The 57,028-nt window shown below is 60.2% G+C and carries 55 protein-coding genes (1 of these 55 cut by a window edge); 29 read left to right on the top strand and 26 right to left on the bottom strand.

The genetic code is table 11. The features are described 5' to 3' along the window. Window positions 1-560, bottom strand: partial view of a DUF2138 domain-containing protein gene (locus ACIQU2_RS19905; RefSeq protein ID WP_403143501.1) — the beginning only. The gene continues 1,153 nt to the left of window position 1, outside the view; 560 of the gene's 1,713 nt are visible here — the first part of the coding sequence; the start codon lies at window positions 558-560; the stop codon falls past the left edge of the window. Window positions 561-596: 36 nt separating this feature from the next. Beyond that, entirely contained in the window at window positions 597-1,388 is a 792-nt protein-coding gene (locus ACIQU2_RS19900; RefSeq protein ID WP_403143499.1) for a YfaP family protein, read from the bottom strand. A gap of 504 nt (window positions 1,389-1,892) precedes the next feature. On the opposite strand from ACIQU2_RS19900, the gene ACIQU2_RS19895 reads away from it, so the two are divergent. The 4 genes from ACIQU2_RS19895 (at window position 1,893) to ACIQU2_RS19880 (ending at window position 7,047) form a co-directional block, all read left to right on the top strand. After that, on the top strand, window positions 1,893-2,135 hold the full coding sequence (locus tag ACIQU2_RS19895) for an exodeoxyribonuclease VII small subunit (RefSeq protein WP_056743654.1): 243 nt from the start codon (window positions 1,893-1,895) through the stop codon (window positions 2,133-2,135). Next, window positions 2,132-3,019, top strand: a complete 888-nt coding sequence (gene ispA / locus ACIQU2_RS19890) for a (2E,6E)-farnesyl diphosphate synthase (RefSeq protein WP_347805383.1) — start codon at window positions 2,132-2,134, stop codon at window positions 3,017-3,019. Before ACIQU2_RS19895 ends, ispA begins: the two co-directional genes overlap by 4 nt. A gap of 91 nt (window positions 3,020-3,110) precedes the next feature. Continuing rightward, window positions 3,111-5,009, top strand: coding sequence for a 1-deoxy-D-xylulose-5-phosphate synthase (gene dxs / locus ACIQU2_RS19885; protein ID WP_403143496.1), 1,899 nt, complete (start codon window positions 3,111-3,113; stop codon window positions 5,007-5,009). A 154-nt stretch (window positions 5,010-5,163) separates the two neighbouring features. Further along, window positions 5,164-7,047 (top strand): TonB-dependent receptor domain-containing protein, encoded by a 1,884-nt coding sequence (locus tag ACIQU2_RS19880; protein WP_403143494.1) that lies wholly within the window; start codon window positions 5,164-5,166, stop codon window positions 7,045-7,047. A 120-nt stretch (window positions 7,048-7,167) separates the two neighbouring features. Here the strand turns inward: ACIQU2_RS19880 and ACIQU2_RS19875 are convergent, their stop codons facing one another. From ACIQU2_RS19875 to nrdR, 12 genes are all read right to left on the bottom strand, one after another. Beyond that, on the bottom strand, window positions 7,168-7,968 hold the full coding sequence (locus ACIQU2_RS19875) for a cobalamin-binding protein (protein ID WP_403143492.1): 801 nt from the start codon (window positions 7,966-7,968) through the stop codon (window positions 7,168-7,170). Beyond that, window positions 7,968-8,387 (bottom strand): MFS transporter, encoded by a 420-nt coding sequence (locus ACIQU2_RS19870; protein ID WP_095131408.1) that lies wholly within the window; start codon window positions 8,385-8,387, stop codon window positions 7,968-7,970. Before ACIQU2_RS19870 ends, ACIQU2_RS19875 begins: the two co-directional genes overlap by 1 nt. Further along, window positions 8,384-9,001, bottom strand: coding sequence for a GTP cyclohydrolase II (gene ribA / locus ACIQU2_RS19865; RefSeq protein WP_033059420.1), 618 nt, complete (start codon window positions 8,999-9,001; stop codon window positions 8,384-8,386). The genes ACIQU2_RS19870 and ribA overlap by 4 nt, the downstream gene beginning before the upstream one ends. A 239-nt stretch (window positions 9,002-9,240) precedes the next feature. Continuing rightward, the gene (locus tag ACIQU2_RS19860) at window positions 9,241-9,978 is read right to left on the bottom strand and encodes a substrate-binding periplasmic protein (RefSeq protein ID WP_403143489.1); all 738 of its coding nucleotides are present in this window, start codon (window positions 9,976-9,978) and stop codon (window positions 9,241-9,243) included. Window positions 9,979-10,000: 22 nt separating this feature from the next. Then, entirely contained in the window at window positions 10,001-10,504 is a 504-nt protein-coding gene (locus ACIQU2_RS19855) for a phosphatidylglycerophosphatase A (protein ID WP_008153532.1), read from the bottom strand. Continuing rightward, entirely contained in the window at window positions 10,501-11,466 is a 966-nt protein-coding gene (thiL, locus tag ACIQU2_RS19850) for a thiamine-phosphate kinase (RefSeq protein WP_403143487.1), read from the bottom strand. The genes ACIQU2_RS19855 and thiL overlap by 4 nt, the downstream gene beginning before the upstream one ends. Before the next feature lie 18 nt (window positions 11,467-11,484). Beyond that, complete coding sequence (nusB, locus tag ACIQU2_RS19845) at window positions 11,485-11,985, bottom strand: transcription antitermination factor NusB (protein WP_008153530.1); 501 nt, start codon at window positions 11,983-11,985, stop codon at window positions 11,485-11,487. Next, on the bottom strand, window positions 11,982-12,458 hold the full coding sequence (ribE, locus tag ACIQU2_RS19840) for a 6,7-dimethyl-8-ribityllumazine synthase (RefSeq protein ID WP_003185938.1): 477 nt from the start codon (window positions 12,456-12,458) through the stop codon (window positions 11,982-11,984). Before ribE ends, nusB begins: the two co-directional genes overlap by 4 nt. Before the next feature lie 91 nt (window positions 12,459-12,549). Next, the gene (ribBA, locus tag ACIQU2_RS19835) at window positions 12,550-13,641 is read right to left on the bottom strand and encodes a bifunctional 3,4-dihydroxy-2-butanone-4-phosphate synthase/GTP cyclohydrolase II (RefSeq protein WP_033059428.1); all 1,092 of its coding nucleotides are present in this window, start codon (window positions 13,639-13,641) and stop codon (window positions 12,550-12,552) included. A 30-nt stretch (window positions 13,642-13,671) separates the two neighbouring features. Beyond that, the gene (locus ACIQU2_RS19830) at window positions 13,672-14,334 is read right to left on the bottom strand and encodes a riboflavin synthase (protein ID WP_347805389.1); all 663 of its coding nucleotides are present in this window, start codon (window positions 14,332-14,334) and stop codon (window positions 13,672-13,674) included. Window positions 14,335-14,380: 46 nt separating this feature from the next. Then, window positions 14,381-15,514: a bifunctional diaminohydroxyphosphoribosylaminopyrimidine deaminase/5-amino-6-(5-phosphoribosylamino)uracil reductase RibD gene (gene ribD, locus ACIQU2_RS19825; protein ID WP_347805390.1), complete on the bottom strand. Its 1,134-nt coding sequence runs from the start codon at window positions 15,512-15,514 to the stop codon at window positions 14,381-14,383. Next, entirely contained in the window at window positions 15,511-15,975 is a 465-nt protein-coding gene (gene nrdR / locus ACIQU2_RS19820) for a transcriptional regulator NrdR (protein ID WP_003228656.1), read from the bottom strand. Before nrdR ends, ribD begins: the two co-directional genes overlap by 4 nt. Before the next feature lie 128 nt (window positions 15,976-16,103). On the opposite strand from nrdR, the gene ACIQU2_RS19815 reads away from it, so the two are divergent. The 3 genes from ACIQU2_RS19815 (at window position 16,104) to trxA (ending at window position 18,231) form a co-directional block, all read left to right on the top strand. Beyond that, window positions 16,104-16,568 carry a YbaY family lipoprotein gene (locus ACIQU2_RS19815; protein WP_309676402.1) on the top strand — a complete coding sequence of 155 codons (465 nt, stop codon included), beginning with the start codon at window positions 16,104-16,106 and terminating at the stop codon, window positions 16,566-16,568. After that, on the top strand, window positions 16,565-17,221 hold the full coding sequence (locus ACIQU2_RS19810) for a class I SAM-dependent methyltransferase (protein WP_403143483.1): 657 nt from the start codon (window positions 16,565-16,567) through the stop codon (window positions 17,219-17,221). The genes ACIQU2_RS19815 and ACIQU2_RS19810 overlap by 4 nt, the downstream gene beginning before the upstream one ends. Before the next feature lie 137 nt (window positions 17,222-17,358). Continuing rightward, window positions 17,359-18,231, top strand: a complete 873-nt coding sequence (trxA, locus tag ACIQU2_RS19805) for a thioredoxin (protein ID WP_403143481.1) — start codon at window positions 17,359-17,361, stop codon at window positions 18,229-18,231. A gap of 102 nt (window positions 18,232-18,333) precedes the next feature. Here the strand turns inward: trxA and ACIQU2_RS19800 are convergent, their stop codons facing one another. Next, window positions 18,334-18,675, bottom strand: a complete 342-nt coding sequence (locus ACIQU2_RS19800; RefSeq protein WP_347806353.1) for a hypothetical protein — start codon at window positions 18,673-18,675, stop codon at window positions 18,334-18,336. A 135-nt stretch (window positions 18,676-18,810) separates the two neighbouring features. On the opposite strand from ACIQU2_RS19800, the gene ACIQU2_RS19795 reads away from it, so the two are divergent. The 5 genes from ACIQU2_RS19795 to ACIQU2_RS19775 all read left to right on the top strand — a co-directional run bounded on the left by ACIQU2_RS19795 (window position 18,811) and on the right by ACIQU2_RS19775 (window position 22,980). Further along, window positions 18,811-19,389, top strand: coding sequence for a DUF2796 domain-containing protein (locus ACIQU2_RS19795; protein WP_403143479.1), 579 nt, complete (start codon window positions 18,811-18,813; stop codon window positions 19,387-19,389). A 137-nt stretch (window positions 19,390-19,526) separates the two neighbouring features. Beyond that, a complete protein-coding gene (locus ACIQU2_RS19790) occupies window positions 19,527-20,237 on the top strand; it encodes an ABC transporter ATP-binding protein (RefSeq protein ID WP_403143477.1) in 711 nt (236 codons plus the stop codon). A 1-nt stretch (window position 20,238) separates the two neighbouring features. Further along, a complete protein-coding gene (locus ACIQU2_RS19785) occupies window positions 20,239-21,504 on the top strand; it encodes an ABC transporter permease (RefSeq protein WP_347806350.1) in 1,266 nt (421 codons plus the stop codon). 11 nt (window positions 21,505-21,515) lie between these two features. Then, complete coding sequence (locus ACIQU2_RS19780; RefSeq protein WP_347806349.1) at window positions 21,516-22,034, top strand: DUF3299 domain-containing protein; 519 nt, start codon at window positions 21,516-21,518, stop codon at window positions 22,032-22,034. Window positions 22,035-22,281: 247 nt separating this feature from the next. After that, window positions 22,282-22,980, top strand: a complete 699-nt coding sequence (locus ACIQU2_RS19775; protein ID WP_403143475.1) for an OmpW family protein — start codon at window positions 22,282-22,284, stop codon at window positions 22,978-22,980. Between the two features lie 264 nt (window positions 22,981-23,244). On the opposite strand, the gene ACIQU2_RS19770 is transcribed toward ACIQU2_RS19775, so the two are convergent. Next, on the bottom strand, window positions 23,245-24,174 hold the full coding sequence (locus ACIQU2_RS19770; RefSeq protein WP_347802933.1) for an NAD-dependent epimerase/dehydratase family protein: 930 nt from the start codon (window positions 24,172-24,174) through the stop codon (window positions 23,245-23,247). Next, complete coding sequence (locus tag ACIQU2_RS19765) at window positions 24,167-25,051, bottom strand: sugar nucleotide-binding protein (RefSeq protein WP_046053235.1); 885 nt, start codon at window positions 25,049-25,051, stop codon at window positions 24,167-24,169. The genes ACIQU2_RS19770 and ACIQU2_RS19765 overlap by 8 nt, the downstream gene beginning before the upstream one ends. A 326-nt stretch (window positions 25,052-25,377) precedes the next feature. Here ACIQU2_RS19765 and ACIQU2_RS19760 point away from each other — a divergent pair, with 326 nt between their 5' ends. After that, window positions 25,378-29,688, top strand: a complete 4,311-nt coding sequence (locus ACIQU2_RS19760) for a DEAD/DEAH box helicase (protein ID WP_403143472.1) — start codon at window positions 25,378-25,380, stop codon at window positions 29,686-29,688. A 49-nt stretch (window positions 29,689-29,737) separates the two neighbouring features. Here the strand turns inward: ACIQU2_RS19760 and ACIQU2_RS19755 are convergent, their stop codons facing one another. After that, window positions 29,738-31,861, bottom strand: coding sequence for a mechanosensitive ion channel family protein (locus ACIQU2_RS19755; RefSeq protein WP_403143470.1), 2,124 nt, complete (start codon window positions 31,859-31,861; stop codon window positions 29,738-29,740). A 374-nt stretch (window positions 31,862-32,235) separates the two neighbouring features. Here ACIQU2_RS19755 and ACIQU2_RS19750 point away from each other — a divergent pair, with 374 nt between their 5' ends. From ACIQU2_RS19750 to ACIQU2_RS19730, 5 genes are all read left to right on the top strand, one after another. Continuing rightward, window positions 32,236-32,730, top strand: a complete 495-nt coding sequence (locus tag ACIQU2_RS19750) for an MFS transporter (RefSeq protein ID WP_403143468.1) — start codon at window positions 32,236-32,238, stop codon at window positions 32,728-32,730. 175 nt (window positions 32,731-32,905) lie between these two features. After that, window positions 32,906-33,832 carry a DUF72 domain-containing protein gene (locus ACIQU2_RS19745; RefSeq protein WP_403143466.1) on the top strand — a complete coding sequence of 309 codons (927 nt, stop codon included), beginning with the start codon at window positions 32,906-32,908 and terminating at the stop codon, window positions 33,830-33,832. After that, entirely contained in the window at window positions 33,829-34,626 is a 798-nt protein-coding gene (locus ACIQU2_RS19740) for an endonuclease/exonuclease/phosphatase family protein (protein ID WP_403143464.1), read from the top strand. Before ACIQU2_RS19745 ends, ACIQU2_RS19740 begins: the two co-directional genes overlap by 4 nt. Beyond that, on the top strand, window positions 34,623-35,906 hold the full coding sequence (gene clsB, locus ACIQU2_RS19735) for a cardiolipin synthase ClsB (protein WP_403143463.1): 1,284 nt from the start codon (window positions 34,623-34,625) through the stop codon (window positions 35,904-35,906). The genes ACIQU2_RS19740 and clsB overlap by 4 nt, the downstream gene beginning before the upstream one ends. Next, window positions 35,906-36,892 carry a lysylphosphatidylglycerol synthase domain-containing protein gene (locus ACIQU2_RS19730; protein ID WP_403143461.1) on the top strand — a complete coding sequence of 329 codons (987 nt, stop codon included), beginning with the start codon at window positions 35,906-35,908 and terminating at the stop codon, window positions 36,890-36,892. The genes clsB and ACIQU2_RS19730 overlap by 1 nt, the downstream gene beginning before the upstream one ends. 116 nt (window positions 36,893-37,008) lie before the next feature. Here ACIQU2_RS19730 and ACIQU2_RS19725 read toward each other — a convergent pair whose 3' ends face one another. From ACIQU2_RS19725 to ACIQU2_RS19715, 3 genes are all read right to left on the bottom strand, one after another. Beyond that, the gene (locus tag ACIQU2_RS19725) at window positions 37,009-37,767 is read right to left on the bottom strand and encodes an alpha/beta fold hydrolase (protein ID WP_347802926.1); all 759 of its coding nucleotides are present in this window, start codon (window positions 37,765-37,767) and stop codon (window positions 37,009-37,011) included. Next, entirely contained in the window at window positions 37,757-38,866 is a 1,110-nt protein-coding gene (locus tag ACIQU2_RS19720) for a DUF3182 family protein (protein ID WP_347802925.1), read from the bottom strand. Before ACIQU2_RS19720 ends, ACIQU2_RS19725 begins: the two co-directional genes overlap by 11 nt. Before the next feature lie 177 nt (window positions 38,867-39,043). Beyond that, entirely contained in the window at window positions 39,044-40,030 is a 987-nt protein-coding gene (locus ACIQU2_RS19715) for a GlxA family transcriptional regulator (RefSeq protein ID WP_347802924.1), read from the bottom strand. A 102-nt stretch (window positions 40,031-40,132) separates the two neighbouring features. On the opposite strand from ACIQU2_RS19715, the gene ACIQU2_RS19710 reads away from it, so the two are divergent. The 10 genes from ACIQU2_RS19710 (at window position 40,133) to ACIQU2_RS19665 (ending at window position 49,422) form a co-directional block, all read left to right on the top strand. Beyond that, a complete protein-coding gene (locus ACIQU2_RS19710) occupies window positions 40,133-40,687 on the top strand; it encodes a cysteine hydrolase family protein (RefSeq protein ID WP_403143459.1) in 555 nt (184 codons plus the stop codon). Window positions 40,688-40,986: 299 nt separating this feature from the next. Continuing rightward, window positions 40,987-41,568 (top strand): YjfI family protein, encoded by a 582-nt coding sequence (locus tag ACIQU2_RS19705; protein ID WP_347802922.1) that lies wholly within the window; start codon window positions 40,987-40,989, stop codon window positions 41,566-41,568. 24 nt (window positions 41,569-41,592) lie between these two features. Next, window positions 41,593-42,291, top strand: a complete 699-nt coding sequence (locus ACIQU2_RS19700; RefSeq protein ID WP_347802921.1) for a PspA/IM30 family protein — start codon at window positions 41,593-41,595, stop codon at window positions 42,289-42,291. A gap of 120 nt (window positions 42,292-42,411) precedes the next feature. After that, window positions 42,412-42,975 (top strand): rhomboid family intramembrane serine protease, encoded by a 564-nt coding sequence (locus ACIQU2_RS19695; protein WP_347802920.1) that lies wholly within the window; start codon window positions 42,412-42,414, stop codon window positions 42,973-42,975. A 72-nt stretch (window positions 42,976-43,047) separates the two neighbouring features. Further along, window positions 43,048-44,082 (top strand): ion channel, encoded by a 1,035-nt coding sequence (locus tag ACIQU2_RS19690; RefSeq protein WP_347802919.1) that lies wholly within the window; start codon window positions 43,048-43,050, stop codon window positions 44,080-44,082. After that, entirely contained in the window at window positions 44,069-44,743 is a 675-nt protein-coding gene (locus ACIQU2_RS19685) for a DUF2491 family protein (protein WP_403143457.1), read from the top strand. Before ACIQU2_RS19690 ends, ACIQU2_RS19685 begins: the two co-directional genes overlap by 14 nt. 13 nt (window positions 44,744-44,756) lie before the next feature. Then, window positions 44,757-45,185: a DUF350 domain-containing protein gene (locus tag ACIQU2_RS19680; RefSeq protein WP_347802917.1), complete on the top strand. Its 429-nt coding sequence runs from the start codon at window positions 44,757-44,759 to the stop codon at window positions 45,183-45,185. 18 nt (window positions 45,186-45,203) lie between these two features. Further along, entirely contained in the window at window positions 45,204-45,926 is a 723-nt protein-coding gene (locus ACIQU2_RS19675) for a DUF1190 domain-containing protein (RefSeq protein WP_347802916.1), read from the top strand. 12 nt (window positions 45,927-45,938) lie between these two features. Next, window positions 45,939-47,096 (top strand): glutathionylspermidine synthase family protein, encoded by a 1,158-nt coding sequence (locus ACIQU2_RS19670; protein ID WP_347802915.1) that lies wholly within the window; start codon window positions 45,939-45,941, stop codon window positions 47,094-47,096. 121 nt (window positions 47,097-47,217) lie between these two features. Beyond that, window positions 47,218-49,422: an OsmC domain/YcaO domain-containing protein gene (locus ACIQU2_RS19665; RefSeq protein ID WP_403143454.1), complete on the top strand. Its 2,205-nt coding sequence runs from the start codon at window positions 47,218-47,220 to the stop codon at window positions 49,420-49,422. A gap of 70 nt (window positions 49,423-49,492) precedes the next feature. Here the strand turns inward: ACIQU2_RS19665 and ACIQU2_RS19660 are convergent, their stop codons facing one another. Together ACIQU2_RS19660 and ACIQU2_RS19655 are read right to left on the bottom strand one after the other, a co-directional pair. Then, window positions 49,493-50,020, bottom strand: a complete 528-nt coding sequence (locus ACIQU2_RS19660; protein WP_056743429.1) for a single-stranded DNA-binding protein — start codon at window positions 50,018-50,020, stop codon at window positions 49,493-49,495. Between the two features lie 9 nt (window positions 50,021-50,029). Beyond that, complete coding sequence (locus ACIQU2_RS19655; RefSeq protein ID WP_403143451.1) at window positions 50,030-51,427, bottom strand: MFS transporter; 1,398 nt, start codon at window positions 51,425-51,427, stop codon at window positions 50,030-50,032. Between the two features lie 191 nt (window positions 51,428-51,618). Between ACIQU2_RS19655 and uvrA the strand changes: the two genes are divergently transcribed. Continuing rightward, window positions 51,619-54,453: an excinuclease ABC subunit UvrA gene (uvrA, locus tag ACIQU2_RS19650; RefSeq protein ID WP_403143449.1), complete on the top strand. Its 2,835-nt coding sequence runs from the start codon at window positions 51,619-51,621 to the stop codon at window positions 54,451-54,453. Window positions 54,454-54,518: 65 nt separating this feature from the next. Here the strand turns inward: uvrA and bfr are convergent, their stop codons facing one another. The 3 genes from bfr to ACIQU2_RS19635 all read right to left on the bottom strand — a co-directional run. Beyond that, the gene (gene bfr / locus ACIQU2_RS19645) at window positions 54,519-54,983 is read right to left on the bottom strand and encodes a bacterioferritin (RefSeq protein WP_403143447.1); all 465 of its coding nucleotides are present in this window, start codon (window positions 54,981-54,983) and stop codon (window positions 54,519-54,521) included. Window positions 54,984-55,132: 149 nt separating this feature from the next. Next, window positions 55,133-56,587: a catalase gene (locus ACIQU2_RS19640; protein ID WP_403143445.1), complete on the bottom strand. Its 1,455-nt coding sequence runs from the start codon at window positions 56,585-56,587 to the stop codon at window positions 55,133-55,135. A 240-nt stretch (window positions 56,588-56,827) separates the two neighbouring features. Then, a partial coding sequence (locus tag ACIQU2_RS19635; protein ID WP_403143443.1) for a bL17 family ribosomal protein occupies window positions 56,828-57,028 on the bottom strand: 201 nt, incomplete at its 5' end.

The following is a 57,028-nucleotide window of genomic DNA, read 5'->3' as shown; positions in this document are numbered from 1 at the left end:
ACATCGTCGGCGCCGACTTTCACGTCACCGAGCTTGGTTAGCTGCGAATCATCCAGCGCCACTTTGGCCAGCGGCTCCAGCACCTTGGCCAGTCCACCGCGATCCATCACCAACAAAAAGTCTTTCAGGCGACCATCCGCTCCACGCCACAGCGCCACGTCTGCCGGTTGATCGAAGAGCTGCTCGATCAGGCTGTCCTGCAATTTCAGGTCATGTTCGTAAATGATCCGCCGCAGACTGCCGATCAAGCCGAGGCGATCGGCGTGCGCTTCGTAATAGAAGACGAAATCTTCGGTCAGGGTTTCCTTGAGGAACGGCACCGCCAGCAAGTCCTTGGGCAACTGGCTCAAGGAGTGGGTTTCGAGCAGACCGTCCGGCCGGCTCATGCCCAGTTTGTCGCTGGCCAACTCCGCCGGGGGCGCCTTGGGTTTGTGCATGAACCAGCCCAACCCGGCCGCGACGCCAGCCACCAGGATCAGCCCGACCAGCAGCGCCGGCCAGCGGCGAGGAGTTTTGGCTGCAGGCGTTTCGGCGGCCGGAGAAACAGTGTTATCGCTCATGTTCACAAAGCCCAATTCATCCGTGGTGCGGGATGCTTAATAGTTGAAAGTCTTGACCAGCAGCAGGTCACCGATGGCCCGCAGGGGCACGATGAAGGTCTCGCGTTTTTCGTCGACGGTGTTTTCGTTGAGCACCAGATTGATCTGCGAGGTGATCACCTCGTTCTGGTTGCTGGTCTCATCGAAGTTATAGCCGCCACTGCCGAAGTTGCCCCAATAGTTCACGTAAACCAGATAGGTGCCATGCATCGGCGCGGTCATGGTGAACATTTCCGGGCCGGGGCCATCGACGCCGTCCGGGTCCAGACCGCCGCCGTTGCTCATCGCCGGGCGAGCCCAGAACGCGTGCTGGCCGTCGGGAGTAATGATGTGCAGGTCGAGCTCGGCCTTCGGGTCATCCCAGCCCAACACCACGCGAATCCGCGCCGGGGTGCGCAGGTTGTTGGCTTCGTAGAATTGAACGCGCTTGAGCGATTGGCCTTCGGAGCTGCGTACTTCAACGCTGTTGGAGCCGGCGCCGAACGCATACGGCCGGGCGAAGCGCCCCTGGTCGTCGGTGTACAGATTCAGGGGGTTGCCGTTGACGGCCAGGGTGTGCGGCCCTCGCTGAGTGCCGATGGCCTTGAGCTGGCCCTGAATCATGGTGCGATTGCGCTGCACACCGCGATCGATCGGTGGCGTGGGATAGGCGACTTGAGGATTTTCACTGCGGTCCAGCAGGCCGGAATAACGCCAGCCACCCACCGGTTCCGACACCTCGGCCGAAGGCTCGGCCCAGGCCGCGGCCGCGCAGACGAGCCCCATCAGCAATAGAAGAAATGAACGCATGTGACGCCTCCTGCCATGCATAACGAAACCTTGCGCCCGATCCTCGGCGCGTTACAGATCCAAAAACTGCGTTTCGTCAGAAAGACCCATGACTGTTGGGTCGTAGAAGGCGCGAAGATTAGCCATTCGGCGGTTTTTTAACAATCGGATACATCTATATTTGCGGTGGGATTCACGGTGATTGCTGGGCGTGAGCCGAATAGCGAGGTTATTCGGCTCACCAAATGAGCCGAATAAACCGTTCCGTCAAACCGTTATGCGATTTGTAGCAGCTGGCGAAGCCTGCGTTCGGCTGCGTAGCAGTCGTCAATCCTGCGTGCACGGTATGCCTGATGTACCGCGAGTTCTGGTTTTACGACTGCTGCGCAGCCGGACGCAGGCTTCACCAGCTGCTACATAGTGTGTTGCTGCTGAAACCAGTGGCCGAAACACCCTGCTCATTTGCCCATAACCCCCATGTCTGCTAGTGTCGCGCCGGTTTAACGTCAACCGGAAATAGCCGCCATGGCCCGCAAAAAAGCTGCACTGGATTTCGAACAATCTCTCGCTGACCTGCAAACGCTGGTGGAGCGTCTGGAGAACGGCGAATTGTCGCTGGAAGACTCGCTGACGGCTTTCGAGCAGGGCATCGGTCTGACCCGCGATTGCCAGGCGGCTCTGGCCCAGGCCGAGCAAAAGGTTCAAGTGCTGCTCGAGCGTGATGGCGAGCTGGCCGAGGAACCCTTCGAAGCGGATCAGCCAGAATGATTGCAGCGTATTCGGCGACCAGCCAAGCCCGCGTCAATGCTGCACTGGAAACCCTGTTCAACCCGCCGAGCGCTGAGCTCGCCCGCCTCTATGACGCCATGCGCTACAGCGTGATGAATGGCGGCAAGCGTGTGCGTCCGCTGCTGGCCTACGCCGCGTGCGAAGCACTGGGTGGCAAGGCTGAGCAGGCCAACGGCGCGGCCTGTGCGGTGGAGCTGATCCACGCTTACTCCCTGGTGCACGACGATTTGCCGGCGATGGACGACGACGATCTGCGTCGCGGCCAGCCGACCACTCACAAAAAATTTGATGAAGCTTGCGCGATTCTGGCCGGTGACGGTTTGCAGAGTCTGGCCTTCAGCGCCCTGCTCGACCCTCGCCTGAGCACCTCGGACGCTGAAATCCGCCTGCAAATGGTCAGCGCTCTCGCGTTGGCCGCAGGCCCGGCCGGTATGGTCGGCGGTCAAGCCATTGACCTCGGTTCGGTCGGTCTGAAACTCGATCAAAAAGCCCTCGAATACATGCACCGGCACAAGACCGGCGCGCTGATCGAGGTCAGCGTCAAACTCGGCGCCCTGGCCAGTGGTCGCGCCGAGAAAGACGAACTCAAGTCCTTGCAGACTTATGCACAGGCCATTGGCCTGGCGTTCCAGGTGCAGGACGACATTCTCGACGTCGAAAGCGATACCGAAACCCTCGGCAAACGCCAAGGCGCCGACATCGCACGCGACAAGCCGACCTATCCGGCCCTGCTCGGCCTCGACGCCGCCAAGGCCTACGCCCTGGAACTGCGCGATCAAGCCCTGCATGCGCTGCGACCGTTTGACGCGGCGGCCGAGCCGTTGCGCGATCTTGCCCGTTATATCGTCGATCGGCGTAGCTGACGGCGTATCCGCCAAAAAATACCAACGCGTGGGCAGGGGGCGATGCATCAGGTAAACTGCCGCATCTTTTATACCTATAACGATTCGCCTGATGCCCACGACGTTTCATGAGATTCCCCGCAAGCGCCCGACCACGCCCCTGCTCGACCGTGCCAACACGCCGGACGGCCTGCGCCGGTTAGGCGAAGCCGAGCTGGAAACCCTGGCCGATGAGTTGCGCCTGGAATTGCTCTACACGGTCGGTCAGACCGGCGGGCATTTCGGTGCCGGCCTGGGCGTCATCGAGCTGACCATCGCGCTGCATTACGTGTTCGACACCCCGGACGACCGGCTGGTGTGGGACGTGGGTCATCAGGCCTATCCGCACAAAATCCTCACCGGCCGTCGCGAGCGCATGGGCACCCTGCGCCAGAAGGACGGCGTCGCGGCCTTCCCGCGTCGTTCCGAGAGCGAGTACGACACCTTTGGCGTCGGTCACTCCAGCACGTCGATCAGCGCAGCGCTGGGCATGGCCATTGCCGCCCGCCTGCAAAACAGTGATCGCAAGGCGATTGCCGTGATCGGCGATGGCGCACTGACCGCAGGCATGGCGTTCGAGGCGCTGAACCATGCGCCGGAAGTGAACGCCAACATGCTGGTGATCCTCAACGACAATGACATGTCGATCTCGCGCAACGTCGGCGGGCTGTCGAACTATCTGGCGAAGATCCTTTCCAGCCGCACTTACGCGAGCATGCGTGAAGGCAGCAAAAAGGTCCTGTCGCGCCTGCCCGGCGCCTGGGAAATCGCCCGTCGTACCGAAGAGTACGCAAAAGGCATGCTGGTGCCCGGCACGCTGTTTGAAGAGCTGGGCTGGAACTACATCGGCCCGATCGATGGCCACGACCTGCCGACCCTGATCGCCACCCTGCGCAACATGCGCGATCTGAAAGGCCCGCAGTTCCTGCACGTCGTCACCAAGAAAGGCAAAGGCTTCGCCCCGGCGGAAGTCGACCCGATCGGCTACCACGCGATCACCAAGCTCGAACCACTTGACGCTCCGGCCGCCGCGCCGAAGAAAGCTGGCGGACCGAAGTATTCCGGTGTGTTCGGTGAATGGCTATGCGACATGGCCGCGTCCGATCCGCGTCTCGTCGGGATCACTCCGGCGATGAAAGAAGGCTCCGACCTGGTGGCCTTCAGCGAGCGTTTCCCGCTTCGCTATTTCGATGTGGCGATTGCCGAACAACACGCAGTGACCCTTGCTGCCGGCATGGCCTGCGAAGGCGCGAAACCGGTGGTGGCGATTTATTCGACGTTCCTGCAACGTGGCTACGACCAATTGATTCATGACGTCGCAGTGCAAAACCTCGACGTACTGTTCGCCATCGACCGCGCTGGTCTGGTGGGCGAGGACGGCCCGACTCACGCGGGTAGCTTCGACCTGTCGTTCCTGCGCTGCATCCCCGGCATGCTGGTGATGACCCCGAGCGACGAAAACGAACTGCGCAAAATGCTCACCACCGGCCACCTGTTCAACGGCCCGGCGGCGGTGCGTTATCCGCGCGGCTCTGGCCCGAACGCGACGATCGAGAAAGACCTCGAACCGATCGAAATCGGCAAGGGTGTGGTTCGTCGTCAGGGCAGCAAAGTCGCCCTGCTGGTGTTCGGCGTGCAACTGGCCGAGGCGCTGAAAGTCGCCGAAACGCTGGGCGCAACCGTGGTCGACATGCGCTTCGTCAAGCCACTCGATGAAGCACTGGTTCGCGACATCGCCGGCAGCCACGAGCTGCTGGTGACCATCGAAGAGAACGCGATCATGGGCGGTGCCGGTGGCGCCGTCAGCGAGTTTCTCGCCCGCGAAAACATCCTCAAGTCGATGCTGCACCTGGGCTTGCCGGACAGTTACGTCGAGCACGCCAAGCCTGCGCAAATGCTGGCCGAATGCGGGCTGGATGAGGCCGGGATCGAAGCGTCGGTTCGTGAGCGCCTGCAACTGCTGAGCCTCTAAACGCGATCCCCATGTAGGAGCTGCCGAAGGCTGCGATCTTTTGATCTTGACCTTCGGCGGCTTCAAATCTGAAAAAAGCAAAATCAAAAGATCGCAGCCTTCGGCAGCTCCTACAGGGGGCATGCGTCGTGTCTGAATTCGCCCCGGATCATCCATGAAACTCTCCCCCTTCGCCCTGACGCTGACCCTGCTGCCGGCCGGCCAACTGCTGGCCAACACCTTCGAACGCGATCAGGCCCTGAAGCTTCCCGACGTGCTGATCAGCGCCAACCGTCAGGTCCAAGCACGCAATGACAGCAGCGCCGCCAACACCGTGTTCACCCGCGAAGACATTGACCGCCTGCAACCGGGCAGTGTCACTGACTTGCTGCGTCGTGTGCCGGGTGTGCAGATCGGGCAAACCGGTGGGCGCGGCAGTCTGCCGGGGATTTACATTCGCGGCACCAAGTCGGCGCAAAGCCTGGTGCTGGTCGACGGCCAGCGCATCGGCAACGCCACCTCGGGCGACAGCAACCTGCAACACATCAACATCGAACAGGTCGAGCGCGTGGAAGTGTTGCGCGGCTCACGCTCGGTGATTTATGGCAGCGATGCGATTGGCGGGGTGATCCAGATCTTCACTCGTCGCAGCGGCGAGCAAGGCCTGCAACCGCGACTGCACGTGGGCTTTGGCAGCAACCAGACCTGGGAACGCAGCCTCGGGCTGTCCGGCGGCGACGAGCAGACCCGATTCAACCTCGGCGCCAGCCTCGATGAAACCGCCGGAATCAATCGCACCCGCGAGTCCTATCCCAGCGACGGCGATCATGACGACTACCGCAACCAATCGGTGAGCTTGAGCCTGAGTCACGCCCTCACCGATGACATCGAAATCGGCGCCAACCTGCTGGATAACCGCGGCAAAAGTGAGTTCGACAATCCGTTCGGCCGCTTCGACATGGACACGTTCGAGTCAGTCCAGCAACAGCCCTACAGCGACTTCGCGGTGAGCAGCGTCAGCAGTTACGTCGATGCGCGTATCAATGACCTGTGGAAAACCCGCGTCGAGTTCGGCCACAGCGAAAACCGCGAGAAGACTTTGGACAAGCTCAGTGACGAACGCAGCGTGTTCAACACTTACCGTGATTCGGTGAACTGGCAGAACGACCTGACCCTCGACGAGCGCAACAGCCTGATCCTCGGCGGCGACTGGTACGAGGACCGGATCAACAGCAGCACGCCATTCGACGAGGACAGCCGCTGGAACCGTGCGGCGTTCATTCAGCATCACTACCAGTCGGATAGCTTCTCCACCGAACTGGGCCTGCGCCGCGATCAGAACCAGCAGTTCGGCGGCCAGAACAGCTGGAGCGGCACCTTCACCCTGCCGCTGAATCCGGACAACGATGTGCTGCTGACCTACAGCGAAGGCTTCCGCGCGCCGACGTTCAATGATCTGTATTACCCCGACTTCAGTAATCCGGACCTGAAACCCGAGACCTCGAAAAGCTATGAGCTGCAATGGCGCAGTCAACTGACCGACACCGCTCGCCTGGAAGCTTCTCTGTACCGTACGGACCTGGAAGACGCGATTATTTTCGGTAGCAACTCACGGCCGCAGAACGTGGCCTCGGCACGGATCAACGGATTCGAAGCGGCTTTGAAACAGGAACTGTTCGGCTGGCAGAGCAACCTCGGCGTGGCGATCATCGACCCGCGGGACCGCGACAGCGGACACACCCTGGCTCGGCGCGCGCGGCGGACCTTGAGCCTGGATCTGGATCGGCAGTTCGACCGGCTAGGGCTCGGCGCCAGTTGGCAGGCCGTGAGCAGCAGCTACGACGATGAGAACAATCAGCAGCCGTTGGGCGGGTATGCGCTGCTGGGGTTGCGCAGCAGCTGGGAATTGAATCGTGAGATCAAGCTTGAGCTGAAGGTCGATAACTTGCTGGGCAAGGGTTACAGCCGCGCGCTGTACAGCCATGACGGCAGCCAGTATGGGTATCGCGAGGAAGGTCGGGCGTGGATGTTTGGGGTGACCTGGACGCCGGAGCTCTGATCTGAAACCAGCGGTGTTTGGGCTGGCCTCATCGCGAGCAAGCTCGCTCCCACACTGGATTTGTGAACGATACAAAACCCCTGTGGGAGCGAGCTTGCTCGCGATGCAGACACCTCGGTCTCAGCGGTCGGGCGCAATCACTTGGCACAACTTGGCCGTCGCTTCGATCATCTGCCCACTCGGCCGTTCCAGCCCCTTATCCGTCACCAACAGCAATTGCCCCCGAGTCACCGCTGCGACTTGCGGCCAGGCTTTCCACGCATCGAGCTGCGCCTGATCGCTGGCCAGAATCACGTCTGGATTACGCTGTAATACCGCCTCAATACTGACCTGGGGCGCCGGCAGGGTCAGGTCGGCAAACACATTGCGCGCCCCGCACACTTCAAGCGCATCGCTGATGATCTGCCCGCCACCAACGGTGTACAACGGCCGATCCCAGACCTGATAAAACACCCGCAATGGCACATCCCGGCGATACCGCTGGCGCAACGAATTCAGCCGCTGACGCAAATTTACAGCCAATGAAGCGCCACGCTCCGAACGGCCGAGCTGTGAGGCAATCGCCTCAATCTGCGAAGTGAGTTGTTCGAGGTTGTGGGGTTCGGCAACGTAGGTCGGGATGTTCAACCGCTTTAGCTGTTCACGCTGAGCCGGGCCGACGCTGCCGGGCCAGAGCAACAGCAGATCGGGCTTGAGACTGAGCAACTGTTCCATGTCCAGTTGGCCGTACCGGCCAACGGAAGGAAGGTCTTTGAGTTCGGCAGGACGCTCTCCGGCATCCAGCACGCCCACCAACAGGTCGGCTGAATCCAGCTCAACAACGATTTCAGAGAGGGACGGCGCGAGGCTGACAACGCGTTCGACCGCAGCCGCCGAGCCACTGACAGCCAGCAGCAAAACCGCCAGCCAGACGGGTCGCATCAGCCGAGTTGACGCGGAATACGGTAGAGGTAAAACAGCACCAGGGTCGACAGCGACAGCAGCATCAACGGCACGGCTTCGAGGCCGACGAATACTGCCAACGCGCCGATCCAGGCCGGCAGGCCGGCAGCCAGGAACGCCGTGCGACGCTTGGCCGCCAAGGCGATCCAGGCAGCAGGTTCTTCAGGGGTATCGAGGGCTTTTTGAGTGGCGATCAACGCGTGTTTGTAGCCGCCGAAGAATTTCAGGCTGACAAACATCGATGCCACACCGGCGATGAACAACGGCATCGCCAGCACCGGCAGGATCGCCTCGCTCTGGCCAAATACGCCGTTGATCACGAACAGCGGCACCAAGGCCAGCGCCAGGTATTGCCACCAATTGACGGACAGTCGCCGCCGAACCTGACCGCGGGTCACGCCCGGTCTGCCTCACCCTGGTGCTCGTTGCCCATCATGTGGTCGAGCTTGCTGGCCTTGGTGGCCAGGTAGAGTTTGTTGTGCGGATTGTGGCCGGTGTGCAGCGGCACGCGCTCGGCGACCACGATGCCCATGTCGGTCAAGGCTTTGACCTTGCGTGGGTTATTGGTCATCAAACGCAGGGATTTCACGCCCAAGTGCTCCAGCATCGGCAGGCACATGGCGTAGTCACGCTGGTCGGCGGCAAAGCCCAGACGCTCGTTGGCTTCAACAGTATCGGCGCCGCCATCCTGCAATTCATAGGCGCGGATCTTGTTCAGCAGGCCAATGCCACGGCCCTCTTGACGCAAGTACAGCAACACGCCCCGGCCTTCACGGGCGATGGCCTGCAAGGCGGCCTCGAGTTGCGAACCGCAGTCGCAACGCTGGCTGAACAAGGCATCGCCGGTCAGGCATTCGGAGTGCAACCGGCCGAGTACCGGGGCACCGTCGACGAACTCACCCAGGCTCAGCACAACGTGCTCGCGCCCGTTTTCTTCATCGAGAAAGCCGTGCATGGTGAATTGCGCAAAAGGCGTTGGCAGCTTGGAAGCGGCGACAAAAACGACAGGCACCGGTGTGCTCCTGATCAATAAGTACTGGAGATTCGCAGAGGCGGCATTGTAACAGCACGTTCCGACAGACGCTTAGGCTGAATTATGGGGCATAACGATCAAAAAGTTAGATCTCAGGTCCCCTGCGATCAATGTAGGAGCTGCCGAAGGCTGCGATCTTTTGATCATGATGTGCAATGCCTTTGAAGGCACAAAGATCAAAAGATCGCAGCCTTCGGCAGCTCCTACATTGACCGTGTTCAGTTTGAATCGAATGGATAGGGTTGTTTCCAGCGCTCGAAGATCGGTTTCAGCTGGCCGTTTTTCACCAGTTGCTCCATGCGTTGATCGAACAGCGCCATCAGTGTCCGGGCCTTGGGGGTCTTGGCAAAGCACAGATACAGCGGCAACTCCGCGATGTGGGTGCGACGGAACTGCGACGGATCCTTGGCCCACCTGAGGACATAGTCGACCTCGGTCAGCGCGTCGATGTAAAAGTCGGCGCGGTTGCGGGTCAACATCGACAAAATCCCGGTACGCCGCATGACTTCGTTATAGCGGCGCACGTTGGGCAGGTAATCCTGGTAGTCGTAGCCGCGGACCCAGGCCAGTCGATAGTTGCCCAGGGTTTCCGGGGTCGGCGCGGGGTTGCTGGCCAGCCCTAGGGCATAGATGTGATCGGTATCGAAGTTCCAGCGCGGATAGAGCAGATCGCTGGACTCATCAAGATAGGAGCCGACACAGGCATCCACTTCGCCGCGCTGGGCCAGGCCCATGGAACGCACGTAGGGTTCGCTGCGGATGTCCAGTTTGACCCCCGCCGGCTCGAAGACTTCCCGCAACACGTCCCAGCCCAGACCGTGGCCATCGGCGGCGGTGTAGTCTTCCCAGTCTTCGCTGGCCAGATGAATCACTGACGGCGTCGTCACTGCATCGCCCGCCTGAACGAGCGAGCTGAACACCGCAAAGACCATCGCCATCAACCAGCGTCGAGCCATCCCTAGTCCCCTGTTTCGCCACTCAGGCGAAAAACCAAACCAATCCCTGCATCCCCAGCCACGCAAACACTCCGGCCAATACGTCATCGAGCATGATCCCGACGCCGCCGTGCACATGCCGGTCGATCCAGCGAATCGGCCACGGTTTGAGGATGTCGAAGAAGCGGAACATCAAAAACCCCGCCAGCAACCAGTACCAACCTTCCGGCACCAACCACAGGGTGATCCACATCCCGACCATTTCATCCCAGACGATGCCTTCATGGTCGTGCACCCGCAAATCGTCGGCGACCTTCCCGCACAGCCAGAAGCCAAACAGCATGGTGATGCCGAGCATCAGCCAGTAGCCCCAGTCGGGCAGCATCTGCCACAACGGGATAAAGGGTAGCGCAACTAACGAACCCCAGGTGCCCGGTGCTTTTGGCAAGGTGCCCGAGCCAAAGCCGAACGCCAGGAAATGCCACGGATTGCGCCAGACCGACGGCGGTACGAATTCCGCCGGGACCTGTTTGGGATGATCTGTCACGGTGTCTCCCGAAAATGTTGATAACCCCGGGTTTGCGGGGTGATGTCTTGACCGTCGGCGTCCAGCAGCATCACGCCCTGCCCCGCCACAACACGCCCGACCACATGGATCGGCCAGCCGTCGCTCAACAATTGCGGCAACTCGACGGACGGCAAGGTAAAGGCCAGCACATAATCATCACCGCCGCTCAGGGCCGCGACTTCTGCACCCGATTGTCCGAGGAAGGCCACTAAAGCGTTCGACAATGGCAGCGTGTCCCGTTCAACCTGAATACCGACTTTCGACGCGAGCGCGATGTGCCCGCAGTCCGCGAGCAGTCCGTCGGAGATGTCCAGCGCCGAGGTGGCTTTACCGCGCAGCGCCTGGCCCAACGCGAGTTGCGGCTGCGGCGACCAGTAATGTGCCAGCAGCGGATCGGCGATGGCGGCTTCAGCCTCCCGCTGGCCGAGCACCAGCGGCAATGCTCCCGCCGCGTTACCAAGCTCACCGCCAACGCACAGCAAGTCGCCAGGCTGCGCACCACTGCGGGTCAACGCCTGACCGGCCGGCACACGACCGAACACGGTCATCGTCAGGCTCAATGGCCCACGGGTGGTATCACCGCCCACCAGCGCCACGCCACAGCTTTGCGCCATGAGGTTCAAACCACGGGCGTAGGCATCCAGCCAATCGGCGGTCACCGTCGGCAAAGTCAGGGCAAGGGTAAAGGCAACCGGAGTGGCGCCCATGGCAGCCAGATCGCTGACGGCCACGGCCAGCGAGCGCTGACCGAGCAGAAACGGGTCGCAAGGATCTGCGAAATGCACACCGGCAACCAATGTGTCGGTGGAAATTGCCAACTGCTCCCCAGGGGGAACAGCCAGCAAGGCGCAGTCATCGCCGATCCCAAGGGCAACGCCTTCGCCGCCCTGCGCACAAGGCGCGGCGGCGAAGAAATTGCGGATCAGCTCAAACTCGCCCATGGCATCTCCAAGCGCGGATTAGCGCTTGAACGCCTTCACTTCAGCTTCACGCAGACGCGGGGCCAGCTTGTCGAGTACACCGTTGACGAACTTGTGGCCGTCGGTGGAACCGAAGACTTTCGCCAGCTCGATACCTTCGTTGATCACAACGCGGTACGGCACGTCGACGCGCTTGAGCAGTTCCCAGGTCGACAGGCGCAGAACGGCCAGTTCAACCGGGTCCAGCTCTTCGATCGTGATGTCCAGGCACGGCGTCAGTGCAGCGTCGATCTCAGGCTTGTGAGCCGGAACGCCGTGCAGGATGTCGTGAAAGTAAGCGGCATCGACATCGCTGAAATCGTTATCGACCCGGAACTGCGCTTCGATCTCGTTCAAAGATTGCTTGGCCATGTGCCACTGGTACAGCGCCTGAGTCGCGAGCTGACGGGCTTCGCGACGCTTGACGCTTTTCGATGGCTTGCCGGCATCCGCAGGCTTTGGATCGCGCGGGTTGAAACGATCGCTTTCGTCGCTAATCACTTGGCCTCCAACTGCGCCAGGAGGCTGACCATTTCCAGAGCGGACAGGGCAGCTTCAGCACCTTTGTTACCGGCCTTGGTGCCGGAACGTTCGATGGCTTGCTCGATGGAATCAACGGTCAGCACGCCAAATGCGACTGGAACGCCGAACTCCATGGACACCTGGGCCAGGCCCTTGGTGCATTCGCCAGCCACGTATTCGAAGTGCGGAGTACCGCCACGAATGACCGCGCCCAGGGCGATGATTGCCGCGTATTCGCCCTTCTGAGCGACTTTCTGCGCAACCAGCGGGATTTCGAAGGCGCCAGGTGCGCGGATGATGGTGATGTCGCTTTCGCTCACGCCGTGGCGAACCAGGGCATCAACTGCACCGCTGACCAGGCTTTCAACGACGAAGCTGTTGAAACGGCCTACTACCAAAGCGTAGCGGCCTTTAGGGGCGATGAAGGTACCTTCGATGGTCTTCAGGGTCATTCGTTAGATCTCTTAAAGAGCCGGGACGCGTTTTCTACGCGTCCCTCAGTGATGTGTTAACCGCGAATCAAGGACTGGAAACAACCGGTCATTATTCGGAGGGCACGTATTCTACAACTTCCAGATCGAAACCGGATATCGCATTAAATTTCATTGGCGCACTCATCAGGCGCATTTTGCGTACGCCCAGGTCCCGAAGGATCTGCGAACCGGCACCAACGATGCTGTAGGTGGTCGGTTTTTTCGCCGGAACGTGCTCCGCGGTTTCGCGGATATGCGCCAGCAACACGTCGCCATCGAGCGGGTGGCCGAGCAACAGCACCACGCCACTGCCAGCCTCGGCAACCGCAGCCATCGCGGCGCGCAGGCTCCAGCGGCCAGGCTGTTTGACCATCAACAGGTCGCGCAGCGGGTCCATGTTGTGCACCCGAACCAGGGTCGGTTCTTCGGCGCACACGGTGCCCAGGGTCAGGGCCATGTGCACGTCGCCTTCCACGGAATCACGATAGGTCACCAGGTTGAATTGGCCCAGTTCGCTGTCCAGTGGCTGCTCGGCAATCCGCTGAACGGTACGTTCGTGGATCATCCGGTAGTGAATCAGGTCGGCGATGGTGCCGATCTTGATGTTGTGTTCGGCAGCAAACGCTTCCAGTTCCGCGCGGCGGGACATGGTGCCGTCGTCGTTCATCACTTCGCAGATCACGCCGCTCGGTTCGAAACCGGCCATGCGCGCCAGGTCGCACGCCGCTTCGGTGTGGCCGGCGCGAGCGAGGGTGCCGCCGGCCTGGGCCATCAGCGGGAAGATGTGGCCGGGGCTGACGATGTCTTCAGCCTTGGCGTCCTTCGCGGCAGCCGCTTGCACGGTGCGCGCACGGTCGGCGGCGGAAATGCCGGTGGTCACGCCGGTGGCTGCTTCGATGGACACGGTGAACTTGGTGCCGAAGCCGGAACCGTTGCGCGGCGCCATCAGAGGCAGCTTCAGCAGTTCGCAACGCTCACGGCTCATCGGCATGCAGATCAGGCCACGGGCGTGCTTGGCCATGAAGTTGATGTGTTCAGGCTGGCAGCACTCGGCGGCCATGATCAGGTCGCCTTCATTCTCGCGGTCTTCGTCATCCATGAGGATGACCATCTTGCCTTGGCGGATGTCTTCAACCAGTTCTTCGATGCTATTGAGCGCCACAAGGCACCCCCCTTCTTTCAAAATTGAGTTTCAGGAATTGAGGTAGCCGTTCTCGGCCAGAAAGCTTTCAGTGATGTTACTGGACGTTGGCTCTGCGGCTTTATCGCCTAACAGCAGGCGCTCCAGATAACGGGCAAGCAAGTCGACTTCGAGGTTCACCCGGCGACCTGGCTGGTAAGACGCCATGATGGTTTCGCTCAGGGTGTGCGGAATGATCGTCAGCAAGAACTCGGCGCCATCGACCGCGTTCACGGTCAGGCTGGTGCCGTCGACGGTGATCGAGCCTTTATGGGCGATGTACTTGGCCAGCTCTTTGGGAGCGCGGATGCGGAACTCCACAGCGCGAGCATTCTCGGTACGGGCCACCACTTCACCCACGCCATCGACATGGCCGCTGACCAGATGGCCGCCGAGGCGAGTGGTCGGAGTCAGGGCTTTTTCCAGGTTCACCGGGCTGCCGCTTTTCAGATCATTCATGGCGGTGCAGTCGAGGGTTTCGCGACTGACGTCCGCCGCAAAGCCGTTGCCTGGTAACTCAACCGCAGTCAGGCACACGCCGTTGACCGCGATGCTGTCGCCCAGTTTGACGTCGCTCAGATCGAGCTTGCCGGTTTCTACGTGTACCCGCACATCTCCGCCTTTTGGGGTCAATGCACGAATACTGCCGATGGATTCGATGATGCCGGTAAACATGGAGTCCTCCTCGAGAACAGGGCCGTCGCGTGGCGCAGGCCCGGAATTATACGCTCGCCGCTGGCGAAGGAATGGCGATGACTCGCCAGTCATCGCCAACCGCGCGAATTTCGGTGATTTTGAGTTCAGGCGCATCCTTCATTTGCGCGAGCGGCCAATCCAGCAGCGGCCGTGCCGAGGAGCCTAAAAACTTGCCTGCGATGAAAATCTGGAATTCGTCGACCAGCCCTTGCTGAGCAAAAGCCCCGGCCAGACGCGGCCCCGCTTCGACCAACACTTCGTTGACCCCGCGATTGGCCAGTTCAATCAGCAGTTTGCGCAGGTCGACCAAGCCATCCTCGCCCGCCACGATCAGGCATTCCGGACCGTTGGCGTATTGCTCCTCGATCGCCATGCACGTGGCGACCAATGCAGGCCCGGCCTTGAAGAACGGCGCGTCCAGCGGCACGCGCAGGCGGCCGTCAATCAGCACGCGAAGCGGCGGACGGCTCATGGCCAGGGCCGTTTGCTCAGGATCCAGGCCCAACTCATCGGCACGCACGGTGAGACGGGCGTTGTCTGCCAGCACCGTGTCGGCACCGGTCAGCACCACGCTGGCCTGGGCCCGCAAGCGTTGTACCGCCGAACGCGCCGCTGTACCTGTGATCCATTGGCTTTCGCCGCTTTCCATCGCTGTCCGACCGTCGAGGCTCATGGCCAACTTGACCCGCACGAACGGCAAGCCGTGCTCCATGCGCTTGAGGAAACCTTCATTGAGCTTGCGCGCTTCGCCTTCCAGCACGCCGCTTTCGGTAGCGATGCCGGCCTGGGTCAGGCGCTGCATGCCACGACCGGCAACCGACGGATTCGGGTCTTGCATCGCCGCGACGACCCGAGCCACACCCGCATGTACCAGCGCATCGGCACAAGGCGGCGTACGTCCGTGGTGGCTGCAAGGTTCGAGGGTCACGTAAGCGGTGGCGCCTCGAGCCTTGTCGCCGGCGGCGCGCAGGGCGTGGACTTCGGCGTGGGGTTCGCCGGTGCGCACGTGCCAGCCTTCGCCGACAATCTGCCCGTCCCGCACGATCACGCAGCCAACCCGAGGGTTGGGGTGGGTCGTGTAATGACCTTTGCGCGCCAGTTCCAGCGCGCGGGCCATGTAATGGGCGTCGAGGATGGCTTGTTCGGAAGAGGTGGTCATTCTTTCACCGGCTCACGGGCCAGGCGATCGATCTCTTCGCGGAACTCGTTGAGGTCCTGGAAGCGCCGATACACGGAGGCGAAACGAATGTAGGCGACTTCGTCGAGTTTTTGCAGCTCGGCCATCACCAGTTCACCGACGACAAGGGATTTGACCTCTCGCTCACCAGTGGCGCGCAGTTTGTGTTTGATGTGCACCAACGACGATTCCAGGCGTTCGACACTCACCGGGCGCTTCTCCAGCGCACGCTGCATACCGGCGCGGAGCTTTTCTTCGTCGAACGGCTGGCGGCTGCCGTCGGTTTTGATCAGGCGCGGCAACACCAGTTCGGCCGTCTCGAACGTCGTGAAACGCTCGCCGCAGGCCAGGCATTCACGCCGGCGGCGTACCTGTTCGCCCTCGGCGACCAGACGCGAGTCGATGACCTTGGTGTCGTTGGCACCGCAGAAGGGACAGTGCATGGTGGCAGGCAACAAAAAAAGGGAGGGCCATGGTAGCGCATCCCCGTGGCAAGACAAGCCATAGGGTTTGCGGTATACAGACGGGCTATAAAGCTAGATCCATGGATTTCACCTTGCTGGAGCCGAAAATGTCCCTAAGACCGCTCGTTTTGCTCAGTCTTTTCAGCCTGCTGGTGGCCTGCAGCAGCGATGCGCCCAAGCCCCAGCCGCCGACGCCAGGCCCCGCACCACAACAGGCACAGAAGAAAGCCAAGGAATCGGCCAACCTCGGCCCGCTGCCCGCGTATCAGCGTGAATTGAGCGGCACCCTGCAAGGCGTGCCGGCCGGTGCCGAAGTCGAACTGGCGCTGCTGGTGATCGACGACAAGGACCGCCCGCAACAATTGCTCGCCAGTTCCAGCCTGATCGGCACCAATCAGATTCTACCGTTCCACCTGCGCTTCAACCCGGAATCCTTTCCGGTCGGCGCCCGCGTTGAACTGCGCGGCCGCGCCAGCCAGTCCGGCCAGCTGATTTTGCACCTGCCGTCGCAAGTCATCAGCCAGCCAACGACGCAAGTGCTGGGTCAGCTGCAATTCGTCAAAGCGCCATGACTGCACCGTTCGACCTGCAACAGGCGTTAGGGGAACTGCTCGGTGATGCGCAGCTGGTTGCCTGTGAATTACCCGATACCGACCTGAAGCTTTGGCTGATCGACGGCGACAACATGGACCGCGCGTTCAGCCCGGAAGAAACTCGGCGAATACTCCATGAGCCGCCTTATTGGAGTTTTTGCTGGGCCAGTGGGCTGGCGGTGGCCCGCTATCTCGCCGAGTTCCCTGAGTGGGTCAAAGGCAAACGGGTGCTGGATTTCGGTGCGGGTTCCGGGGTGGCGGGGATCGCGGCAGTCAAGGCCGGAGCGCTGGAAGTGGTGGCTTGTGACCTGGACCCGCTGGCGATTGCCGCGTGTCGGGCGAATGCCGAACTCAATGACGTACACCTCAACTACTCGACGGATTTTTTCGCCGAAGCGGATCGCTTTGATCTGATTCTGGTGGCCGACGTGCTGTACGACCGGGCGAATCTGCCGTTGCTCGATGAATTCCTGAGTCGCGGCCAGCAAGCCCTGGTGGCCGATTCGCGCGTGAGGGATTTTCGCCACCCGTTGTATCAACGCATCGAGATGCTGGAAGCGATGACCTTGCCCGATCTGGCCGAGCCCGAAGAGTTTCGGCATGTGAGCCTCTACCATGCGCGGCGCGTTTGAAGCCGCTAAAAGATCGCAGCCTGCGGCAGTTCCTACATTGACCGAGTGCGAACCCGATCCTGTAGGAGCTGCCGAAGGCTGCGATCTTTTGCGCCAGCCCTTATAGTGAGCAGATTCACGCTTCCAAGAGATCCCCCATGAGTCAGGAAACGCCGTACATCTTCGACGCCACGACTGCCGATTTCGAGCAGTCGGTGATCGAGAACTCTTTCCACAAACCGGTGCTGGTGGATTTCTGGGCCGAATGGTGTGCGCCGTGCAAGGCCTTGATGCCGATGCTGCAAACCATCGCCGAGAGCTATCAGGGCGAGTTGTTGCTGGCCAAGGTCAACTGTGACGTCGAGCCGGACATCGTTTCGCGCTTCGGCATTCGCAGCCTGCCGACGGTGGTGCTGTTCAAGGACGGTCAGCCGGTGGATGGTTTCGCCGGTGCACAGCCTGAATCTGCGGTACGCGCAATGCTCGAACCTCACGTGCAAATACCGCCACCGGCTGCTTCCGACCCGTTCGAACAGGCTCAGGCGCTGTTTGATGACAACCGCTTTGCCGACGCCGAAGCCACACTGAAAGTGCTGCTGGGCGAAGACAACACCAATGCCAAGGCGCTGATTCTCTACGCCCGCTGCCTCACCGAACGTGGCGAGTTGAGCGAAGCGCAAACCGTGCTCGACGCAGTCAAGAGCGATGAGCACAAGGCCGCCCTCGCCGGCGCCAAGGCGCAGATCCAGTTTCTCGGCCAAGCCAAGGATTTGCCGGATGTGGCAGACCTGAAAGCGCGTCTGGCAAAAAATCCGCAGGACGATGAAGCGGTTTATCAGCTGGCGATCCAGCAACTGGCCCGTCAGCAGTACGATGCGGCGCTGGATGCGTTGCTCAAGCTGTTCGTGCGCAATCGCAGCTACAGCGAAGGCCTGCCGCACAAGACCTTGCTGCAGGTGTTCGAACTGCTGGGCAACGATCATCCACTGGTGACCACGTACCGCCGCAAGTTGTTTGCTGCTCTTTATTGAAAGATCAAAAGATCGCAGCCTCGTTTCACTCGACAGCTCCTACATGGGATCTTGTTTCCCTGTAGGAGCTGTCGAGCGAAGCGAGGCTGCGATCTTTGCGTTTTACTCGATCCATCTGTAGAGCGGCGTATCCCCGCCGCTCGTCACCTTCACATCAGAGCAGTGGCGCAAACGCACCAGCAAGCGTTTGCCCGACGCCGCGCTGCCGGTCAGACCTTCCAACTGATCCAGCAAATCCGGCCCGCTCAATTGCCCGGCCTTGCGCAGCAAATCCTTGGCGATCTGCCACAGTGCATCATCCTGATTGATCGGTTTTGCCGGCGCTGCACTGGCTTCGGGCTTCACCACCTGCAACTGCGCCCCGAGCCGCGCCCAGTCGCCGTCATCCATCTCCAGCGTCAAATCCACCGGCCAGTCGCCGATGCTTCCGCGTATACGCAACATAAGTCTGCTCCTGCACATTTCTGACTTGCATGCTCCCATGGGACTTGTGCAACGCCAAGCAGGCGGTCAAACTCTCGGCACTTACGTTATAAGATTACATAACAAACTCTTCATTTTACTTTTCGGAGACCCGCCATGCGCCGTCTGCTTCTCGCTCTGCCGTTTGCCCTGTTGCCGCTGGCCGTCGCCCACGCCGCTGATGAACATGATCATGAGCACGGCAGCCTCGGCGCCCACGAACATGGTGTCGGTCGCCTGAACGCAGCGCTGGACGGTCAGACCCTGGAGCTGGAACTGGAAAGCCCGGCGATGAACCTGGTGGGTTTCGAACACGCCGCTGTCGCCGACGCCGACAAGGCCAAAGTCGCCGCCGTTCGTGCGCAGCTGGAGAAACCGCTGGTGCTGTTCAACCTGCCGAAAGCCGCTGGTTGCGTGGTCGCGACACAGGAACTGGAAAGCCCGTTGTTCGGCGGCAAGCCGGATGCCGATGATGATCACGACGAAGAGGCCAAGGGCGAACATCACCACGACCACAGCGAAATCCACGCTCATTATCAATTCAGCTGCTCGGCACCGGGCGCACTGAAAACCCTGGACCTGGCGAACATCTTCAACACCTTCCCGGCGACCCAGAAGATTCAGGTACAACTGATCAGCCCGAGCGGGCAGCAAGGTGTAGAAGTGACGGCCAAGGCTGCCGCCCTGAAATTCTAAATTCACCCGATCCCCTGTAGGAGCTGTCGAGTGCAACGAGGCTGCGATCTTTTGACGTTAAAGATCAAGATCAAAAGATCGCAGCCTCGTTGCACTCGACAGCTCCTACAGGTCATCAAAACAATGAAATCGGCGCTATGACCCAAGCACTCATCGAACTGTCCGACCTGGGCTTCAGTTGGCCCGGTCATCCGCCGCTGCTGGATATCCCGGCGTTTCGCCTGGAGCCTGGGGAAACCCTGTTCCTCAAAGGCCCCAGCGGCAGCGGAAAGACCACCCTGCTCGGCCTGCTCGGTGGTGTGCAGAAGCCCAATCGCGGCAGCATCCGATTGCTGGGCCAGGAACTGACCGAACTTTCGGCCGGTGCCCGCGACCATTTCCGGGTCGATCACACCGGCTACATCTTCCAGCAGTTCAACTTGCTGCCGTTTCTCTCGGTGCGCGAGAACGTTGAGTTGCCCTGCCACTTTTCCAAGCTGCGCGCGGAACGGGCGATCCTGCGCCATGGCAGCGTCGATCAGGCGGCGGCCACCCTCCTCGCCCACCTGGGTCTGAAGGATGAAAGCATCCTCAGCCGCCGCGCCGATTCGCTGTCCATCGGCCAGCAGCAACGGGTTGCCGCTGCGCGCGCGTTGATCGGTCAGCCTGAATTGGTGATCGCCGACGAACCGACTTCGGCCCTGGATTACGACGCCCGCGAGAATTTCATTCGCTTGCTGTTCGCCGAATGCCGCGAAGCCGGATCGAGCCTGCTGTTCGTCAGCCATGACCAGAGCCTGGCACCGCTGTTCGATCGCCACCTGTCGCTGGCCGATCTCAATCGCGCCGCCACCCCGTCCGAGGTCTGAGATGTATTTGTTTCGTCTAGCCATGGCCAGCCTGGCTAACCGCCGCTTCACGGCGATCCTCACCGCGTTCGCCATTGCCCTGTCGGTCTGCCTGCTGCTAGCCGTGGAGCGCGTGCGCACCGAAGCCAAGGCCAGTTTCGCCAGCACCATCAGCGGCACCGACCTGATCGTCGGCGCACGTTCCGGTTCGGTGAACCTGTTGCTGTACTCGGTGTTCCGCATCGGCAACGCCACCAACAACATCCGTTGGGACAGCTTCGAGCACTTCGCCAACAACCCGAAAGTGAAGTGGGCAATCCCGATGTCCCTCGGCGACTCCCATCGCGGTTATCGGGTGATGGGCACCACCGAGGCGTACTTCGAGCACTATCAATACGGTCATCAGCAACACCTGGAACTGGCCGACGGCCGCGCCTTCGCCACCGATCCGTTTGAAGTGGTGCTCGGTGCCGAAGTGGCCGATGCGCTGCACTACAAACTCGGCGACAAACTGGTGCTGGCCCACGGCGTGGCGGTGATCAGCCTGGTCAAGCACGACGACAAGCCGTTCACCGTGGTCGGCATTCTCAAACGCACCGGCACCCCGGTGGACCGCACGCTGCATATCAGCCTCGGCGGTATGGAAGCGATTCACATCGACTGGCACAACGGCGTGCCGGCGCGCGGCAACGGACGGATCAGTGCCGATCAGGCGCGTAACATGGACCTGACGCCGCAAGCGATCACGGCGTTCATGCTCGGCCTCAACAGTAAGATTTCGACCTTCGCGCTACAGCGTGAGATCAACGAATTTCGGGGTGAACCGATGCTGGCGATCCTGCCGGGCGTGGCGCTGCAAGAACTGTGGAGTTTGATGAGCACGGCGGAAAAAGCCTTGTTCGTGGTCTCGCTGTTCGTGGTGCTGACCGGGTTGATCGGCATGCTCACGGCGATCCTCACCAGCCTCAACGAACGCCGTCGGGAGATGGCGATTCTGCGTTCAGTGGGTGCCCGACCGTGGCACATCGCGACGTTGCTGGTGCTGGAGGCGTTTGCCCTGGCACTGTCGGGCGTGATTGCCGGGGTATGTCTTTTGTATGTGGGCATCGCCTTGGCTCAAGGTTATGTGCAGGCGAATTACGGCTTGTACCTGCCGCTGGCCTGGCCGAGCGAATATGAATGGACGCTGCTCGGTGGCATCCTGATCGCCGCGTTGCTGATGGGCAGCGTGCCGGCCTGGCGCGCGTATCGCCAATCTTTGGCCGATGGCCTGTCGATCCGTTTATGAGGACGTTGAACATGCCCCGTGCTGTGCTTGCGCTGTTGATGCTGGTCGCCTTGCCCCTGTGGGCGGCCGAGCCGAAAGACCTGACCTGGTCGGAAATGATCCCGCCGGACGCTGCACCGGAAGTGCCGAACATGACGCCGCTGCACGACCTGTCACAGATGGGCAAGGCGTTGGCCGCTGAATCGGCACCCGCGGCCAAGCAAGACATGCCCAATGCGCCGGTGGTGAAAAGCCTCGACGGTCAGAACATTCGGCTGCCGGGCTACATCGTGCCGCTGGAAGTGAGTGAAGAAGGTCGCACCACGGAGTTTCTGCTGGTGCCTTATTTCGGCGCCTGCATCCACGTGCCGCCACCGCCGTCGAACCAGATCGTGCACGTCAAAAGCCAGGTGGGTGTGAAGCTCGACGAGTTGTATCAGCCGTACTGGATCGAAGGTGCATTGCAGGTTAAAGCGTCGACCAGCGAGTTGGCGGATGCCGGGTATCAGATGCAGGCGGACAAGATTTATGTGTATGAATTGCCGGAGTGAACCCGGGAGTTCTGTGTTGTTTGTTAGATAGCCATCGCGAGCAAGCTCGCTCCCACAGGGGATTTGTGTTGATGCACAGATCAAATGTGGGAGCAGCCGGTCGACGCTCGATTGCTCGCGATGAGGCCATCAGAGGCGCCAACAAAATCAGGGCCATCACTGTTTCATTGAGCTGAGTCAAAAGACCGTATCAGGCGGCTCCGTACCATTGGACATCAAAAATTTTTAACGTCCTTTGGAGCCCTCAATGCACAAGTCCAAGCTCTGCGCTTCGCTGTTTGCCCTCGCGCTCGCAGCACCGTTAGCCTACGCCCACGAAGCCGGCGATATCATCGTTCGTGCCGGTGCAATCACCGTCAACCCGAAAGCCGACAGCTCCAGCGTCAAGGTTGATCAAGGCCCGCTGAAGGGTGCCGATCTGGGTGGCAAGGCCACCATGAGCAGCGACACGCAATTGGGTCTGAACTTCGCTTACATGCTCAACAGCCACTGGGGGATCGAGCTGCTGGCGGCCTCGCCGTTCGAGCATGACGTGAAGATCAAAGGCACTGCCCTCGGCGCGGCCAACGGCAAACTCGGTACGCTGAAACACCTGCCACCGACGCTGAGCGTTGTGTACTACCCACTGGACTCCAAGTCCGCGTTCCAGCCGTATGTCGGCGCCGGTATCAACTACACCTGGATCTACGACGAGCACGTTGGCAGCGAAGCCAGCGCCAACGGTTTCAGCAACTTCAAGGCGGATAACTCCTGGGGCATGGCGTTCCAGGTCGGCGCCGATTACATGCTGACCGACAACATCATGATCAACGCCCAGGTGCGCTACATCGACATCGACACCACCGCGACCGTGCAAAATAACGCAGTGGCACAGGGCACTCGCGCCAAGGTCGATGTGGACGTAGACCCGTTCATCTACATGGTGGGCCTGGGTTACAAGTTCTAAAATTGCCGCACAAAAAAGGCGCCTCGAAAAGCTAATGCCGATCAGTTAAGCCAAAACGCGATCCGTAGCAGCTGGCGAAGCCTGCGTTCGGCTGCAAAGCAGTCGTGAAATCAGACGATGCGGTGTTTCAGGAAGACCGCAAACTCAGGTTTTACGACTGCTGCGCAGCCGAACGCAGGCTTCGCCAGCTGCTACGGATTGTGTCGTTCCTTAACTGACCGGCATTAGCCTCTACAGGCGCCTTTTTCATGGCCGAGGAAAACCTCAGCGCCCCAACAACCGCGCCAGGCCGACACGCATCGGTGTCTGCTCCGGGTAGGTAAAGCGCTCCAGCAAACGCTGATTGTTCGCTCGCGAGTGGCGGATGTCACCGGAGCGCGCCGGGCCATAGCTTACCGGCGGCAATTGACCGACCACCGTTTCAAGGGCTTCAAGCATTTGCTTGAGGGTCGTGGCCTGGTTCCAGCCGACGTTGACCGCGCCGACTTCGACCTGCGGTTTCTCGATGGCTTGCACCAGCAAGTCGACCAGGTCTTCAACATAGACGAAATCGCGAGTCTGCTCACCGTCACCGAACACCGTGATCGGCAGGCCCTTCTGCGCGCGCTCGCTGAAAATGCTGATCACCCCGGAGTACGGCGAGGACGGATCCTGGCGCGGGCCGAAGATGTTGAAGAAACGGAAAATCACCGGCTCCAGACCATGCTGGCGACGGTAAAAATCGAAGTAATGCTCGCTCGCCAATTTGTCCGACGCGTAGGGCGTTAACGGTGCTTTGGGCGTGTCTTCGTCGATCGACTCGCCTTCGCCATTGTTGCCGTAGACCGCTGCACTGGACGCATACAGCACCCGTTTTACGCCGCCCTGGCGCATGGCTTCACAGACATTCAGCGAACCAATGAAATTGCTCTGGTGGGTCTTCACCGGATCATCCACCGACGCCTGCACCGACGCCACTGCGGCCAGGTGCGCCACAGCGCTGCAACCGACCATCGCCCGCGCTACCAGCGCGGCATCGGCGACATCGCCCACGATCAGTTCGACGCCGGGATTGTCCAGCGGCAAGTTGCTGCGTTTGCCGGTGGAGAGGTCATCGAGAATGCGCACCGAATGGCCCTTGGCGAGCAAGGCATCGGTGAGGTGCGAGCCGATGAAACCGGCGCCGCCGGTGATTAAAACAGGGCCGTCAGCCATGGCGATAAAACCTATCCAGTAAGCCCGGGAGTGCCGCACGCCAGGCGCGGGGCTTGATCCCGAAAGTGTGCAGAATTTTCTTGCAGGCCAGCACCGCGTGTTGCGGCTCTTCGGCGGCGTCCGGGCGCGCGGCGTGAGCCTGGGCGGTCGGCGCTTCGATGGCCAGCGGATGCAGGGCACGTGCTTCGGTGAGGATCGCCTGCCCAAGTGCCAGCGGCGTGGTCGCCTCATGCCCGGCGTAATGGTAGGTGCCCCACAGCGGCGCCGAGCAATCGAGTTGCTTGAGGACCGAGATGATCACCCGCGCGGCGTCATCCACCGGCGTCGGATTGCCCCGACGGTCGTCGGCCATCAGCAATTCTTCCGGTAGTTCGGCGCGGCCGAGGAAACGACCGAGGGTGCCGTCGGGGCTGTCATCCAGCAGCCAGCCGAATCGCAGCAACACGTGTTGCGGGCAAGTGGCGCGGACGCTTTGCTCGATCCGCCACAAGGCCTGACCGCGCAGGCCCAAGGGCACCGGTTCGTCTTTTTCGCTGTAGGCCGTCGCCCTGGAACCATCGAACACGCGATAGCTCGACGGTTGCAGCAGCACGATGTTGTGATGCTGGCACAGTTCGGCCAGACGCTCGATCGCCCGCTCCTGCCCGGCCAGACGCTGTTCGCTGACCGTCTCCGCCTGAAACCAGTCGAAGTAATAGGCGAGGTTGATCAACGCGTCCGGACGGGTGTCGTCGAGCAGTTGCGTCAGGGTCGCGGCGTCCCAGCCGTCTTGCGGTGGGCGGGGGGCGAGGAAGCCGATGTCTTCCTCCGCACCGAGGCGAATCAGCGCCTGCCCAAGGGCATTTCCGCCGCCCAGTAACATAAGGCGCATTCGCATAGAGTCAGCAGGCCCAGTCTGATTGAAACAATGGCTTTATCGACACCGCTCGCGGGCAATGCCGTCGATAGTTGCCGGAATCGTTGCATTTTGCGGGTTTAGTGCGCAACCGTCATCCGTAAAGTGTAGTTGCCTGAGTTTTGCGGTGCCGGCACCGGCCCCTTCGCGAGCAGGCTCGCTCCCACAGTGTTCTCTGTTGTCCACAAATTTTGTATTCACAGAAGAATCCCTGTGGGAGCGGGCTTGCCCGCGATGGGGCCCTGAAGACCAGCGAAGGTCTTGAGCGGTACTTGCATCTTCAGCCCCCCGCCCGCATAAATTGCTGCATGAATCTGCCAATCCCGACGGACAGCGCCCTGGCAGGCTTCCACCCCGCCGTCAGCGCCTGGTTCAGCAGCACCTTCCCGACGGTCACCGCCGCCCAGGCCCGGGCGTGGCCGTTGATCCGCCAGCACCGTTCGACCCTGGTCGCCGCCCCCACTGGCTCCGGCAAGACCCTCACCGCGTTCCTCGCGGTCATCGACGACCTGGTCCACCGCGGATTGGCCAACGGCGGCCATCTGCCGGATGAAACCCTGGTGGTCTACGTTTCGCCGCTAAAGGCCCTGTCCAACGACATCCAGATCAACCTGCAAGACCCGTTGGCCGGCATCACCGAGCAGTTACGCGAGATGGGCCTGCCGCAATTGCAGATCAACACCGCCGTGCGCACCGGCGATACGCCGCAAAAAGACCGCTCGGCGATGCGCAAGACCGCGCCGCATATCCTGGTGACCACCCCGGAATCCCTTTACGTGCTGCTCGGCTCCGACTCCGGCCGACAAATGCTCAGCACCGCCCGCACGGTGATCGTCGACGAAATTCACGCGATCGCCGCCAGCAAGCGCGGCAGTCACCTGGCCCTGAGCCTCGAGCGACTGCAAGCGTTGTGCGCGGAACCGCTGATGCGGATCGGCCTGTCTGCCACGCAAAAACCCATCGAAGCCGTCTCGCAATTTCTGGTTGGCTGTGATCGCGCGTGCGAAATCATCGACATCGGCCACGCCCGCCCGCGGGATCTGGACATCGAAGTGCCGGCCGTGCCGTTGTCGGCGGTGATGGCCAATGACGTCTGGGAACTGGTCTACGACCGCCTTGCCGCCCTCGCCCGCGAACACCGCACCACGCTGATTTTCGTCAACACCCGACGACTCGCCGAACGCCTGAGCCGTCACTTGAGCGAGCGTCTCGGCAAAGAAGCCGTCGCCGCCCACCACGGCAGCCTGGCCAAGGAGTTTCGTCTCGACGCCGAACAGCGGCTCAAGCGCGGCGAGCTGCAAGTGCTGATCGCCACGGCGTCCCTGGAACTGGGGATCGATATCGGCGATGTCGACCTGGTCTGCCAGATTGCCTCGCCACGCTCGATCGCCGGGTTTCTGCAACGGGTCGGCCGCTCCGGGCACCAGGTCGGCGGCACGCCCAAGGGCCGCTTGTTCGCCACCACCCGCGACGACCTGATCGAATGCGCTGCACTGCTCGACTGCGTGCGGCGCGGCGAACTCGACACCTTGCTGATCCCCAAGGCACCGCTGGATGTCCTCGCGCAACAAATCATCGCCGAGGTCAGTTGCCAGGAATGGCAGGAGCAGGCGCTGCTGGAGATGTTCCGCAACGCCTCGCCCTACAGCGAACTCGACGAAAAACACTATCAAGCGCTGCTGCAGATGCTCGCCGAAGGCTACAACGGTCGCTTGGGCATCCGGAGCGCTTACCTGCACCGCGACGCCGTGACCCGCACCCTGCGCGGTCGTCGGGGCGCCAAGCTGACGGCCTTGACCAGCGGCGGGACGATCCCGGACAACGCCGACTACAGCGTTTTACTCGAACCCCAAGGGCTGAACATCGGCAGCGTCAACGAAGACTTTGCGGTGGAAAGCATCGCGGGGGATGTCTTCCAATTGGGCAACACTTCCTACCGGATTCTGCGGGTCGAAACCGGCAAGGTCCGGGTCGAAGACGCGCAGGGCCAACCGCCGACCATTCCATTCTGGCTCGGCGAAGCACCGGGGCGCAGCGCAGAACTGTCGTTTGCCGTGGCCCGCCTGCAAGCGCAACTCGATGAGCTGCTCGGCGCCACACCCGGTCACTTGCAGCCCGCAATCGACTGGCTGACCAAGACCCTCGGTCTGAACCTGGCCAGTGCCGAACAATTGGTCGATTACCTGGCCCGTGCGCGCTTGACCCTCGGCGCCTTGCCGTCACAAGACACACTACTGATGGAGCGGTTTTTCGACGAGTCCGGCGGCACGCAACTGATCATCCACACGCCGTTCGGTAGCCGCATCAACCGCGCCTGGGGCCTGGCCCTGCGCAAGCGCTTCTGCCGCACCTTCAACTTCGAATTGCAGGCAGCCGCCAGCGAAGACGCCATCGTCCTGTCGCTGTCCACCAGCCACAGTTTTGAACTCGATGACGTCTGGCGTTATTTGCACAGCAACAGTGCCGAGCACACCCTGATTCAAGCCGTGCTCGATGCGCCGCTGTTCGGTGTGCGCTGGCGCTGGAATGCCGGGGTCGCGCTGGCGTTGCCGCGCTACAGTGGCGGACGCAAAGTCCCGCCGCAGATCCAGCGGATGAAAAGCGAAGACCTGATTGCCAGCGTATTTCCCGATCAGATTGCCTGCGTGGAAAACCTCGCCGGCGAACGGGAAATTCCCGACCATCCACTGGTGGAGCAAACCCTCGACGATTGCCTGCACGAAGCCATGGACAGCGAAGGCTGGCTGGCGTTGTTGCGGCGTATGGAGCGCGGTGACATCCGCCTGATCAGCCGCGACCTGCCGGCGCCCTCGCCGCTGGCAGCGGAAATTCTCAGTGCCCGGCCCTACACCTTTCTCGACGATGCGCCTCTGGAAGAGCGCCGCACTCAAGCGGTACTCAACCGTCGCTGGAGCGATCCGCAGTCCACCGACGACCTCGGTGCGCTGGATGCGGACGCGATTCAAGCGGTGCGCGAGGAAGCCTGGCCAACGCCGACTGGCGTCGATGAAATGCATGAGGCGTTGATGAGCCTCGCGTGCATCAGCGACGTCGAGGCCCAGGCCCATCCAGACTGGCTCGATTGGCTGAACGCCCTGGCCGACAGCGGTCGCGCCAGCCGCTTGCAAGTCAATGCCGGGCAAGCGCTATGGTTGGCACTGGAGCGGCTGACTTGCCTGCAGGCGATTTATCCACAGGCGATTTTGCAGCCACCGTTGGAGGCGTTGCCCGGGTTCGATGAAGTCTGGGCGCCGGACGAAGCGGTGCTGGAAGTGATTCGTGCGCGGCTCAGCGCATTCGGTCCGTTGCCGCTGAACGCGATTGCCGAACCGCTCGGTTTACCGGCGACTCAAGTCACCCAGGCGTTGGCGCAACTGGAACGCGAAGGCTATGTGCTGCGCGGTCAATTCACGCCCGGCACGGCGGAGGAAGAATGGTGCGAGCGGCACCTGCTGGCGCGGATTCACCGCTACACCGTCAAGCGTCTGCGGCGGGAAATCGAGCCCGTGGCGTTGCAGGATTTCATGCGTTTCCTGTTCGACTGGCAGCATCTGTCCGCCGCAACCCAGGGTCAGGGCAGCGCAGTATTGCCCGCGATAGTTGGTCAGTTCGAAGGCTACCCCGCCGCCGCTTCAGCCTGGGACAGCGATATTTTGCCGGCGCGGATCAAAGGCTATTCAGCGAGTTGGCTGGATGACCTGTGCCGCAGCGGCAAACTGGTGTGGACACGCCTGACCGCGCGCAACAAGAGCGCCAACACGGCGCTGCGCAGCACACCGATTCTGCTGCTGCCGCGCAGTCAGGTCGGGTTATGGAGCGGGTTGACCGAGCAGACGCCGGTCAGCGAGCTGTCGCCCAAGACGCAAAAAGTCTACGAAGCACTCAGCCAACACGGCGCGCTGTTTTTTGATGAGCTGACTCACGAAGCCCACCTGCTGCGCTCGGAACTGGAAATCGCCTTGCAGGAACTCGTAGGCGCCGGGCTGGTGAACGCCGACAGCTTCGCCGGTCTGCGAGCACTGATTACGCCGGCCAGCAAACGCCAGAATCGCAGACGCGGGCGCGGAGCGTTTGTCGGCGGGATGGACGATGCCGGGCGCTGGGCCTTGCTGCGACGCGGCGCGCAAGCTCCGGCTGTGGATAACAGACGTCCGGCACCGACGCCGACCGACACCCTTGAACATATCGCCATGACCTTGCTCCGGCGCTACGGCGTGGTGTTCTGGCGCTTGCTGGAACGTGAAGCGGATTGGCTGCCGAGCTGGCGGGAATTGCTGCGCACTTTCCATCGCCTGGAAGCTCGAGGCGAGATCCGCGGCGGGCGGTTTGTCAGTGGCTTGGCGGGTGAACAGTTTGCGTTGCCCGAGGCCATTCCATTACTGCGCGAAGTGCGGCGACGGCCGCATGACGGGAGTTTGATTGCCGTGTGCGGGGTTGATCCGCTGAACCTCGCCGGGACGCTTTTACCGGGTGCAAAAGTACCGGCATTGGCGAGTAATCGGCTGGTGTATCGCGATGGGGTGCCGGCGGCTGCCGAGATTGCCGGCAAGCAGATTTACTGGCTGGAGCTGGATCAGCAATCAACTGCCGAACTGCACAACAAATTGATCCGGCATTGATGTTGTCGGCACTGGCCTGCTCGCAAAGAGGCCAGTAAGCGCACCAAAATTATTGAGTGCGCGGCTGATCCGGCAACAACACCGATAAATGCTCCGATGCAATCCCATCGCTTTGCGGCAGTTCAACAGCCTGCCTGGGCATCAAAACCTGCTGTGGATAAGTCTGCGCGAAGTGCACCCACGGGCTGTTATCCACAAGCTTTTTCAAACGCTGGTTGAACGCCCGACTCACTGCGTATTGTCCACCCGACACGGTGCGGAACTGTGCCGTCAGCACCACGCCGTTGAGGTCCATCTTGTCGACACCAAACACATCCAGCGGCCCTTGCAGGTTGTACTTGAGGAACGCATCTTCGCGGATGGAATCCCCGGCCTCGCGGATCAACTCGATAGCCTTGTCGACATCGGTGTCGTAAGTGAATTGCACCGAGAAAAACGCATAGGCGAATTGCCGCGATTGATTGGTCACGGCCTTGATCTGACCGAATGGCACCGAGTGCACAAACCCCTTGCCGTCGCGCAGGCGCAAGGTGCGGATCGTCAGGCCTTCAACAGTGCCGGCGTGGCCGGAGTCGAGTACCACCCAATCGCCAATCGACAACGTGTCTTCGATGATGATGAACAACCCGGTGATCACGTCCTGCACCAATTGTTGGGAACCGAAACCGATGGCCAGCCCCACGACTCCGGCACCGGCCAAAAACGGTGCAACGTTGATCCCCAGGTTCGCCATGGTGGTGATGGCGCAGATCACCACCAGAATGATCTTTATCGCGTTGCGCAGCAGCGGCAGGATGGTTTTAACGCGGGTACTGGGCTGGCGCGCCGAGCGTTTGCTGACAGGTGGTTTCAGGGCTTCCTGAATCGCCGTGTCCAGCACCACCCAGACCATCCAGGTCACCAGGAAAATCAAACCGATGCGGCTCAGGGAATCGCTGATCGCCCGGCCGACCGCATTGCTCACCGCAAATTCGAACAGCGACACGCCCCAGATGCGCCCTAGGACATCGATGAACACAATCGCCAGGGCGATCCGCAGCAACGCATGGGAAAGGCTGAGAAAGCGCTCTTTGTAGGCACTGCTGCGGCGCACGGCCAACTCACTGCGCGACTTGAACAGGTGATGAAGCGACGTGCTGAGAAACACCGTCGCAATCAGCAACACCGTAGTAAACAACGCACAGCGCAGTACTTTCTGGTTGTCATCGCCGATGCCGATCAGATTGATCACCGACACCAGCACCATCAACAGAATCGGCCAGTACCAGAGCCCGGAAAAGATCCGCAGCATTTCACGCAAGGCCGGCTGGCTGAGGCGCTGGGACAACGGCAAAATGCGGATCAGATGGGCGACCGGACGACGCATTTTGAACACCAGAATGCCGAAGGCGATCGAGGCCGCCATCCCGGTGAACACCGCGATACTGCTGGTGAGATTGCCACCCAGCAGGCGGGCGATCTGCGGACTGGTCAAGGCGTCGCTCAGGGCCACGAGGAAGCCAATTAGAAAGAGTGGTCGTGGGCTGTATTGACGAATAATCTGCACCGCCCGGCGCTTGTGGCCGGCGTTGAACAGCACCACCAGCGACAACAGCAACGACGCGGCAAAAATGCCGCTGCTGGTGGCATAGGCGAAACACAATGCCAGCGCCCGCCCGGCGGACACTTGCAAGAAGTGGCTGACATACAGCGTCAGCGGCAGGCTGATCAGCGCCGGAATTGTGTAGGGCAACACATAACCCAGCAATGCCTGACCGCGCTCGCGGGTGAGCAGCAGGCGGTTCTGGCACAGACGTTTGGCGAGCAGCCCGCCAAGCAACCAGAGCAGCGCGAAAACGCCCATCCAAACACCGGACAACAACAGGAAATCCCCCGCCACGCTCCAGCTCGAACGGGACGATGGATGATTGACCAGTTGATCCACCTCATCGGCCGCCCGGTCTGCACGCAGGCGCCAGGCGTCCAGCAGGTCCTCGTTGAGATCGAGTTTTCCCTGGACTTCCTCAATGCTCGAACTGATGGCACCCAGCAAACCACCCTGTACCAGCGGTTCGGGGTGGGCCAGCGGTGTCGCGACGGTGGCCGGCACACCCGGCAGTGCGGCAGCCTCCAGCTCGTTGCTGCCCAAAATCAGCAATGCCCCGAGTAGTATCGCGGTCTTGAACTTGAACAAACGCGGCGCTCCTGCAAAAGGGTCTGTAAGGAACTGATCGGGGAATTGTAGGCAAGTTCGGTTTTGGCCGTTAGACAATGCGGCCATCACGCAATCCATGTAGCAGCTGGCGAAGCCTGCGTTCGGCTGCGCAGCAGTCGTAAAGTCAGACACTGCGGTGTGTCAGATTCACCGTGCACTCAGGGTTCACGACTGCTACGCAGCCGAACGCAGGCTTCGCCAGCTGCTACCAGGTCTGCGTTGCGGCTGAAAGACTTTTTAACCCTTTCGATATTTGATCTACACGCAAATATCAAATGCCCATTCCTCTATTTTTTCGCATAACCCAAACCCGGACACTGCGCTCCATCAAACAATCCACCGGAGGTGCAGCCATGCCCATTGCCTTGCTCGCGCTGACCCTCAGCGCCTTCGCCATCGGGACGACCGAGTTCGTCATCGTTGGCCTGTTACCCACCATCGGCGCCGACCTTGGCGTCAGCCTGCCGTCCGCCGGCCTGCTGGTCAGTCTCTACGCATTGGGCGTTGCCATTGGCGCCCCGGTGCTGACCGCCCTCACGGGCAAAGTCCCGCGCAAAATGCTGCTGTTGTCGCTGATGGTGCTGTTCACCCTCGGCAACCTGCTGGCCTGGAAAGCGCCGAGTTACGAGTCGCTGAACATTGCCGCGTTCAACCTCGGCATCGCCGGTGGCGCGTGGGGTGGTGGCCTGATCGTTGCTCACATAGGCCTGATCCACACCGTGTGGATCGGTGGTCTGGTGGTGTTGGTCGCGTTGGCGCTGACCGCGTGGAGCGGTCGTCTTGATCGCTTGGGCCCGGTGTATGCCGAACCTGCTGAAGGCTCGACCCGCATCGTCGCTGGGCATTGATAGATAAAAAGATCGCAGCCTGCGGCAGCTCCTACAGGTGTTCACATGCCCCTGTAGGAGCTGCCGCAGGCTGCGATCTTTGCTTTACCGTCCGTAGTCCCGTCGAAACTTTCTCGCCCGCCCCGCAGTCATCAAAAGACTAGGGTAGTCCGAGAACCATTAGACGGGAGGCGACATGGCGGCGATCCACATCGGTATTTCAGGCTGGCGCTACACGCCCTGGCGGGGGGATTTCTACCCAAAGGGGCTGACCCACAAGCGCGAATTGCAATTCGCCTCACGGGCGGTCAACAGCATCGAAATCAATGGATCGTTTTACGCGCTGCAACGGCCCGAACGTTATGCCCAGTGGTACGCCGAAACCCCGAGGGGCTTCGTTTTCAGCGTCAAAGCCCCGCGTTTCATCACCCACATCAGGCGACTGCGGGACGTCCATAAACCCTTGGCGAATTTCTTTGCGTCCGGGGTGCTGGAACTCAAAGAAAAACTCGGCCCGATCCTCTGGCAATTCCCGCCCAACTTCAAATTCGATGCCGAGTTGTTCGAGACCTTTCTGGAGCAGTTGCCCCACAACACCGAAGAGGCCGCCGCCCTCGCCCGCCAGCATGATTCGCACGTGAACGGTCAGGCCAGCATGAAGGCCTACGGGAAAAAGCCTTTGCGCCACGCCGTAGAAATCAGAAACGAGAGCTTCGTCGACCCGGCCTTCATCCGCCTGCTCAAACGCCACAATGCTGCGCTGGTTATCGCCGACACCGCCGGCAAATGGCCGTACCGCGAAGACCTCACCAGCGACTTCGTTTACCTGCGCCTGCACGGTGCCGAAGAACTCTATGCCAGCGGTTACACCCCCGAAGCGCTGAAACGCTGGGGTGACCGGATCGAGGCTTGGTACCACGGCCAGCAACCACCCGACCCCCAGCTGATCGCACCCCGGCAAAAGCCCAAGGCGCGCAAGTCCCGTGAGGTGTTTTGCTACTTCGACAACGACATCAAAGTCCGCGCGCCCTTCGATGCCCGCCGCTTGCTGGAGCGCTTTCATCTGGATAAAGACCTCGCCACCCGTCCCGGTGAACTGGCCGCCGAAGGAGTGCTGTCATGAGCATTTCCGAACCGGTCGGCACCACCGACGAACAGCAATCAATCATCACCGCCGTGCGCCGTTTCACCGTGCTGACGGTCAACACACACAAGGGGTTCACCGCACTCAACCGGCGTTTCATCCTGCCGGAATTGCGCGAAGCGGTGCGCAGCGTGTCCGCCGACGTGGTGTTTTTGCAGGAAGTCCACGGCACCCACGAGCATCACCCCCAGCGCTACAGCAATTGGCCGGCGATACCGCAATACGAATTCCTCGCCGACACCCTGTGGCCGCAGTTCGCCTATGGGCGCAACGCGGTCTATCCCGCGGGCGATCACGGCAATGCGCTGCTGTCGAAATTCCAGATCATTCGCCACGACAACCTAGACGTCTCCATCAACGGTCACGAGAACCGCGGCATCCTGCATTGCGTGCTGCGCATGCCCGGTGACGGCCAGGAAGTGCATGCCATTTGCGTGCATCTGGGTCTTCGCGAAACCCACCGGACCGAACAACTCAAGTTGCTGGCCCAGCGTCTCGAAGAACTGCCCAGCGATGCCCCGGTGATCGTTGCAGGTGACTTCAACGACTGGCGTCAGCGTGCCGACGCGCTGCTCAAACCCATTGGTTTGCGGGAGGTTTTCGCCGAACTCCACGGCAAACCGGCGCGCAGTTTTCCAGCTCGTTTGCCAGCATTGCGCCTTGACCGCATCTATGTGCGCAACCTCAAGGCCAGTCATCCGCAAGTGCTGGCCGCGCGACCCTGGTCACACCTTTCCGACCACGCACCGCTATCGGTGGAGATCGAGCTATGAGCAGCCCATCGATGGATAAAACCAATGTGGAGCACTTATCCACAACCCCGCCGATCCGTGAACCGGGCGTGGTCGACATCGAATATGGCTGGCAAGGCAACAACCGCGTAGAGCTGCTGGAAAACGGCGAAGCGTATTTCCCTCGGGTGTTCGAGGCCATGCGTCAGGCCAAGACTGAAATCCTGCTGGAAACCTTCATTGTGTTCGAGGACAAAGTCGGTAACGAGCTGCAGGAAGTACTGATCGCCGCCGCTCAACGCGGCGTGCGGATCATCGCCAGTCTCGATGGCTTTGGCTGCGGTGAACTGAGCACGGGATACCTCACCGCCCTGAGTGAGGCCGGCGTGCGCATCCAGATTTTCGACCCTGCGCCCAAACATCTGGGCATCCGCACCAACTGGTTCCGCCGCCTGCACCGCAAGATCGTGGTGGTCGATGGCACGATTGCGTTCATCGGCGGCATCAACTTTTCTGCCGATCATCTGGCTGACTTCGGCCCTGAGGCCAAGCAGGATTATTCCGTTGAAGTGCAAGGCCCGGCGGTCGCCGACATCCATCACTTCGCCTTGCTGCAATGCGGTCGCCCGGCTCGCGCCAAATACTGGTGGCAACGCCGCAGGCAGCGGCGCTCGGAACTGGCGTTCAGCGATCATGACGGCCAGGTTCGCCTGGTGTACCGCGACAACGGCGAGCATCCGACTGACATCGAAGAGGTTTACCGACAGGTGCTGCGCAGTGCCCAGCGCCGGGTGGTGATCGCTAATGCCTACTTCTTTCCGGGTTATCGCCTGCTGCGCGAGATCCGCAACGCGGCGCGCCGTGGCGTCGATGTGCGACTGATCCTGCAAGGTCAGCCCGATATGCTGGCGGCCAAACTCGCCGCGCGCATGACCTATGACTACCTGCTCAAATCCGGCGTGCAGATTTACGAATATTGCGACCGTCCGCTGCACGGCAAAGTCGCGCTGGTGGATGAGGATTGGAGCACGGTCGGTTCGAGCAACCTCGACCCGTTGAGCCTGTCCTTGAACCTGGAAGCCAATGTGTTGATCCGCGATCGCGCCTTCAACCGCGACCTGTTCGAGCGCCTCGAAGACCTGAGTAACAACCATTGCAAGGTCATGTCCACAGACAAGTCCCCGCGCGGGCGGGTCTGGCACATGACCGTCGGCTTTCTGGTGTTTCACTTTCTGCGGCACTTCCCGGCCTGGGCCGGTTGGCTGCCGGCGCATAAACCGCGCCTGAAACCTTTTACCCATTCTGCCGGGAGTGACACCTGATGAGCCACTCTGATACGCAACCGGCGGCCCACGCCGACACCCCGACCAAATCCCGCTGGAGCCGCTGGAAACGGCCGCTGACAATGCTGTTTTTCCTGGCGCTGATCGTGCTGTTCACGATGCTTGCCCAGCGCATCGAATGGGATGAAGTGTTCACCAACCTCGCCGATTTCAAGGTGCGCACGCTGATTATCGCGGCCGGTCTGACCTTGGTGAGTTTTCTGGTCTACGCCTGCTTCGACCTGATCGGCCGTACCTACATTCGCCAGGACCTGACGTGGAAGCAGATCCTGCCGGTGGGGATTATCAGCTATGCCTTCAACCTCAACCTGAGCGCTTGGGTTGGCGGTATTGCCATGCGTTATCGGCTGTATTCGCGACTCGGGGTGAGCAAGGGCAACATCGCGAAAATTCTCGGGTTGAGCCTGGCGACCAACTGGTTCGGTTACATGGTGATTGCCGGTGCGGTGTTCAGCAGCGGACTGGTGCGAATGCCGCCAGGCTGGAAGCTGAGCAGCGGCGCCTTGCAAGGTGTGGGCGTGTTGTTGCTGCTGGTGAGCGCGGGGTACCTGGCAGCGTGTCAGTTTTCCAAGCGGCGGGAGTGGACGATACGCGGGGTAGAAATCAACCTGCCGTCCCTGCGCATGGCGGTGCTGCAACTGGCCCTCGGGGCGCTGAATTGGTCGCTGATGGCGGCGGTGATTTTCACCTTGCTGCCGAGCAAGCTCGATTACCCGCTGGTGCTTGGGGTGTTGCTGATCAGCGCAATTGCCGGAGTCATCACGCACATCCCCGCCGGGCTCGGCGTGCTGGAAGCGGTGTTCGTGGCGCTGCTGCAACATGAAGCGTCCCGAGGCAGCCTGGTGGCCGGATTGCTGGCCTATCGGGCGATCTATTTCATTCTGCCGCTACTGATTACCCTGGTGATGTACCTGATCGTGGAAGCCAAGGCCAAGTCGTTGCGGATCGCGAAAAAGCCCAAGTGATCTGGTGTTTGTGAGGCCGTCATCGCGAGCAAGCTCGCTCCCACATTAGTCCTGCGAACACAGGTCGAGTGTGGGAGCGAGCTTGCTCGCGATTGATCGCAAGAACACCACAGGTCTCAGGTTGATTGGATAATGCTCAACCGCTCACCCACCACCATCTCGGTGATCCAGCCCACCAGGATCGAGGTGTACGCCTGTTGTGAAACAGGTTCGCTCAAGGCGTGATCGGCGCCGTCGATAATCCGGTGGGTCAGCGAATGCGTCTGCTGACAGGCCGCGCGGTAACTCATGATGGTGGCGTGGGGCACATGGTCGTCGGTCTCCGATTCGACCAGCAGCACATCCCCCGTAAATTGCGAACAGGCATGCAGTGCCCGATTGCTGTCGGCGCGGACTAACGTGCTGCGGTAATCACGTAAATCGAGCTTGTCCAGGTCGCGTTTGGGCGTGTGCCATTGATCATCGCGATACAGCGCCGGCGCCCGCAGCGCCAGCCAGCGCACCGGGCGCAATGACGTCAGGATCGAGGCCAGGTAACCGCCATAACTGGTGCCGACCACGGCAATCGCCGATGTATCGAGCGCCGGGTGCGCGAGCAACCGGTCATACGCCGCCAGTAGATCGCGCAGGTTGTCTTCCCGCGTCACTCGACTCAGCGCAATACCGGCCCCGCCGGTGTGCCCGCGCAAGTCGAACGTCAGGCAAACGCAACCCAAACCGGCGATGCCTTTCGCCCGCTCCAGGTCCCGCTCCTGACTGCCGCCCCAACCGTGCACAAAGAGCACGCCGGGCACTTTCGATTTGGGACTGAGAAAGGTCCCAATCATCTGCTCATTGTCGATGTCGATTTGAATGGTTTCGCTTCTAGCCGTCATAGGATTTAACCGTTACGTACTTGAGAAGAAAGTCACTGCTTTGCGCTGGCCCGCGATACACCTCGATGGCGTCCGCCGGCAGCGGCTGGTCGATGTAGGTCTCGACCGAAGACACGCGAATCGCACGCATCCCGGGGTCGTTGACGAAACTTTGCAAGGCGGCGACTTCGGCGCTGCTGGCACCACCCATCCGCCAGGACTGCTCGAGCACGCCGCTGCGCTGTTTGCCGTTACTGTCCACACCTTGGGCGATGTCGTAGTTGCGCCGCGAGGCGTAGAAACCGGGATAAGCCTCATCCGCGGCCCTGTCAAACACTTGCGCCTGACGGATCGCCAGCCGCACATCGTCCGGCAGTTCCAGCGCGAGCAGATCGTCGTAGTCACCCCGCACCACCAGCAGGTTCGACCCTCCATAAACCTGCTCGCCCTGACCGTCTTCGGTCAAGTATTGATCACCGCAATAACTCAGCACCTGGTCGCCGATAAAGCTCTGACCGACGCTGTGGGTGATCACTTGGTCCAGGTCCTGCTCCAGCACCACGCCTTCGGTGAACAGCGCATTGGCATCGGGTCTGGCGAGGATGGCATCGAACTGGTCGAGGTTTTTGATCACTTCCTGGCCACGGCCGGCACAGGCATGAATAGGTTTGATGCGGATAGGACCGGTGTAGAGCAGGTGTTCTGCCGCGGGCCGCGCATCGTCCATGGAAAAAACACTGAGGCCGTCGAGCACCACGCTGCGCACACGTTCGGAAAACAACGGTGACCAGCCTTCCGGAGCGTGAGCATTTTTGTTGCGCAACCCGTGACTGATGGCTTTGGTGCAGATGAAATCATGCTCGACATAACCGCCCCACAAATCCTCCGGTCCCTTGACGCCCAATTGCCGGGCGGCAGCGACGCCAACAAGCGTCTGGGTCGGCAACAGATAAAGGTCTCGACCGTTGTGCAGCTCCGGGTCGTAACTGCCGCCGAATTTAAGCCCCAGTATCTGCGCCAGCCAACGGGCCAGCGCACGATTGGTTTCCACTTCGTGCAACGGAGCCTCGGGGCGCACAGAGTGGGCGACCACCAATTTCTTGCGGCTTGCTGGGGTCATGCGTCCCCCTTCAGTCTGCGCTTGATGAATGTAGTTGAAGGGGTGCAGAGATCAGGCCAAGGGAGACCAAAGACAAACGTTCTTCAAATCAGCCAGTTGCGAAAAACGTGATAGCACCGTGCCTGCTTGATTCTGCACGACAAGGGTTTCAACTCTGGCATTTTGCACGACTGACGCTCATCCCTGACTCGCACCCACCCCAAACCGTGTCCGGTAATCACTCGGCGCCAACCCGGTAATCTTCTTGAAGGTCACCCGAAAGGCACTCGGATCCTGATAACCCACCGTCCAGGCAATGTGATCGATGGTGCCGTTGGTGAACTCCAGCATTTCCCGGGCCTTGCCGACCCGCAGGTGCTGGCAGTACTCAGTGGGTTTGAGTCCGGTTGCCGCACGAAATCGACGCAGGAACGTGCGCTCTTCCAGCCCTGCCCGCTCGGCCATCGTTGCCAGCGACACATCGGTCGCTCCGGTGCTCTGCAGCCAATGCTGGACCTTGAGAATCGAAGCATCTCCATGGCTGAGAATGGGTGAAAAATTGCTGCCGCATTCACTTGCGCTGTCACTGTGTTCCACCACCAAAAACCGCGCGGTGCTGGTGGCGATGCTCGGCCCCAGCAGGCGGTTGACCAGGCGCAAGCCCAGTTCGGACCAGGCCATCAGCCCGGCGGTGGTGATCAGGTCGCCGTCGTCAACGATGGGGGTGTCGGCCTTGAGGTTGATCGCCGGGTAACGCTCGGCGAAGGCTTTGGCCGAGGTCCAGTGAGTGGTGGCGCTGCGACCGTCGAGCAGGCCACTTTCGGCCAACAGAATCGACCCCACACAAACCCCGCCGAGTGTCGCGCCATTGGCGTGTTGCTGTCGCAACCAGCGAATCAGCCCCTGCGGTGCCTGGCCTTCGGAAAAACCGGCAATCGACGGCGGGATCAACACCGCCACCAACGCGCCGTCCGCCGCGGGATGACTGTCATAGACCCGCCCGGGCGTCTGATCCCCATCAACCTGCCAATGGCTGACCCGCAGCAACGGCAACTGCGCCGCCTGATGCTCGGCGGCAATCCGGTTCGCCACCCCGAACAAGTCCGTCAACCCATGCACCGCCGCCATCTGCGCACCGGGATAGATCAGTACGCCCAGCTCGGCGATTGGCCTTTCTGCGTCCATTGTCAGTTTTCCCCCTTCTATTGTCGGTGCGGCCAATCCTCGGACGGCCTGCCAGACCCAATACTTCATTCCACACCCAGCAAGCACTTCGAGGAAACATTCATGGCCAAGCAAGCACTCATCGTAGTCGATATCCAAAACGACTACTTCCCCCAAGGCAAGTGGCCGCTGGTCGGCGCCGACGCCGCCGCGGACAACGCCGTACGGTTGATCAAAGCCTTCCGCGATGCGGGTGATTCGGTGGTGCACATCCGCCACGAATTCACCTCCGACGAAGCGCCCTTCTTCACGCCGGGCTCCGAGGGCGCGAAGCTGCACCCCAAAGTCCTGAATCGCGCCGATGAGCCTGTGGTGCTCAAGCATTTCGTCAACTCGTTCCGTGAAACACAACTGAAATCGATCCTCGACGAACAAGGCATCAAGGAACTGGTGGTCGTCGGCAGCATGAGCCACATGTGTGTCGATGGCATCACCCGCGCCGCCGCGGACTTTGGCTACAGCGTCACCGTGATTCACGACGCCTGCGCCTCTCGCGACCTGGAATTCAACGGCGTCACGGTGCCCGCCGCCCACGTTCACGCCGCCTTTATGTCGGCCCTGGGCTTCGCCTATGCCAGCGTGGTGTCCACCAACGACTTCCTGGCAGCCACTCACTAAAAGATTTTTTGTCGAGCCTCACAATTCGACGTCCCGTAAACCGAAAGGCCAGTAGCGTTCGCACGTTACTGGCCTTCTTACTTATGGCGCCTGCCCGCCCGTCAAAAAATCTCACGCGTGAGCTATTGAGGACAGTAAAAAATGCCTGTAGTGTTTCTCACGCGTGAGTTTTTCAAAGCGAGGTCAGCACCATGAACAGCAGCTCTCCACCAGATCCGTCTTCCGGATCTGTCACCGATTCAGCGAGCCGCAAGGGAGAGCGCTTGAAACCATCCGCGAAAAAACCATCGAGCTTTTACATGAAGCAGATGCGCGCGGGCCTGGGTGCCGCCGGTTATGTGAAACACGAGACTTGGGTGCTTCCCGAAAACCGAAGCCTGCTCAAGCAGATGGAGAAACAGCTACGCCAACCGATTCTGGCTGGCTCATTCATGTCGGAGAATTACATGAGCGCAGGTAATAACTGGAACATCGATCGCCTCTTTAGCGCCCTTCAGGCCCTGGACGAAGTGGTTTCGAACGACATCACTCTTTCTCTCGTTCAAGGCTCCGAGTCCAGCATCAAGCTGGAAATGAACGATTTCGGTGGCTTGCCGATTTACATCGCGGTCGTTGGCGAGCAAATCATCGTCGACACCGTGCTGGTGGACGTCGAGTCGATCAAGGACGTACCGGCCTTCAACGATGCCGTACTGCGCAGCCGGGAAATGTTCCCGCTGTCCTCGATCGGTATCGAGTCCATGCCCAACGGGCAGGTCGTTTACAACATGTTCGGCGCGCTGAGCTCCGACTCCAGCCTGACCAACATCGTGACCGAGGTCAAAACCCTCGTCGACAACGTGCAGCGCGCCAGCGAAGCCTTTGAACGTTTCTTCAATTAATTATTCGGGAATAGGAAATATCCAATGACTCAGTCCATCTGGAGCAAATTGTTCACCGCGCTGCGCGGCGGTGCCAATGAAGTCGGAGAATCGATCGTCGACCAACAGGCCCTGCGCATCCTCGACCAGGAAATTCGCGATGCTGACAGCGCCCTGGCCAACGCCAAGCGCGAGCTGGTCACCATCATGGCCAAACATAAACTGTCGGCTGACCGCGTCAGCGAGTACAACGCCAAGATCAAGGACCTGGAGTCCAAGGCGATGGCCGCGATCCAGGCCAACCGTGAAGATCTGGCAATGGAAGTGGCCGAAGCCATTTCGACCCTGACCAATGAACTGGACGTCGAGCAAAAGCAGGCCACCGAATTCGGCGGTTACGCTGACAACATGCGTAAAGACATCACCAAGGCCGAAAACCGCATCAAAAGCCTGCGTCAGCAAGTAGACATGGCCAAGGCTCGCGAAAGCGTACAAAAAGCCCAGGTCAGCGCTTCGATCGCCAGTGGCGGCGCCAACGGCAAGCTGGAAACCGCCGTCGGTACGTTGAACCGCCTGCAGGCCAAGCAGCAGCAACGCGCCGCTGAACTGGAAGCCCAGGACGAACTGGCCGATGCTTCGACCGGCACCGACCTGGAGCGCAAGCTTCGCGAAGCCGGTATCACGCCGAACGAAGGCAGCGCCAATGCGATTCTGGAACGCCTGAAGCAAAAGTCGGCCGAGTAACCGGCCCTGCGCTGATGCCTGGCACTTAACCTGTGGGAGCGAGCTTGCTCGCCCCCACATGGGTTGTGTTGCTTCTCAGCCAATTGGTTGCCCTTCTTTTTTGTCGAGTCGAGGTCAAGGATGGATGCCCTGAAGGGTTTCAAGACAATCGCCGGCGTGGCGATTTTCATGGTCGCGTTACAAGTGCTCAACGCCGTGACCGGCTATAGCTTTCTGGCATTTGGCCTGGTCCCGCGGACACTCTACGGACTGCCCGGCATCCTCACTTCGCCTTTCCTTCACGCGTCTTTCGCGCACCTAAGCGCGAACCTGATTCCCTTTTTGATCCTCGGCACGCTGGTCATCATTGACGGGCTCAACCGCTTTATCGCCGTCAGCGCGATCATCATTGTTCTGGGCGGTTTGCTGGTCTGGCTGTTCGGCTTTTCCGGCGTGCACATCGGCGCCAGCGGCTGGGTGTTCGGGCTGTGGGCGTACATCCTGTCCCGCGCCTGGTTCCAGCACAGTTGGGGCAATCTGATCACCGCCGTGGTCGTCGCCTTGTTGTATGGCGGGCTGGTCTTTGGCTTCCTGCCTCGCCAGGGGGTTTCCTTCGAAGGACATATCTTTGGCGCGTTCGCCGGATTTATTGCAGCGAAGGTACTTTTATCTGCGCCCCGCAGCAGGTTTAATGCCGCCCGGTAACCGCACCTGAGCGCTCAGACGCCGAAGCGATTACATCGCCAGGAACGGTACCCCCACGGAGTCAGGGACGAAATGTCGATTTTTCTTTTATTACGCGTGTACGCCGCGACGTTCTTCCACCGGTTCGGCTGGGCAGGTCTGGCCATTGCCTTGGGCGTACACCTGACCACCGCCTGGCTGGGGCTGGTGTTTCTGGGCGAACAACACCTCACCGCCCCCGCCACGTTTACCTACTTCTATCTCACCACCACACTCACTGTCGGCTACGGCGATCTCGCGCCACAGACATCGGCGGGACGAATTTTCGTGGCAACCTGGGTCATGCTCGGGGGCATTGCGCTGCTGACGGCAGCCATCGGCAAAACCACCAGCAGCGTCATCGATGCATGGAGAAAAGGCATGAAGGGCAAAGGCGATTACACCGGCAAGGTCGGCCATACGGTTCTCATCGGCTGGGAAGGCGCGTCCAGCGAACGGGTCATTGAATTGTTGCTTCAGGACGAAACCTCCAACGACAACCTGATCGTCATTTGCGATTGCACCCTTGAAGAAAACCCGATGCCGGGCAAAGCGAGCTTCATCAAAGGTGAAAGCCTGTCCTCTGTGGCGTTATTACTGCGCGCCGGCGTTCCGGCTGCCGAACGCGTTCTGGTGCGAACCCATTCAGACGACCTGACCCTGGCCACCGTGCTGGCGGTCAATCAACTGAAGCCTGTCGGGCATGTGGTCGCCCACTTCAATGACAGTGAAGTCGCTGCGCTCGCCAGCGCCTACGCGCCCAGCCTGGAATGCACCTCAAGCATGGCCATCGAGATGCTGGTGCGCGCCTCTCAGGATCCGGGCTCGTCAGTGGTCATCAATGAACTGCTGTGCGTCGGCCAAGGCGCCACCCAATACCTGATGAAACTGCCCGAGGCCTTCGAAGCCACGTTCGGCGATCTGTACGCGCAGATGAAAGAGCACCACAACGCCACCCTTATCGGCTATCGCGCCAAAGGCGCCCGACAACCGTCGATCAACCCGCCCAGCACCACGCACGTTGAGGGCGGCGAACTCTTCTACATCGCCTCCACTCGCCTCAAGGAAATCTCCAATGGGATGGTTTAAACAGTTGATGGGGCTTGAGGCCCCGAAAGCGAATACCGAATCGAAATGGACAGCCAGCGAAACCCTGCCCACCACCGGTCCGCTGGGCCTGGCATTGGGCAAGGGCGTGATGTTCGACACTTCCCTGAGATTGTTGCTCGACGGCAACACCACGGTGACGATCCCGGGCTCCCAACAGATCTGGAGCAATGGCACCGTCGATCTAGGGCAGTCGACCTGGCTGTCGCGCTACTACATGAACGACGAAGACTACTGGCTGCAGGTGCACACCACCGGCGACATCGCCGGGCAGGTCGAGTCGGTGATCCTGTTCAACTACCTCAGTTACATCACCATCAGCAGTGAAGCGGAGCTGCGTCGTCTGGCCGGCCCGCAAAGCCTGATCGGGCTGCCGACCTACACCCACAACGGCGTCGAATACACCCGCGAATGGGGCACCGAAAACGGCCAGACAGAACTGGTGACGCTGAGCGAACAGCTGAAAAATCCGGATGAGTCCTACAGCATCGAACACCGTTCGATGCTGTACGCCCGCGAAACCGGCCTGACCGATCGCCGGGAGTTCCTGTTGTTTTCCGTCGAAGAAGACGCCGAAGGCACCATCAGCTTGAGCACATCGCTGGGCATTTCGCTGTACACCACCGACCTGAACACTATTTAAAAGGAAGAAGTCCATGCTCGAAGCGCTCTCCATCTCCCTGAACAAAGCCGCCGTGCTCGGCTTCGTTTCGTACATCCTCGGCGCCGCCGTGCTGTTCGCGCTGTTCCAGTTCATCTACACCCGCATCACCCCGCACAAGGAATTCGAACTGATCCGTTCGGGCAACGTGGCGGCCGCAATCGCTTTGGGGGGCGCCATCATCGGTTTCGCTATTCCGGCCAGCAATGTGATTGCCTACTCGATCAGCATCCTCGACTTCGTCGTCTGGGCAGTGATCGCGGCCCTCGTTCAACTGCTGGCGTTTCTGGTGACCAGCCTGGTGCTCAAAGGCACCTCTGAGCGCATCAAAAAAGGTGAAATCGCTGCCGGCATCTACGTGGCAGCCGTGGCCATCAGCGTCGGCATGTTGAACGCCGCGTGCATGACCCCTTCCCAGAACTGATTGCGCCCGGAGATCCCGATGAAACGAAGCAAGTACGTTCAGCTTTCGCTGGCAGCGTCGGTCGCCATGGCGATATCAGGCTGCGGGCCGACGGAAAAAACCTACGCGGTGCAGAAGAAGTACAACTTCCAGTCCGTTCAGCAGTGTGCCGATGAAAAGCTTCCGGTGGACGTCTGCTCGGACGCCTACATGACGGCCATGGCCGAGCATCGCCGCATTGCGCCGGTTTACGACAACCAGGCCGATTGCGATGCCGACTTTGTCGCCGACTGGTGCCAGCAGGATTCCGCCGGCAAGTTCATCCCCAAGCTGGGCGGTTTCGAACTGACCGCCGATGGCCAGGTGACGCAATCCCAGGTGGACGCGGCCAAGGCGCAGTTACCTGCCTCGGAAGCGGCGAACAGTGGGGGCTCGGGTTTCTCCACCAGCAGCCTTTTGACCGGCCTGCTGATCGGCAACATGCTGAGCAGCAACCGCAACAGCTACTACTCCGAGCCGGTTTACCGTTATCGCGATGATCGCGGAAATTACGGTTCATCAACGCTCAACCAGCGGATTTCAAAGGGCTCGACGTTTACCAAGTCCAATCAGGCGAGGTACGGCAGCAGCAACTACGCCGACTCGGTCCGTTCTTCCACCAGCAAGCCGGTTTCCGCTGCCTCGTCCACCTCCCGTGGCGGCTTCGGCAGCAAGGCCAGCGCACGCAGCGGCTGGGGCGGCGGCGGCGGTTCGAGCAGTTAAGGAAACCGGACCATGAAGAAAATCCATTGCACAGAGCGTCCTGACTGGAAACAGACGGCCGAGAATCTCGGCTTTCTGTTCCATACCATCGACGACGAACCCTATTGGGACGAGAGCGCCTATTACCAGTTCACGCTCAAACAGATCGAGAACGATCTCGAAGACCCGACCACCGAGATTCATGAGATGTGCATGGACCTGGTGGCCCGTGTGGTTCAGAGCGAAGAGCTGCTGGAACGCCTGAGCATCCCCGCGCCTTTCTTCGACATGATTCGCACGTCATGGCTCGAAGGTCACCCGCACCTGTACGGGCGCATGGACTTCTCCTACAACGGCACCGGGCCCGCCAAGTTGCTGGAACTCAACTACGACACGCCGACCAGCCTGTATGAGGCCGCGGCGTTTCAGTGGGGCTGGCTGGAGCAATGCATCGAGCGCGGCTTGCTGCCCAAGCATGCCGACCAGTTCAACAGCATCGACACCAAACTGCATCAGGCCTTTGCTCAACTGCAGCTCAAGCAGCCGTTCTATTTCGCCTCGATGAAAGACTCGGTCGAAGACAAAGGCACCACTGACTATCTGCGCCTGATCGCGGAAAAGGTTGGTATCGAATCACGGCACATTGATCTCGAAGACATCGGCCTCACCAGTGACGGACGCTTCGTCGACCTTGAAGATCGCTGGATTCCCCACCTGTTCAAGCTGCATGCCTGGGAGTTCATCTTCCACGAGCCGTTTGGTGCAGCGATTGCGCAGAGTGATACGCAGTTTTTCGAACCGGCCTGGAAATCCATCATCTCCAACAAAGGCATCCTGCCGCTGTTGTGGGAGTTCAACAAAGGTCATCCGAATTTGCTTGCGGCACACCTGGATACCGATCCGGGCAAAGCCGTGCCGAAAGGCTGGGTGCGCAAGCCGTTCTTCTCGCGGGAAGGGGCCAATATCGAGCTGCAAACCGCTGACGGTCTGATCGTGAAAGAGGACGGCCCCTACACCGATGCGCCGTTTATCCTTCAGGAATTCGCGCCGCTGCCGCAGTTCGGCGACAGCTTTACTTTGATTGGTTCCTGGGTCATCGGCGATCAAGCGGCGGGGATCGGCGTGCGTGAGGACAACAGCTTGATCACCAAGGATTCGAGCCGGTTCTTGCCGCATCTGATACTCGACTGACCCCTCCATCGCCCACTAAAAAGGCCCGGTGTGGACATATCGACAGACGCCCGCAAGACTTATGGCTGAAATGCCGGATAATGGCCGCCAAATCGTCTAGCCGTTATTCTGGTAATCCCCCATGGAAATCAAGGTCAACTTTCTCGACAACCTTCGGCTTGAAGCCAAGTTCGATGACTTCACGGTGGTGGCCGATCAACCTATCCGCTACAAAGGCGATGGCTCGGCACCGGGTCCGTTCGACTACTTCCTGGCGTCGTCGGCGTTGTGTGCCGCCTACTTTGTGAAGTTGTATTGCAGCACGCGCAATATCCCCACCGATAACATCCGCCTGTCGCAGAACAATATTGTTGACCCGGAAAACCGTTACAACCAGATTTTCAAGATCCAGGTCGAGCTACCGGCGGACATCTCCGACAAGGACCGCCAGGGCATCCTGCGCTCCATCGATCGCTGCACCGTGAAAAAAGTGGTGCAAGCCGGGCCTGAGTTTGTGATCGAAGAAGTGGAAAACCTCGACGCCGACGCCCAGGCGTTGTTGATGCCTGCTTCCAGTTCAGCGGCTGGCACCTATATCGCGGGCAAAGACCTGCCGCTGGAGCAGACCATCGCCAATATGTCAGCCATTCTGGCTGACCTGGGCATGAAGATTGAAATCGCTTCGTGGCGCAATATCGTTCCCAATGTGTGGTCGCTGCACATCCGCGACGCGCACTCGCCGATGTGCTTCACCAATGGCAAGGGTGCGACCAAAGAAGGCGCGTTAGCGTCGGCGCTGGGCGAGTTTATCGAGCGACTCAACTGCAACTTCTTCTACAACGACCAGTTCTGGGGCGAAGACATCGCCAACGCGCCGTTTGTGCATTACCCGGACGAACGCTGGTTCAAGCCTGGCCGTAAAGATGAACTGCCGGCCGAAATACTCGACGCCCACTGCCTGAAGATTTACAACCGCGACGGCGAGTTGCGTGGTTCCCACCTGATCGACACCAACTCGGGCAATGAAGAGCGCGGCATCTGCTCGCTGCCATACGTGCGCCAGTCGGACGGCGAAGTGGTGTATTTCCCATCCAACCTGATTGAAAACCTGTTCCTGAGCAACGGCATGAGTGCCGGCAACACGCTGGCCGAAGCCCAGGTGCAGTGCCTGTCGGAGATCTTCGAGCGTGCGGTAAAACGCGAAATCATCGAAGGTGAATTTGCACTGCCGGATGTGCCCGCCGATGTGCTGGCGAAGTACCCCGGGATTCTGGCCGGTATTCAGGCGCTGGAAGAGCAAGGGTTCCCCGTATTGGTGAAGGATGCATCCCTGGGCGGTGAATTCCCGGTGATGTGCGTCACATTGATGAACCCGCGTACCGGCGGTGTGTTCGCCTCTTTCGGCGCGCACCCGAGCCTGGAAGTGGCGCTGGAGCGCAGCCTGACCGAATTGCTCCAGGGCCGCAGCTTCGAAGGCCTCAACGACTTGCCCCAGCCGACGTTTGAAGGCCATGCGGTGACCGAGCCAAATAACTTCGTCGAGCACTTCATCGACTCCAGCGGCGTGGTGTCGTGGCGCTTCTTCAGCTCCAAGTCCGATTACGAATTCGTGGAGTGGGACTTCTCCGGCCAGGGTGAAAACTCGAATGCCGAAGAAGCCGCGACCTTGTTCGGCATTCTCGAAGGCATGGGCAAGGAAGTGTACATGGCGGTCTACGAGCATATCGGCGCGACGGCATGCCGCATCCTGGTGCCGGACTATTCGGAAATCTATCCCGTGGACGACCTGATCTGGGATAACACCAACAAAGCGCTGTTCTTCCGCGCCGATATCCTGAACCTGCATCGCCTGGACGACGACGAACTGCAAGCGCTGGTTGAGCGCCTGGTGGAAAGTGAGCTGGATGACTACACCGACATCACCTCCCTGATCGGCATCGAATTTGACGACAATACGGCCTGGGGTCAGCTGACGATCCTGGAGTTGAAGCTGCTGATTTATCTCGCCTTGCAGCAATTTGAAGAGGCGAAAGAGGCAGTGGAGATGTTCCTGCAGTACAACGACAACACGGTTGAGCGCGGCTTGTTCTACCAAGCCGTCAACGCGGTGCTGGAGATGAAGCTGGACGAAGACCTGGAACTGGAAGACTACGAGGCCAATTTCCGCCGGATGTTTGGCAACGAACGAATGGATGCAGTGATCGGCTCGGTCGATGGCAGCGTGCGCTTTCATGGTTTGACGCCGACCAGCATGAAACTGGAGGGCCTCGACCGGCACCTGCGGTTGATCGACAGCTACAAGAAACTGCACTCGGCACGGGCCAATGTGAGCGCTTTATCCCGTTAAACAGCGCCAACAAAAAAGCGAAGCCAGATGGCTTCGCTTTTTTTGTTTACGGTTCTGAAAAAGCTGCGGATCAGAACGGGATATCGTCATCAAAGCTGTCGAAATCCGGAGCCGGCTGAGGAGCGGCCTGCTGCTGTGGAGCTGGGCGCGACTGTTGCGGTGCTGCCGATTGCTGCGGACGCGGAGCCTGTTGGCGAGGGGCCGGGGCGGACTGCTGGTAGTTATTGCCCCCGCCTTGTTGGTCGCCCTGCTGTGGACGGCCGCCCAGCAGCTGCATGGTGCCTTGCATGTCGACCACGATTTCAGTGGTGTAACGCTTGATACCGTCTTTTTCCCACTCGCGGGTCTGCAGCTTGCCTTCGATGTAGACCTGCGAACCTTTACGCAGGTACTCGCCGGCGATCTCTGCAACTTTGCCGAACATCGACACACGGTGCCATTCGGTCTTCTCGACCTTCTGACCAGTTTGCTTGTCGGTCCACTGTTCGCTGGTCGCCAGACTCAGGTTGGTCACGGCGTTACCGTTAGGCAAGTAGCGAACTTCGGGATCCTGGCCGCAAGTGCCGACCAATATGACTTTGTTAACCCCACGGGCCATAACGTTCTCCTAGGCTACGCACGCTGCCCCGGCCGGGTTGTTCACCAGGCGCTCAAGGGTGGTGCGATCCAATAGTTCTGTGTCCAATTTGATGTAAATCGCCGCTTCATCTTCGACGATCACTGCATCTGTTACCCCTACGACGGCCTTCAGGCGCTCGACCAGACCCGCTTCGCGGATCGCCTCGGGCGACAACGGCAAGCGCAGGCTCGTCACGTAGGGAGGTTCGCGCATGGTAACAGCAAAGGCCAGCCAGAGGGCAGCCAGACCGGCGCATCCAAGGAACACAACCGACAGACCGCCATGCTGGAACAACCAGCCGCCAAGGATGCCGCCCAGTGCCGAACCGAGGAACTGGCTGGTGGAATAAACCCCCATCGCCGTACCCTTGCCGCCTGCCGGTGACACCTTGCTGATCAGCGATGGCAAGGAAGCTTCCAGCAAGTTGAACGCGGTAAAGAACACCACCGTCCCGATCACCAGAGCCCGCAAGCTATCGCCGAACTGCCAGAAGAATAGCTCAGTGAGCATCAGCGTCGCGACGGCGCCGAGTAAAACTCGTTTCATTTTGCGTTTCTTCTCGCCGTAGATAATGAACGGGATCATGGCGAAGAAGGAAATCAGCAGCGCGGTCAGGTACACCCACCAGTGTTGCTCTTTGGGCAACCCGGCTTTTTCGACCAGCGCCAAAGGCAACGCAACGAAGCTCGACATCAACATCGCGTGCAACACAAAAATGCCAAGGTCCAGACGCAGCAGGTCTGGATGCTTGAGCGTCGGTATCAGCGCCTGGCGCGCAACGCCGGATTCGCGGTGCTGCAACGGCCCGGTCGAGCGCGGCACCATGAACATCACGATCACGATGCCGAACAGCGCCATGCCGCCCGTGGCGAGGAACAACCCGGACAGGCCAAAGGCGCGGGTCAGCAACGGTCCTACAACCATCGCGACAGCGAACGACAGACCGATCGTCATGCCGATCATGGCCATGGCCTTGGTCCGATGCTGTTCGCGGGTCAGGTCTGACAGCAATGCCATCACGGCCGCGGAAATCGCCCCGGCGCCTTGCAGGGTTCGTCCGGCGATCACGCCCCAGATCGAATCGGCATTGGCTGCCAGCACGCTGCCGAGGGCGAAGATGATCAGCCCCAGGTAAATCACCGGACGACGACCGATGCGGTCGGAAATGAAGCCGAAAGGAATTTGAAAGATCGCCTGGGTCAGGCCGTAAGCGCCAATCGCCAGCCCGATAAGGGCCGGGGTCGCTCCTGCCAGATCCATCCCATAGGTCGCCAGTACCGGCAACACCATGAACATGCCAAGCATACGGAAGGCGAACACCAGGGCCAGACCGCTTGCTGCGCGGGTCTCACTGCCACTCATGCGTTCGCTGTGGGGATCGTGCATGGAAAAACCTCATGTGAACCGGCGGCGATTCTACCAGTCCCATCGATTGACGGGGTATATCGCGACGCTTTGACGCGCTCTGCTGACAGACTCTTCATGTAAGGCTGCAACCCGCTCATTCGATAGTGTGCATCCATCCAGTATTTGGCCGTATACTCCTACGTTTTCGACGCCCGCCGAGCGAGGCCACTTTGGACAAGATCCTGATTCGTGGGGCCCGAACCCACAACCTGAAGAACATCGACCTGACCCTGCCCAGGGACAAACTGATCGTCATCACCGGCCTGTCCGGCTCCGGGAAATCATCCCTGGCATTCGACACGCTGTACGCCGAAGGCCAGCGCCGCTACGTCGAATCGCTGTCGGCCTACGCGCGGCAATTTTTGTCGATGATGGAAAAGCCTGACGTCGACACCATTGAAGGTTTGTCGCCAGCCATTTCCATCGAGCAGAAATCGACCTCGCACAACCCGCGTTCGACGGTCGGCACCATCACCGAAATCTACGACTATCTGCGCCTGCTTTACGCCCGCGTGGGTATTCCGCGCTGCCCGGATCACGACATTCCGCTGGAAGCCCAGACCGTCAGCCAGATGGTCGACCTGGTCCTCGCCCAACCGGAGGGCAGCAAGCTTATGCTGCTGGCCCCGGTGATCCGCGAGCGTAAAGGCGAACACCTTTCGGTCTTCGAAGAACTGCGCGCCCAAGGCTTTGTGCGGGCCCGGGTCAACGGCCGGCTCTGCGAACTCGACGAGTTGCCGAAGCTGGATAAACAGAAGAAGCACACGATCGATGTAGTGGTCGACCGCTTCAAGGTGCGCGCCGACCTGCAACAGCGCCTGGCCGAGTCGTTCGAGACCGCGCTGAAGCTGGCGGACGGCATCGCCCTGGTCGCGCCGATGGACGACGAGCCCGGCGAAGAGATCATCTTCTCCGCGCGCTTCGCCTGCCCGATTTGCGGCCATGCCATCAGCGAGCTGGAACCCAAGCTGTTCTCCTTCAACAACCCGGCCGGCGCTTGCCCGACGTGTGATGGCCTGGGTGTTAAGCAGTTCTTCGACATCAAGCGATTGGTGAATGGTGAACTGACGCTGGCCGAGGGCGCGATTCGTGGCTGGGACCGGCGCAACGTCTATTACTTCCAGATGCTCGGGTCGCTGGCCTCACACTACAAGTTCAGCCTTGAAGTACCGTTCAACGATCTGCCGGTCGATCAGCAGAAGTTCATCTTGCACGGCAGCGGGTCGCAGAACGTCGACTTCAAGTACCTGAACGACCGTGGCGACATCGTCAAACGTTCGCACCCGTTCGAAGGCATCGTGCCGAATCTGGAACGTCGCTACCGCGAAACCGAGTCGGCTTCGGTGCGTGAAGAGCTGACCAAGTTCCTCAGCACACAACCTTGCCCGGATTGCCGTGGTACTCGCCTGCGTCGTGAAGCCCGGCATGTGTGGGTTGGCGAGAAGACGCTGCCGGCGGTGACCAATCTGCCGATTGGCGATGCCTGTGAGTACTTCGGTGTTCTGAAACTTACTGGCCGTCGCGGTGAAATTGCCGACAAGATTCTCAAAGAGATTCGCGAGCGACTGCAGTTCCTGGTCAACGTTGGCCTGGACTATTTGTCACTGGATCGCAGTGCGGACACGTTGTCCGGTGGTGAAGCGCAGCGTATCCGTCTGGCCAGCCAGATCGGCGCAGGCCTGGTTGGCGTTCTGTACATTCTCGACGAACCGTCGATTGGTTTGCACCAGCGGGACAACGATCGGCTGCTGGGCACACTCAAGCACCTGCGGGACATCGGCAACACGGTGATCGTGGTCGAGCACGATGAAGATGCGATTCGTCTGGCCGACTACGTCGTGGACATCGGTCCGGGCGCAGGTGTACACGGCGGGCATATCGTCGCCGAAGGTACGCCGGCCGAGGTCATGGCTCATCCAGATTCGCTGACCGGCAAATACTTGTCGGGCAGGGTGAAGATTGCAGTCCCAGCCAAACGCACGCCGCGTAACAAGAAGTTGTCGCTGTCCCTCAAGGGCGCCCGGGGCAACAACTTGCGCAATGTCGATCTGGACATTCCAATCGGCCTGCTGACCTGTGTAACCGGCGTGTCCGGCTCGGGCAAGTCGACGCTGATCAACAACACCTTGTTCCCGCTTAGCGCTACGGCGTTGAACGGAGCGACGACGCTCGAAGCGGCCGCTCACGACAGCATCAAAGGTCTGGAGCATCTGGATAAGGTTGTCGACATCGACCAGAGCCCGATCGGTCGAACGCCACGCTCCAACCCGGCGACCTACACCGGGCTGTTCACACCGATTCGCGAACTGTTCGCCGGTGTGCCGGAGTCCCGCTCCCGCGGTTATGGTCCTGGACGCTTCTCCTTCAACGTGAAGGGCGGACGTTGCGAAGCTTGTCAGGGCGATGGCCTGATCAAGGTGGAAATGCACTTTCTGCCGGACATCTATGTCCCATGCGACGTCTGCAAGAGCAAGCGCTACAACCGCGAGACTCTGGAGATCAAGTACAAGGGCAAGAACATCCACGAAACCCTCGAGATGACGATCGAGGAAGCGCGAGTGTTCTTCGATGCGGTTCCGGCCCTGGCGCGCAAGCTTCAGACGTTGATGGATGTCGGCCTTTCGTACATCAAGCTCGGCCAGTCAGCGACCACGCTGTCCGGTGGTGAAGCCCAGCGGGTGAAGCTGTCCCGCGAACTGTCCAAGCGCGATACCGGCAAGACGCTGTATATCCTTGATGAGCCGACCACTGGCCTGCACTTCGCGGATATCCAGCAACTGCTCGACGTACTGCATCGATTGCGCGACCACGGCAACACCGTGGTGGTGATCGAGCACAACCTGGACGTTATCAAGACTGCCGACTGGTTGGTGGACCTGGGGCCGGAAGGCGGTTCCAAGGGCGGCCAGATCATTGCTGTCGGTACGCCGGAAGAAGTGTCGGAGATGAAGCAGTCTCACACCGGTTTCTACCTCAAGCCGCTGCTGGCTCGCGACAAGGCCTGAATCGGGCCCACGAAAAAGCCCCTGTCACCTCATCGGTGACAGGGGCTTTTTTGTAGGCAGCGGAATCAGAACTGCGATTGCAGGTAATTCTCCAGACCGATCAGCTTGATCAGACCCAACTGCTTTTCGAGCCAGTAGGTGTGATCTTCTTCGGTGTCGTTCAGCTGGATACGCAGCATTTCGCGGCTGACGTAGTCTTTGTGAACCTCGCAAAGCTCGATGCCCTTGCAGAGTGCGGCGCGGACTTTGTATTCCAGACGCAGGTCAGCAGCGAGCATGTCAGGCACTGTGGTGCCGACATCCAGGTCGTCCGCACGCATGCGCGGAGTGCCTTCGAGCATAAGAATGCGGCGCATCAGGGCGTCAGCGTGCTGCGCCTCTTCTTCCATCTCGTGGTTGATACGTTCGTAGAGCTCGGTGAAACCCCAGTCCTCGTACATCCGCGAATGGATGAAATATTGATCACGTGCCGCCAGCTCGCCGGTCAGCAACGTGTTGAGGTAATCGATTACGTCTGGGTGGCCTTGCATCGCCCTACATCTCCCTGCTTGAAAGTCTGTAGTTTGAACCAAGCGGACTGTTTGGTCACTCTGCTTGCGCGATAAAAGCGAAGATATTCTGAGAAAAGTGGTTTAAATAACGCAAAAACCGCCCAAATGAGGGCGGTTCTGCTTCTCGTTTAGACTTCGTTAAGCTGTACGCCCAACGCCGTTGCAATTGCTTCTCCATACGCCGGGTCGGCCCTGAAGAAATGCTGTAATTGACGGTCAATCACGTCGCCGGAAACCCCGCCCATGGCGCCGGCAATGTTGTTGACCAGCAGGGCTTTCTGCTCATCACTCATCAGACGAAACAGCGCTCCGGCGTGGCTGTAATAGTCGGTATCTTCGCGATGATCGTAACGATCAGCCGCGCCGCTTAGGGCCAACTCGGGCTCTGCATAGCGAGGCGCCTGTTTCGGCGACTCAACGTAGCTGTTCGGCTCGTAGTTAGGTGCCGCACCGCCATTGCTGCCAAATGCCATCGAACCATCGCGCTGATAGCTGTTCACCGGGCTGCGAGGTGCGTTCACCGGCAATTGCTGGTGGTTGGTGCCAATACGGTAGCGGTGAGCATCGGCGTAAGCGAACACTCGACCCTGCAGCATGCGATCAGGCGACAAACCGACACCCGGGACCATGTTGCTCGGACCAAACGCTGCTTGCTCGACTTCAGCAAAGTAATTCAGCGGGTTGCGGTTGAGCTCCAACTCGCCCACTTCGATCAGCGGAAACTCTTTCTGCGACCAGGTCTTGGTCACGTCAAACGGGTTCTCGTAGTGCGCGGCGGCCTGAGCCTCGGTCATGACCTGGATGCACACGCGCCATTTCGGGAAATCACCGCGCTCAATCGCGCCGAACAGATCACGCTGCGCATAATCCGGATCGGTACCGGCCAGGCGTGCCGCTTCTGCCGGTGCCAGGTTTTTGATCCCTTGCTGGGTCTTATAGTGCCACTTCACCCAGTGACGCTCGCCATTGGCGTTGATCAGGCTGTAAGTGTGGCTGCCGAAGCCGTGCATGTGGCGGTAGCCATCAGGAATACCGCGATCCGAGAACAGAATGGTGACCTGGTGCAACGCCTCAGGCGAATGGGACCAGAAGTCCCACATCATTTGTGCGCTTTTCAGGTTACTTTGCGGCAGGCGTTTTTGGGTGTGAATGAAATCGGGGAATTTCAGTGGATCGCGAATGAAGAACACTGGCGTGTTGTTGCCAACGATGTCCCAGTTGCCTTCTTCGGTATAGAACTTGAGAGCGAAGCCGCGTGGATCGCGCTCGGTATCAGCCGAACCGCGTTCGCCGCCTACGGTGGAAAACCGCAGGAAGGTCGGGGTTTGCTTGCCGACGGACTCAAACAGCTTGGCGCTGGTGTACTCAGTGATGTCACGCGTCACAGTGAACTTACCGTAAGCGCCCGAGCCTTTGGCGTGCACACGACGCTCTGGGATGTTTTCACGGTTGAAGTGGGCAAGCTTCTCGATCAGGTGAAAGTCGTCGAGCAGCAGTGGGCCACGAGGACCGGCGGAACGGGAATTCTGGTTGTCGGCGACAGGAGCGCCACTGGCGGTCGTAAGCGTTTTGTTTTGGCTCATGCGATCTTCTTCCTCTGTCAGTTTTGGAACTGCCGGCTAATCGGCTTGGGAGGGAGTATTGACCATCGATCAGCACACCTACAAATTCATTAACTTGCAGACATCAATAGAAAAAAACTACCAACAACCCCGTTCACATAATGACGGCATGAACCGCAGTGAAGCTTGTACAAACAGCGCGTTTTTTACAGGCACAAAAAACCGGGCACTAGGCCCGGTTCTTCGTTTCAGACTGACGTCTTACTCAGCGGATACAGCTTCACCACCGGCAGGACGATCAACCAACTCGACGTACGCCATAGGCGCGTTGTCGCCAGTGCGGAAACCGCACTTGAGGATGCGCAGGTAGCCACCCTCACGGGTAGCGTAACGCTTGCCCAGGTCGTTGAAGAGATTACCTACGATAGCGTTCGAACGTGTACGGTCGAATGCCAGACTGCG

Source organism: Pseudomonas sp. NPDC098740, assembly GCF_044760065.1.
GTDB lineage: Bacteria > Pseudomonadota > Gammaproteobacteria > Pseudomonadales > Pseudomonadaceae > Aquipseudomonas > Aquipseudomonas rossensis.
The sequence above is the reverse complement of the archived record's forward strand: the minus strand, read 5'-3'. Positions and strand labels throughout refer to the sequence as shown.

Coding starts and splice junctions, on each gene's coding strand:
- ACIQU2_RS19900 (WP_403143499.1), bottom strand. CDS start 1,388: ATGCGTTCATTTCTTCTATTGCTGATGGGGCTCGTCTGCGCGGCCGCG.
- ACIQU2_RS19895 (WP_056743654.1), top strand. CDS start 1,893: ATGGCCCGCAAAAAAGCTGCACTGGATTTCGAACAATCTCTCGCTGAC.
- ispA (WP_347805383.1), top strand. CDS start 2,132: ATGATTGCAGCGTATTCGGCGACCAGCCAAGCCCGCGTCAATGCTGCA.
- dxs (WP_403143496.1), top strand. CDS start 3,111: ATGCCCACGACGTTTCATGAGATTCCCCGCAAGCGCCCGACCACGCCC.
- ACIQU2_RS19880 (WP_403143494.1), top strand. CDS start 5,164: ATGAAACTCTCCCCCTTCGCCCTGACGCTGACCCTGCTGCCGGCCGGC.
- ACIQU2_RS19875 (WP_403143492.1), bottom strand. CDS start 7,968: ATGCGACCCGTCTGGCTGGCGGTTTTGCTGCTGGCTGTCAGTGGCTCG.
- ACIQU2_RS19860 (WP_403143489.1), bottom strand. CDS start 9,978: ATGGCTCGACGCTGGTTGATGGCGATGGTCTTTGCGGTGTTCAGCTCG.
- thiL (WP_403143487.1), bottom strand. CDS start 11,466: ATGGGCGAGTTTGAGCTGATCCGCAATTTCTTCGCCGCCGCGCCTTGT.
- ribE (WP_003185938.1), bottom strand. CDS start 12,458: ATGACCCTGAAGACCATCGAAGGTACCTTCATCGCCCCTAAAGGCCGC.
- ACIQU2_RS19830 (WP_347805389.1), bottom strand. CDS start 14,334: ATGTTTACCGGCATCATCGAATCCATCGGCAGTATTCGTGCATTGACC.
- ribD (WP_347805390.1), bottom strand. CDS start 15,514: ATGACCACCTCTTCCGAACAAGCCATCCTCGACGCCCATTACATGGCC.
- nrdR (WP_003228656.1), bottom strand. CDS start 15,975: ATGCACTGTCCCTTCTGCGGTGCCAACGACACCAAGGTCATCGACTCG.
- ACIQU2_RS19815 (WP_309676402.1), top strand. CDS start 16,104: ATGTCCCTAAGACCGCTCGTTTTGCTCAGTCTTTTCAGCCTGCTGGTG.
- ACIQU2_RS19810 (WP_403143483.1), top strand. CDS start 16,565: ATGACTGCACCGTTCGACCTGCAACAGGCGTTAGGGGAACTGCTCGGT.
- trxA (WP_403143481.1), top strand. CDS start 17,359: ATGAGTCAGGAAACGCCGTACATCTTCGACGCCACGACTGCCGATTTC.
- ACIQU2_RS19800 (WP_347806353.1), bottom strand. CDS start 18,675: ATGTTGCGTATACGCGGAAGCATCGGCGACTGGCCGGTGGATTTGACG.
- ACIQU2_RS19795 (WP_403143479.1), top strand. CDS start 18,811: ATGCGCCGTCTGCTTCTCGCTCTGCCGTTTGCCCTGTTGCCGCTGGCC.
- ACIQU2_RS19790 (WP_403143477.1), top strand. CDS start 19,527: ATGACCCAAGCACTCATCGAACTGTCCGACCTGGGCTTCAGTTGGCCC.
- ACIQU2_RS19785 (WP_347806350.1), top strand. CDS start 20,239: ATGTATTTGTTTCGTCTAGCCATGGCCAGCCTGGCTAACCGCCGCTTC.
- ACIQU2_RS19780 (WP_347806349.1), top strand. CDS start 21,516: ATGCCCCGTGCTGTGCTTGCGCTGTTGATGCTGGTCGCCTTGCCCCTG.
- ACIQU2_RS19775 (WP_403143475.1), top strand. CDS start 22,282: ATGCACAAGTCCAAGCTCTGCGCTTCGCTGTTTGCCCTCGCGCTCGCA.
- ACIQU2_RS19770 (WP_347802933.1), bottom strand. CDS start 24,174: ATGGCTGACGGCCCTGTTTTAATCACCGGCGGCGCCGGTTTCATCGGC.
- ACIQU2_RS19765 (WP_046053235.1), bottom strand. CDS start 25,051: ATGCGAATGCGCCTTATGTTACTGGGCGGCGGAAATGCCCTTGGGCAG.
- ACIQU2_RS19760 (WP_403143472.1), top strand. CDS start 25,378: ATGAATCTGCCAATCCCGACGGACAGCGCCCTGGCAGGCTTCCACCCC.
- ACIQU2_RS19750 (WP_403143468.1), top strand. CDS start 32,236: ATGCCCATTGCCTTGCTCGCGCTGACCCTCAGCGCCTTCGCCATCGGG.
- ACIQU2_RS19745 (WP_403143466.1), top strand. CDS start 32,906: ATGGCGGCGATCCACATCGGTATTTCAGGCTGGCGCTACACGCCCTGG.
- ACIQU2_RS19740 (WP_403143464.1), top strand. CDS start 33,829: ATGAGCATTTCCGAACCGGTCGGCACCACCGACGAACAGCAATCAATC.
- clsB (WP_403143463.1), top strand. CDS start 34,623: ATGAGCAGCCCATCGATGGATAAAACCAATGTGGAGCACTTATCCACA.
- ACIQU2_RS19730 (WP_403143461.1), top strand. CDS start 35,906: ATGAGCCACTCTGATACGCAACCGGCGGCCCACGCCGACACCCCGACC.
- ACIQU2_RS19725 (WP_347802926.1), bottom strand. CDS start 37,767: ATGACGGCTAGAAGCGAAACCATTCAAATCGACATCGACAATGAGCAG.
- ACIQU2_RS19720 (WP_347802925.1), bottom strand. CDS start 38,866: ATGACCCCAGCAAGCCGCAAGAAATTGGTGGTCGCCCACTCTGTGCGC.
- ACIQU2_RS19715 (WP_347802924.1), bottom strand. CDS start 40,030: ATGGACGCAGAAAGGCCAATCGCCGAGCTGGGCGTACTGATCTATCCC.
- ACIQU2_RS19710 (WP_403143459.1), top strand. CDS start 40,133: ATGGCCAAGCAAGCACTCATCGTAGTCGATATCCAAAACGACTACTTC.
- ACIQU2_RS19705 (WP_347802922.1), top strand. CDS start 40,987: ATGAAGCAGATGCGCGCGGGCCTGGGTGCCGCCGGTTATGTGAAACAC.
- ACIQU2_RS19700 (WP_347802921.1), top strand. CDS start 41,593: ATGACTCAGTCCATCTGGAGCAAATTGTTCACCGCGCTGCGCGGCGGT.
- ACIQU2_RS19695 (WP_347802920.1), top strand. CDS start 42,412: ATGGATGCCCTGAAGGGTTTCAAGACAATCGCCGGCGTGGCGATTTTC.
- ACIQU2_RS19690 (WP_347802919.1), top strand. CDS start 43,048: ATGTCGATTTTTCTTTTATTACGCGTGTACGCCGCGACGTTCTTCCAC.
- ACIQU2_RS19685 (WP_403143457.1), top strand. CDS start 44,069: ATGGGATGGTTTAAACAGTTGATGGGGCTTGAGGCCCCGAAAGCGAAT.
- ACIQU2_RS19680 (WP_347802917.1), top strand. CDS start 44,757: ATGCTCGAAGCGCTCTCCATCTCCCTGAACAAAGCCGCCGTGCTCGGC.
- ACIQU2_RS19675 (WP_347802916.1), top strand. CDS start 45,204: ATGAAACGAAGCAAGTACGTTCAGCTTTCGCTGGCAGCGTCGGTCGCC.
- ACIQU2_RS19670 (WP_347802915.1), top strand. CDS start 45,939: ATGAAGAAAATCCATTGCACAGAGCGTCCTGACTGGAAACAGACGGCC.
- ACIQU2_RS19665 (WP_403143454.1), top strand. CDS start 47,218: ATGGAAATCAAGGTCAACTTTCTCGACAACCTTCGGCTTGAAGCCAAG.
- ACIQU2_RS19660 (WP_056743429.1), bottom strand. CDS start 50,020: ATGGCCCGTGGGGTTAACAAAGTCATATTGGTCGGCACTTGCGGCCAG.
- ACIQU2_RS19655 (WP_403143451.1), bottom strand. CDS start 51,427: ATGCACGATCCCCACAGCGAACGCATGAGTGGCAGTGAGACCCGCGCA.
- bfr (WP_403143447.1), bottom strand. CDS start 54,983: ATGCAAGGCCACCCAGACGTAATCGATTACCTCAACACGTTGCTGACC.
- ACIQU2_RS19640 (WP_403143445.1), bottom strand. CDS start 56,587: ATGAGCCAAAACAAAACGCTTACGACCGCCAGTGGCGCTCCTGTCGCC.